52 protein-coding genes (1 of these 52 only partly in view) are annotated in these 55618 nt (G+C 68.0%); 31 read left to right on the top strand and 21 right to left on the bottom strand.

What is annotated here, in order from left to right; all coding sequences use genetic code 11:
* The 4 genes from KZ686_RS03840 to KZ686_RS03825 all read right to left on the bottom strand — a co-directional run.
* Window positions 1-399: the 5' portion of an FKBP-type peptidyl-prolyl cis-trans isomerase gene (locus KZ686_RS03840; RefSeq protein ID WP_265633049.1), read on the bottom strand. It extends 39 nt beyond the left edge of the window; only the first 399 of its 438 coding nucleotides appear in the window; the start codon lies at window positions 397-399; the stop codon falls past the left edge of the window.
* A 174-nt stretch (window positions 400-573) separates the two neighbouring features.
* Window positions 574-2082, bottom strand: coding sequence for a class I adenylate-forming enzyme family protein (locus KZ686_RS03835; protein ID WP_149317374.1), 1509 nt, complete (start codon window positions 2080-2082; stop codon window positions 574-576).
* A gap of 105 nt (window positions 2083-2187) precedes the next feature.
* Entirely contained in the window at window positions 2188-3867 is a 1680-nt protein-coding gene (locus KZ686_RS03830; protein ID WP_265633048.1) for an acyl-CoA dehydrogenase family protein, read from the bottom strand.
* Entirely contained in the window at window positions 3860-4504 is a 645-nt protein-coding gene (locus KZ686_RS03825) for a TetR/AcrR family transcriptional regulator (RefSeq protein ID WP_265633047.1), read from the bottom strand. The genes KZ686_RS03830 and KZ686_RS03825 overlap by 8 nt, the downstream gene beginning before the upstream one ends.
* A 158-nt stretch (window positions 4505-4662) precedes the next feature.
* Here KZ686_RS03825 and KZ686_RS03820 point away from each other — a divergent pair, with 158 nt between their 5' ends.
* Both KZ686_RS03820 and KZ686_RS03815 read left to right on the top strand, forming a co-directional pair.
* The gene (locus KZ686_RS03820; RefSeq protein WP_265633046.1) at window positions 4663-5466 is read left to right on the top strand and encodes a thioesterase family protein; all 804 of its coding nucleotides are present in this window, start codon (window positions 4663-4665) and stop codon (window positions 5464-5466) included.
* 91 nt (window positions 5467-5557) lie between these two features.
* Window positions 5558-5977 (top strand): GNAT family acetyltransferase, encoded by a 420-nt coding sequence (locus tag KZ686_RS03815; protein ID WP_265633045.1) that lies wholly within the window; start codon window positions 5558-5560, stop codon window positions 5975-5977.
* Between the two features lie 23 nt (window positions 5978-6000).
* Here the strand turns inward: KZ686_RS03815 and KZ686_RS03810 are convergent, their stop codons facing one another.
* Window positions 6001-7077 carry an Ldh family oxidoreductase gene (locus tag KZ686_RS03810; protein ID WP_265633044.1) on the bottom strand — a complete coding sequence of 359 codons (1077 nt, stop codon included), beginning with the start codon at window positions 7075-7077 and terminating at the stop codon, window positions 6001-6003.
* Between the two features lie 314 nt (window positions 7078-7391).
* Between KZ686_RS03810 and KZ686_RS03805 the strand changes: the two genes are divergently transcribed.
* The 4 genes from KZ686_RS03805 to KZ686_RS03790 all read left to right on the top strand — a co-directional run bounded on the left by KZ686_RS03805 (window position 7392) and on the right by KZ686_RS03790 (window position 12054).
* Window positions 7392-8492 (top strand): malate/lactate/ureidoglycolate dehydrogenase, encoded by a 1101-nt coding sequence (locus tag KZ686_RS03805; RefSeq protein WP_265633043.1) that lies wholly within the window; start codon window positions 7392-7394, stop codon window positions 8490-8492.
* 187 nt (window positions 8493-8679) lie between these two features.
* Window positions 8680-9606, top strand: a complete 927-nt coding sequence (locus tag KZ686_RS03800; RefSeq protein ID WP_150083212.1) for a 2-hydroxy-3-oxopropionate reductase — start codon at window positions 8680-8682, stop codon at window positions 9604-9606.
* A gap of 470 nt (window positions 9607-10076) precedes the next feature.
* A complete protein-coding gene (locus tag KZ686_RS03795; RefSeq protein WP_265633042.1) occupies window positions 10077-10538 on the top strand; it encodes a tripartite tricarboxylate transporter TctB family protein in 462 nt (153 codons plus the stop codon).
* A gap of 13 nt (window positions 10539-10551) precedes the next feature.
* Entirely contained in the window at window positions 10552-12054 is a 1503-nt protein-coding gene (locus tag KZ686_RS03790) for a tripartite tricarboxylate transporter permease (RefSeq protein ID WP_265633041.1), read from the top strand.
* Between the two features lie 159 nt (window positions 12055-12213).
* Here the strand turns inward: KZ686_RS03790 and KZ686_RS03785 are convergent, their stop codons facing one another.
* Complete coding sequence (locus tag KZ686_RS03785; RefSeq protein WP_407648530.1) at window positions 12214-13050, bottom strand: alpha/beta fold hydrolase; 837 nt, start codon at window positions 13048-13050, stop codon at window positions 12214-12216.
* A 539-nt stretch (window positions 13051-13589) separates the two neighbouring features.
* Here KZ686_RS03785 and KZ686_RS03780 point away from each other — a divergent pair.
* Window positions 13590-13859, top strand: coding sequence for a hypothetical protein (locus KZ686_RS03780; protein WP_223129674.1), 270 nt, complete (start codon window positions 13590-13592; stop codon window positions 13857-13859).
* Window positions 13860-13903: 44 nt separating this feature from the next.
* The gene (locus KZ686_RS03775; protein ID WP_149317385.1) at window positions 13904-14200 is read left to right on the top strand and encodes a type II toxin-antitoxin system RelE/ParE family toxin; all 297 of its coding nucleotides are present in this window, start codon (window positions 13904-13906) and stop codon (window positions 14198-14200) included.
* A 30-nt stretch (window positions 14201-14230) separates the two neighbouring features.
* Here KZ686_RS03775 and KZ686_RS03770 read toward each other — a convergent pair whose 3' ends face one another.
* A complete protein-coding gene (locus KZ686_RS03770) occupies window positions 14231-15202 on the bottom strand; it encodes a magnesium and cobalt transport protein CorA (protein ID WP_149317386.1) in 972 nt (323 codons plus the stop codon).
* Between the two features lie 209 nt (window positions 15203-15411).
* On the opposite strand from KZ686_RS03770, the gene minC reads away from it, so the two are divergent.
* From minC to KZ686_RS03750, 4 genes are all read left to right on the top strand, one after another.
* Window positions 15412-16170 carry a septum site-determining protein MinC gene (gene minC, locus KZ686_RS03765; protein WP_265633039.1) on the top strand — a complete coding sequence of 253 codons (759 nt, stop codon included), beginning with the start codon at window positions 15412-15414 and terminating at the stop codon, window positions 16168-16170.
* 61 nt (window positions 16171-16231) lie between these two features.
* Window positions 16232-17044 carry a septum site-determining protein MinD gene (gene minD, locus KZ686_RS03760; protein WP_149317388.1) on the top strand — a complete coding sequence of 271 codons (813 nt, stop codon included), beginning with the start codon at window positions 16232-16234 and terminating at the stop codon, window positions 17042-17044.
* Window positions 17045-17059: 15 nt separating this feature from the next.
* On the top strand, window positions 17060-17314 hold the full coding sequence (gene minE, locus KZ686_RS03755) for a cell division topological specificity factor MinE (protein ID WP_006578294.1): 255 nt from the start codon (window positions 17060-17062) through the stop codon (window positions 17312-17314).
* A gap of 330 nt (window positions 17315-17644) precedes the next feature.
* The gene (locus KZ686_RS03750; protein ID WP_149317389.1) at window positions 17645-18730 is read left to right on the top strand and encodes a porin; all 1086 of its coding nucleotides are present in this window, start codon (window positions 17645-17647) and stop codon (window positions 18728-18730) included.
* A gap of 14 nt (window positions 18731-18744) precedes the next feature.
* Here KZ686_RS03750 and KZ686_RS03745 read toward each other — a convergent pair whose 3' ends face one another.
* Window positions 18745-19473: a sensor histidine kinase family protein gene (locus tag KZ686_RS03745; protein ID WP_265633038.1), complete on the bottom strand. Its 729-nt coding sequence runs from the start codon at window positions 19471-19473 to the stop codon at window positions 18745-18747.
* Entirely contained in the window at window positions 19470-20165 is a 696-nt protein-coding gene (locus tag KZ686_RS03740; protein ID WP_149317391.1) for a response regulator transcription factor, read from the bottom strand. Before KZ686_RS03740 ends, KZ686_RS03745 begins: the two co-directional genes overlap by 4 nt.
* A 374-nt stretch (window positions 20166-20539) precedes the next feature.
* On the opposite strand from KZ686_RS03740, the gene KZ686_RS03735 reads away from it, so the two are divergent.
* On the top strand, window positions 20540-21232 hold the full coding sequence (locus KZ686_RS03735; RefSeq protein ID WP_265633037.1) for a response regulator transcription factor: 693 nt from the start codon (window positions 20540-20542) through the stop codon (window positions 21230-21232).
* A gap of 10 nt (window positions 21233-21242) precedes the next feature.
* Complete coding sequence (locus KZ686_RS03730; RefSeq protein ID WP_149317393.1) at window positions 21243-22037, top strand: aquaporin; 795 nt, start codon at window positions 21243-21245, stop codon at window positions 22035-22037.
* A gap of 61 nt (window positions 22038-22098) precedes the next feature.
* Here KZ686_RS03730 and KZ686_RS03725 read toward each other — a convergent pair whose 3' ends face one another.
* On the bottom strand, window positions 22099-23091 hold the full coding sequence (locus tag KZ686_RS03725) for a Bug family tripartite tricarboxylate transporter substrate binding protein (protein ID WP_265633036.1): 993 nt from the start codon (window positions 23089-23091) through the stop codon (window positions 22099-22101).
* A 209-nt stretch (window positions 23092-23300) separates the two neighbouring features.
* On the bottom strand, window positions 23301-23645 hold the full coding sequence (locus KZ686_RS03720) for a hypothetical protein (protein WP_407648528.1): 345 nt from the start codon (window positions 23643-23645) through the stop codon (window positions 23301-23303).
* A 158-nt stretch (window positions 23646-23803) separates the two neighbouring features.
* Between KZ686_RS03720 and KZ686_RS03715 the strand changes: the two genes are divergently transcribed.
* The 6 genes from KZ686_RS03715 to KZ686_RS03690 all read left to right on the top strand — a co-directional run bounded on the left by KZ686_RS03715 (window position 23804) and on the right by KZ686_RS03690 (window position 30636).
* Window positions 23804-25018 (top strand): hypothetical protein, encoded by a 1215-nt coding sequence (locus KZ686_RS03715; protein WP_265633035.1) that lies wholly within the window; start codon window positions 23804-23806, stop codon window positions 25016-25018.
* A 142-nt stretch (window positions 25019-25160) separates the two neighbouring features.
* On the top strand, window positions 25161-25598 hold the full coding sequence (locus tag KZ686_RS03710; protein WP_149317615.1) for a CBS domain-containing protein: 438 nt from the start codon (window positions 25161-25163) through the stop codon (window positions 25596-25598).
* Window positions 25599-25866: 268 nt separating this feature from the next.
* Window positions 25867-27366, top strand: coding sequence for an MDR family MFS transporter (locus tag KZ686_RS03705; protein WP_149317396.1), 1500 nt, complete (start codon window positions 25867-25869; stop codon window positions 27364-27366).
* Between the two features lie 215 nt (window positions 27367-27581).
* Window positions 27582-28259 (top strand): glutathione peroxidase, encoded by a 678-nt coding sequence (locus KZ686_RS03700; protein WP_149317397.1) that lies wholly within the window; start codon window positions 27582-27584, stop codon window positions 28257-28259.
* A 66-nt stretch (window positions 28260-28325) separates the two neighbouring features.
* Window positions 28326-29177 carry a fumarylacetoacetate hydrolase family protein gene (locus tag KZ686_RS03695; RefSeq protein ID WP_149317398.1) on the top strand — a complete coding sequence of 284 codons (852 nt, stop codon included), beginning with the start codon at window positions 28326-28328 and terminating at the stop codon, window positions 29175-29177.
* Between the two features lie 229 nt (window positions 29178-29406).
* Window positions 29407-30636, top strand: coding sequence for a M20 aminoacylase family protein (locus KZ686_RS03690; RefSeq protein ID WP_265633034.1), 1230 nt, complete (start codon window positions 29407-29409; stop codon window positions 30634-30636).
* Window positions 30637-30680: 44 nt separating this feature from the next.
* Here KZ686_RS03690 and KZ686_RS03685 read toward each other — a convergent pair whose 3' ends face one another.
* The gene (locus tag KZ686_RS03685; protein WP_407648504.1) at window positions 30681-31427 is read right to left on the bottom strand and encodes an AraC family transcriptional regulator; all 747 of its coding nucleotides are present in this window, start codon (window positions 31425-31427) and stop codon (window positions 30681-30683) included.
* A gap of 318 nt (window positions 31428-31745) precedes the next feature.
* Here KZ686_RS03685 and KZ686_RS03680 point away from each other — a divergent pair, with 318 nt between their 5' ends.
* Window positions 31746-33029: an MFS transporter gene (locus tag KZ686_RS03680; protein WP_149317401.1), complete on the top strand. Its 1284-nt coding sequence runs from the start codon at window positions 31746-31748 to the stop codon at window positions 33027-33029.
* Here KZ686_RS03680 and KZ686_RS03675 read toward each other — a convergent pair.
* The 7 genes from KZ686_RS03675 to KZ686_RS03645 all read right to left on the bottom strand — a co-directional run bounded on the left by KZ686_RS03675 (window position 32966) and on the right by KZ686_RS03645 (window position 42070).
* Complete coding sequence (locus tag KZ686_RS03675) at window positions 32966-33847, bottom strand: DUF72 domain-containing protein (RefSeq protein ID WP_150083201.1); 882 nt, start codon at window positions 33845-33847, stop codon at window positions 32966-32968. The genes KZ686_RS03680 and KZ686_RS03675 overlap by 64 nt on opposite strands.
* A 25-nt stretch (window positions 33848-33872) precedes the next feature.
* Window positions 33873-34205: a nucleotide pyrophosphohydrolase gene (locus tag KZ686_RS03670; protein ID WP_149317403.1), complete on the bottom strand. Its 333-nt coding sequence runs from the start codon at window positions 34203-34205 to the stop codon at window positions 33873-33875.
* A gap of 34 nt (window positions 34206-34239) precedes the next feature.
* Entirely contained in the window at window positions 34240-34704 is a 465-nt protein-coding gene (locus tag KZ686_RS03665) for a hypothetical protein (RefSeq protein ID WP_265633032.1), read from the bottom strand.
* Between the two features lie 473 nt (window positions 34705-35177).
* Entirely contained in the window at window positions 35178-35912 is a 735-nt protein-coding gene (locus tag KZ686_RS03660) for an NYN domain-containing protein (protein WP_265633031.1), read from the bottom strand.
* A gap of 213 nt (window positions 35913-36125) precedes the next feature.
* On the bottom strand, window positions 36126-37601 hold the full coding sequence (locus tag KZ686_RS03655; protein WP_265633030.1) for an efflux transporter outer membrane subunit: 1476 nt from the start codon (window positions 37599-37601) through the stop codon (window positions 36126-36128).
* Window position 37602: 1 nt separating this feature from the next.
* Window positions 37603-40755 (bottom strand): efflux RND transporter permease subunit, encoded by a 3153-nt coding sequence (locus KZ686_RS03650; protein ID WP_149317406.1) that lies wholly within the window; start codon window positions 40753-40755, stop codon window positions 37603-37605.
* 79 nt (window positions 40756-40834) lie between these two features.
* A complete protein-coding gene (locus KZ686_RS03645) occupies window positions 40835-42070 on the bottom strand; it encodes an efflux RND transporter periplasmic adaptor subunit (RefSeq protein ID WP_265633029.1) in 1236 nt (411 codons plus the stop codon).
* 562 nt (window positions 42071-42632) lie between these two features.
* Between KZ686_RS03645 and KZ686_RS03640 the strand changes: the two genes are divergently transcribed.
* A complete protein-coding gene (locus tag KZ686_RS03640; RefSeq protein ID WP_265633028.1) occupies window positions 42633-43346 on the top strand; it encodes a TetR family transcriptional regulator in 714 nt (237 codons plus the stop codon).
* A 62-nt stretch (window positions 43347-43408) separates the two neighbouring features.
* Here the strand turns inward: KZ686_RS03640 and KZ686_RS03635 are convergent, their stop codons facing one another.
* Window positions 43409-44614 carry an ABC transporter substrate-binding protein gene (locus tag KZ686_RS03635; protein WP_265633027.1) on the bottom strand — a complete coding sequence of 402 codons (1206 nt, stop codon included), beginning with the start codon at window positions 44612-44614 and terminating at the stop codon, window positions 43409-43411.
* 259 nt (window positions 44615-44873) lie between these two features.
* Here KZ686_RS03635 and KZ686_RS03630 point away from each other — a divergent pair, with 259 nt between their 5' ends.
* From KZ686_RS03630 to KZ686_RS03590, 9 genes are all read left to right on the top strand, one after another.
* Entirely contained in the window at window positions 44874-45548 is a 675-nt protein-coding gene (locus KZ686_RS03630; protein WP_226107864.1) for a response regulator, read from the top strand.
* 206 nt (window positions 45549-45754) lie between these two features.
* Window positions 45755-47158 carry a sensor histidine kinase gene (locus tag KZ686_RS03625; protein WP_265633400.1) on the top strand — a complete coding sequence of 468 codons (1404 nt, stop codon included), beginning with the start codon at window positions 45755-45757 and terminating at the stop codon, window positions 47156-47158.
* 277 nt (window positions 47159-47435) lie between these two features.
* Window positions 47436-48401: a tripartite tricarboxylate transporter substrate binding protein gene (locus KZ686_RS03620; RefSeq protein ID WP_149317411.1), complete on the top strand. Its 966-nt coding sequence runs from the start codon at window positions 47436-47438 to the stop codon at window positions 48399-48401.
* A 210-nt stretch (window positions 48402-48611) separates the two neighbouring features.
* A complete protein-coding gene (locus KZ686_RS03615; RefSeq protein ID WP_265633026.1) occupies window positions 48612-49085 on the top strand; it encodes a tripartite tricarboxylate transporter TctB family protein in 474 nt (157 codons plus the stop codon).
* 45 nt (window positions 49086-49130) lie between these two features.
* Window positions 49131-50642: a tripartite tricarboxylate transporter permease gene (locus KZ686_RS03610; protein WP_149317413.1), complete on the top strand. Its 1512-nt coding sequence runs from the start codon at window positions 49131-49133 to the stop codon at window positions 50640-50642.
* 216 nt (window positions 50643-50858) lie between these two features.
* A complete protein-coding gene (locus KZ686_RS03605) occupies window positions 50859-51917 on the top strand; it encodes an AbrB family transcriptional regulator (protein WP_226107860.1) in 1059 nt (352 codons plus the stop codon).
* Window positions 51918-51957: 40 nt separating this feature from the next.
* The gene (locus KZ686_RS03600; protein ID WP_006579522.1) at window positions 51958-52374 is read left to right on the top strand and encodes a PaaI family thioesterase; all 417 of its coding nucleotides are present in this window, start codon (window positions 51958-51960) and stop codon (window positions 52372-52374) included.
* A 23-nt stretch (window positions 52375-52397) separates the two neighbouring features.
* Window positions 52398-53336 carry a patatin-like phospholipase family protein gene (locus tag KZ686_RS03595; RefSeq protein ID WP_407648527.1) on the top strand — a complete coding sequence of 313 codons (939 nt, stop codon included), beginning with the start codon at window positions 52398-52400 and terminating at the stop codon, window positions 53334-53336.
* A gap of 80 nt (window positions 53337-53416) precedes the next feature.
* Window positions 53417-54952: a dihydrolipoyl dehydrogenase family protein gene (locus KZ686_RS03590; protein WP_265633024.1), complete on the top strand. Its 1536-nt coding sequence runs from the start codon at window positions 53417-53419 to the stop codon at window positions 54950-54952.
* A gap of 113 nt (window positions 54953-55065) precedes the next feature.
* Here KZ686_RS03590 and KZ686_RS03585 read toward each other — a convergent pair whose 3' ends face one another.
* On the bottom strand, window positions 55066-55494 hold the full coding sequence (locus KZ686_RS03585; RefSeq protein ID WP_149317416.1) for a RidA family protein: 429 nt from the start codon (window positions 55492-55494) through the stop codon (window positions 55066-55068).
* Window positions 55495-55618: the final 124 nt, after the last annotated feature.

Here is a 55618-nt window from a genome sequence, read left to right as displayed (position 1 = left end):
CGTCGCATTCGGCGGGATCGTCCCCGGCACGCCGCGCGAGCCATAGGCGGTGCTGCCCGGGCACACCAGCCTGGCCTTGCCGCCGACCCGCATCTTCTGCACGCCCTCGGTCCAGCACGGGATCACGCGATTGAGCGGGAACGAGATCGGCTGCCCGCGCTTGTACGAGCTGTCGAATTCGGTGCCGTCGGTCAACGTGCCGCGGTAATGCACCTTGACGGTATCGGTGGCCTTCGGCGAGGCGCCGTTGCCTTTGGTCAGGTGCTGGATCGAGACACCGGAAGGCAGAGTCTGGGCCGGTTCGGCGGCATGGGCAGCGACGGCCAGCGCGCCGAAGGAAAGCAGCGAAGCGAGGGAAGCAAACGAAGCGAAGGAAGCAAGGCTGGGGAGTCGGGTCATTGCGGTAATCCGTTGAGTCAGGGGAAGGCACAAGGATAAACCGATTGAAGCCCGGGACGGTCCGCGGTGCCATGCGGCGCCATGCAGCGCCTCGCTGCACGAACCACGGCAAGCACTGCCGCAGGCACCGGCAGACCGCCCGACTTCACCCGCTCCCCCCTCAAACTCGCCCGTTCAACCCGTGCGCAAGCGCTCACGCAACTGGTACTTCATCACCTTGCCAGTCGGCGTGCGCGGCATCGCCTCGACGACGCGCACCTGCCGCGGCACCTTGTACTTCGCCAGCCGTTCGGCGCAGTATGCCTGGATATCTTCGACGTCGACGCTGGCATCGGCCTTGGCCACCACCACGGCCGCCACGCTCTCGCCCCACTCGGGATGCGGCATGCCGACCACCGCCACCTCGGAAATCGCCGGATGGCCCGCCAGCACGTCTTCGACCTCCTTCGAATAGACGTTCTCGCCACCGGTGACGATCATGTCCTTGACGCGGTCGACGATGAACAGATAGCCGTCCTCGTCGATCCGCACCAGGTCGCCGGTGCGATACCAGCCATCGTGAAACGCCGCCGCGGTCGCGGCGGGATCGCGGTAGTAGCCCTGCATCATCGACTGGCAGCGCATCCAGATTTCGCCGACCTCGCCGGGCCCGGCCTCGTGCTGCTCGTCGCGCATGACCTTGATGGTGCAGCCGCTGACCGCGTGGCGTCCGATCGAGCCCGCCTTGACGACCTGCTCCTCCGGCAACAGCGCGGTACCGGTGGGGCCGGTTTCGGTCATGCCGAAGACCTGATAGAAGCGCTCGGAGCGGTAGCGTTCGGCGAGCACGCGGGCGGTGCCGGCATCGATCGGGCCGCCGCCGTACAGCCAGGCGCGCACGCTGGACAGATCGTAGCTGGCGAAATCCGGTGCCATCTTCATCGCCATCAGGTACGCGATCGGCGCGCCGAAGAACAGCGTGCATCGCTCCTGCTGCACCGTCTCGAGAAACCGCACGGGATGATATTCGGGCAGCAGCACCACGGTGGCGCCGACGAAGAGGCTGCCGACCAGCAGGTTGTTCAGCGGAAAGCTGTGCCAGATCGGCATCGCCAGCAGTACGCGATCGGAAGGACCCAGCCCATAGACGAGGCTCGATCCCGTGCCGGCGAGAATCACGTTGGCGTGCGAGTGCATGCAGCCCTTCGGCCTGCCGGTGGTGCCCGAGGTGTACAGCAGTTCGGCGAGATCGTCGGCTTCGACTCCGACTGGCCGATAGGGGTGCGCCCCGCCCTCCGGAGCCATCAGGGGCAGCCCCGCCTCATTGCCGGCGGGCGACAGCGCAAACGCCGGCGGCGCGCCGTCCAGCTGCCGATGCAGGTCGGCATCGACCAGCCACAGCCGGCTTTCGCTGTGTTCGAGGATATAGGCAGTTTCGGGCGCGGCGAGCTTGTGGTTGACCGGTACGGCCACGGCACCGATATCGAGGATCGCGTAGTAGGCGATCACCCATGCGGCCGAATTGCGGCCGTGCAGCGCGACCTTGTCGCCCTTGCCGATACCTTGCGCCTGCAGCCACGCGGCGGTGTGCTTGACGCGCCGTCGCAGTTCGTCGTAGCGGATACGCTGCGCGCCATCGACGATGGCGATATCCGACTTGCGCTGCCGGGCGACGCTGTCCAGCGCCTCATTGATCGTCCACATGGTGTCTCCTCCTTGGGGCGGTTCTTCGTTCGGCCGTTTTGTCTTCCGTCGTCTACCGTCTGGCTTGCTGCTTCCTCCCCGGTGATTCCATTCAGGCCGATGCCATCAGGCGTGCGGTCGCGCCGTTCCCATCGCCAGCGCATCGGCCGCGGCGGCGATGTCGCTGCCACCGGTTGCGGACAACATCGCCGACACCGTCGCCGGCACCAGTCCGTCGGCGCAGAACAGTTCGGCCGCGGCCAAGCCAGCCGCATCGCGCTTGACCCGCAGGCGCCATTCCGCCGCCTCGGCCAGCAGCACCGCCTGGTACGTGCGCGCCATGCCCCATGCCAGGCGCCGGCCTTGCGCTTCCTCCGGCGCGTTGATCATCGGAATCAGCGTGTCCAGCGCATTCTCGATCCGCTGGCGCAGGCCGCGCGTCGCATCGAGCGACAGCCCGCGCAGCCGCCGCACCACGTCCTCGATCCAGGCCTCGCCATGTTCGGAGGCGCGCAGCGCGCGCAGGACGTCGTGCGCCAGCACGGAGGTCGTGCCCTCCCAGATGCAATGCACATGCAGATTGCGGAACAGCCGCGGCAGGCCGGTGTCCTCGATATAGCCCGCGCCGCCGAAGCTCTCGAGCAGCTCGCTGCCGGCCCAGACCGCCTGGCGCGCGCAGGCCAGCTTGGTCAGAGGCGCCATCAGGCGCGACAGCGTGCCGTCGGCCCCGTGCTCGGCCGCACCGATCAGCGCCGCGGTCTGGAAATTGAGCGCGAGCATCGCCTCGTATTCGGCGGCGATGCGCGCCAGCCAGGCGCGATGCATCGGCTGCTGCGCCAGCGGCTTGCCGAAGACCTCGCGCTTGCCCGCGTAGTCGCGCGCCAGATCCAGCAGATGGCCGACCCCCGCCGGGCCGCCCCACGAGGCCCACAGTCGCGCGATATTGAGCAGGCCCGCCATCTTGCCGACGCCCTGTCCGATCTCGCCGACCGGCACCGCGACGGTGTCCTTCAGGTCCAGCTCGGCGGTGGGCAGCGCGCGCGTGCCCAGCTTGTCCTTCAGCCGCCGGACCTCGATGCCGTTCCAGCTGCCGTCCGGGCGGCGCAGCTCGACCAGGAACAGCGACAGGCCGCGGCTGCCGTCCTGCGCGCCCTCGGGCCGCGCCAGCGCCAGCGCCACCTGCCCGGTGGTGGCCGAGGTGAACCACTTGGTGCCGTTCAGCAACCACCTGCCGTCACTCGACCGCCGCGCCGTGGTCGAGCTGCGGCCCACGTCCGAGCCACCCTCCTTCTCGGTCATCCATTGGCCCGAGGTCCACGCCTCGTGCCGGGCGGTCAGCTTCGGCACATAGCGCCGCGCCAGTTGCGGGTCGTGCTGCAGCAGCAGCCGCGCGGCGCCGTCAGTCATCACCAGCGGGCAGTCGGCCACCGCGCAGGCGGGGTCGTACAGGTTGACCAGGCCGGCCTGCACCACGCGGGAATGCTCGCCGTAGGGCGTTTCATAGGGCAAGGCGACCAGCCCTTCCTCCTGGCCGATCTGCACCAGTCGCAGCCACGCCGGATCGACGCGCAGCTCGTCGACGCGCCGGCCCCACGGGTCGTAGGGCACGTGCTGCGGCGGATTGCGTTCGGCCTGCTCGGCCAGCGGCAGCAGTTCGGTGACCGCGCGCTCGCCGAGGCGATCCAGCGAGGGGCTGGCCTCGGCGAACACCTCCGCCGGAAGCAGCCGCTCCAGCGTCAGCCGCAGCGTCGGATCGGTACGAAAGCGGTTGCCGGGCTTCGGCGCGGCCTGATGGAAGTCACTCATGCCGTCTTCTCCTTGACGGGTTGGCAGCAGTGGGCTGCGGTCCAAGGGATTGCACGCAGAAGGCGACGAGGCTCGCCACCAGGTCGGCGTCTTCCTCGTCCGGATGCGGCGCGCTGAGCGGCCCCACCAGCGTTTCCGCGATGGCGCCGACGATGGCGGTGCCGACCAGGTGCGGATGCTGCGGCGCGATCTCGCCCGCCTCGATGCCCTGCTGGACCAGCCTGGCGAAGATCGCGCGGTAGGGCTCGCGGAACTGCATCCGTGCCACGTCGATCGGCGGATCGACCGGCTCGGCCAGCAGCGCCCAGGCCAGCTTGCGCCCGCGCAGGGCACGCCGCGCAAAGGTCTCGACCACCCGCGCCAGCCGCTCGCGCACGGTGCCTTCGGTATCGAACGCGGCTGCGCAGGCGTCGATCTCGGTCTGCGCGGCGCGCTTGAACACCTCGTTGAACAGATCCACCTTGGTGGCGAAGTAGCGGTAAATCAGGCCGGCCGAGATATCGACCTCGGCGGCGATGGCCGGAATGTTGGCGGCGGCGTAGCCGCCACGCGCGACCAGCTTGAGCGCGGCCTTGATGATGCGCTCGCGGGTTTCCGCCAGGCGGGCTTCGACTTTGGGGGTTCGACGGTAGGGCATGAAAGAAGTATCTATGCTTTCATTTCTTCGTGCAAGGTTGAGATTCTGGTTGTAGACTCGGAAAAAATTCGACGGAAAGAACGAATGCACGCGCATTCGGTTCCGCGGCTGGGCACGCCAGTTGGCCGTCGAAACCGTACCGATCCGGGAGGTGGCCTGTGGCGTCGCAGAATGAGCTGGATCCGCACAGCGTGTTCGCCTATGTCGGCAACCGCATCCTGCCGACGGCGCTGGCGCGCGGGCCGTGGAGCCCGGATGCGCAGCACGGCGGCGCGCCGGCCGGCCTGCTGGCTGCGATCGCCGAACGCGCGATGGCCGACGAGCCGGGATGGTCGATGGTGCGGCTGACGCTGGAATTGCTGCGGCCCGTACCGATCGCGCCGCTGCAGGCCACGCACGAAATCCAGCCGGGCGGCTCGGTGCGGCGCGTGGCCCTGAGCCTGATGCATGAGGACAAGCCGGTCGTGCGCGGCGTCGCGGTATTCATGCGCGAACGGGCGGTCGATCTGAGCCCGGCCGCCGCCGCATGCCCGCTGCCGCTGCCGGACCGGTGCAGCGAGCCGATCCGCATCCCAGGCATGGTCGAGCAGACTTCGTTTCACTACACGGCGATGGAAAGCCGCGTGGCGGCCGGCAGCGTCGCGGAGCCCGGCCCCGCCGCCGCGTGGTTCCGCTTGGCGGTGCCGCTGATCGACGGCTGGCCCACGCCGCCCAGCGCCCGCGCGATGGCCGCCGCCGACTTTGGCAACGGCATCAGCTGGGCGCTGCCGCTCGATCGCTTCGTGTTCGCGAACGCGGACCTGACCGTCTCGCTGCACCGGCAACCGCAAGGGGAATGGGTCGGCGTGGATTCCGTCACGGTCGCGCAGCCGAGCGGCATCGGGCTGACCACCTCGACGCTGTACGACGAAGCCGGCGCGATCGGCGTGGCGCAGCAGAGCCTGCTGATCAAGCAGCGATAGATGGTTGCCGTGGTCGCCATGGTTGGGGGCCGCGCGCGAGCGGGCGAAGGGGACGCTACACTGGGCGTTTCCGGGCAACCGCTCAACGCACATGCAAATACGCACCTACCGCGAGTCCGACGAAGCCGAAGTGGTATCCCTGTGGAAGCACTGCGGCCTCACACGTCCATGGAACGATCCGCACCGCGACATCGCGCGCAAGCTCGCCGAACAGCCGGAGTTGTTCCTGGTGGGCGAAGTCGACGGCAGGCTGATGGCGACCGCCATGGTCGGCTATGACGGCCATCGCGGCTGGATCTATTACCTCGCCGTGCATGGCGATTTCCAGGGCCGCGGTCATGGCCGTCAGTTGATGGCCGAGGCGGAGAGGCTGCTGATGGAACGCGGCTGCCCGAAGCTGAACCTGCAGGTCCGCGCCGGCAACGAAGCCGTGCTCGCCTTCTATCGCGAGCTCGGCTATGCCGCCGATGCCACCGTCACCCTGGGCAAACGTTTGATCCCGGACAACTGAGTCGCACAATCGAACGGCTGGCCTCAGCCCATCCGTTCCGGCATGCTGGTGCCGAACTTCCGCAGCCACGGCTCCAGTTGCGGCACGATGCTCGGGTTCAGCGCAACGCCTTCCTCCAGCTGCCTGGCCTTTCTGTCGAGCGCGGCCCAGCCCGGCAGCCGGACCTGTTCGACGCCTGGCCGCGGCGGGTTCTGCGCGCAGGCATCGGCGATCCAGCCCATCTGGTGTTCGAACGCGTCCTCCCCGGCGAATGCCTTCGGGTCGAGGATCTGCAGAAAGACCGTATTGCCCCAGCGCTGGCCCGGGTCGTCGCGGCCGTGCCCGGCCAGGCCCGCGGTCAGCGCCTCGACCATCAGGGACAGCGCGTAGCCCTTGTGTCCGACGTCCAGGCCGCCGAGCGGCAGGATCGAGCCCTTGTGCGGCGCCTGCAGGACGGCGGGGTCGTCGCTGGGCTCGCCGTTCTCGTCGATCAGCCAGGCGTGCGGCAAGCGCTTGCCTTCGCGATAGAGGCGCGTGGTCAGACCGACCGTGGTGATCGACGTGGAGACATCGATCAGCGCGGGCCCGCGCGGCGTCGGGATGCCGGCCGCCATCGGGCTCGGCGAGAACAGCGGGCGTGTGCCGCCGAACGGCGCGACCATCATCGCCGCGGGGGCCGACGAATACAGCAGCATCATCAGGCCCTGCGAGGTCGCGCGCTCCAGATAGGCCGCCAGCGCGGCGATATGGTGGCTGCGGCGGATGGTCACGGTGCCGGTGCCGTACGCCTTCGCCTTCTCGATCGCGACATCGAGCGCGCGCAGGGTCAGCCACGGCCCTGGCAAGCGCTTGCCGTCCCAGGTGGCGGCGGCCGGGCGCTCGGAAATCACCTCGTAGTCCCCCGCCACCCGCATGCTGCCGCTCTCGATCTCCGCCAGATAGACCGGCAGCAGTTGCAGGCCATGTGTGTCGTGGCCCATCAGGTCGCCCTCGACCAGGACGTCGGCGACGTCGCCGGCGCGATCGATCGGCATGCCGGCGCGCGTCAGCAAGGCGACTGCCATATCGCGCAGCGCGGCCGCGTGATAGCGGGCGCGAACTTCAGGAGATGCGTTGGTCATCGGGCTTTCCTCGTATCGGTCGTCGTCTATCGGTCGTGTACCGGTCGTCTATTCGCCGCCTGTCAGGCTATCGATCTTCCATCGCTGGCCGCGTGCGCCGGGCGATGGCGCGCCGCTGACGCGGCCCGGAGCGCGCTTCTCCCGATGCATCGGGGACATGCCATACACGCCATTGTTGACCAGCACGACACGACAGCCAACCTCGAGTCCGAATGACGGACCGGTTGGCATGCGACGCCCGGATACCCCATCATTGACCGCTGAACTCGCGCGGGAGCCCACGGCTCTCTTCACCCACCTCGCATCCCGAACCCATGACCGAACATCACATTGCCCCTGCCTCCCTGCATCGATGGGTCGTCGACCTGTGGCGCGCCGCCGGCTCCGACGATCGCGAGGCGCAGCTGACCGCCGACCATCTGGTGACGGCGAACCTGACCGGCCACGATTCCCACGGCGTCGGCATGATCCCGAAGTACGTGCAGTCCTGGCTCGGCGACCAGCTGCAGCTGAACCGGCGCGTCAGCGTGCTGCAGGACACCGGCAGCATGCTGAGCCTGGACGGCAACCGCGGCATGGGACCGGCGGTGGCCGAGGAAGCGATGGCGCTCGCCATCGCGCGGGCCCGCGAGCACGGCGTGGCGGTGATGGGACTGCGCCAGTCGCACCATCTGGGACGGGTCGGCCATTGGGCGGAACAGGCGTGCTCCGCGGGCATGATTTCGATCCACTTCGTCAACGTGCTGTCCAAGCCGATCGTCGCGCCGCATGGCGGCTATCAGGCGCGCTATGGCACCAATCCGTTCACGATCGGCGTGCCGGTCGCCGGCAAGCCGCCGCTGGTGATGGACTTCGCCACCAGCGCGATCGCGCTGGGCAAGGTCCGCGTGGCCCACAACAAGGGCGTGGCGGTGCCGGCCGGCTGCCTGCTCGATGCCGACGGCGCCGCGACCGAGCTGGCCTCGGTGATGTATCCGCAGAACGGCGAGTCGCAAGGCGCGCTGCGGCCCTTCGCCGAGCACAAGGGCTATGCGCTGGCGGTGATGTGCGAGCTGCTGGGCGCGGCCGTGACCGGCGGCCATACGGTCCGGCCCGAGACCCTGACGCATCCGCATGCGATCTGGAACAACATGCTGGCGATCGTGTTCGATCCGGAGCGCCTCGCCGGCAGCACCAGCTTCGGCGCCGAGCTGGAAGCGTTCGTCGACTGGCTGAAGTCGTCGCCCTTGCAGCCGGGACACGATGCGATCCGCATGCCGGGCGATCCCGAGCGGGAACGCCAGCACGCGCGCGCCGACGGCATCCCGGTCGACGGCGGCACGCTGGCGCAGCTGGACGATGCCGCGGCGCAGGTGCAGGCCAGGTGCGGCGCATCGCCGGGGCCGCTGTCGCGGCTCGTGATGGATCCCGCTTGAGCGCCTGCAGGCGATGTCGCCGCGCCATGGCCCGGCAGCATCGGCCGGTGGCATCGCTGAAGGGTATCGCTCGGAAGTATCGCCCGGCGTATGGCCCACAGGGCGTATGCTGGCGCTGGTGCCGGACGCGCCAGCGTACGATGCTGGACGGAGCCGGCGGTTCCCGATCGATCGATGAGGCAGACAGATGAGCAATATCGGATTCATCGGCCTGGGCGTGATGGGCGCGCCGATGGCCCAGCATCTACTCGAAGGCGGACATACGCTGTACGTCCATAGCCGCAGCGGCCCACCCCAGGCGCTGCTCGATGCCGGCGCGCAATCCTGTGCGAACGCGGCCGAGGTCGCGCGGCAGGCGGAGATCGTCATTCTGATGCTGCCGGACACGCCCGACGTCGAACGCGTGCTGTTCGGCGACAACGGCGTCGCGGCGGGGCTGTCCGGCGGCAAGGTGGTGATCGACATGAGTTCGATCTCGCCGATCGAGACGCGCGAGTTCGCCGGACGCATCGAAGCGCTCGGCTGCGACTATGTCGATGCGCCGGTATCGGGCGGCGAGGTCGGCGCCAAGGCCGGCACGCTGTCGATCATGGCGGGCGGCAAGCAGGCCGCGTTCGATCGCGTGTTGCCGCTGCTGCAGCTGATGGGCAAGAACATCACGCTGGTCGGCGGCGTCGGCGACGGGCAGATCGCCAAGGTCGCGAACCAGGTCATCGTCGCGCTGACGATCGAGGCGGTCGGCGAGGCGCTGGTACTGGCCGCGAAGGCCGGGGCCGACCCGGCGCGCGTGCGGCAGGCGCTGATGGGCGGCTTTGCCAGCTCGCGCATCCTGGAGGTGCATGGCGAACGGATGATCCGCCGCACCTTCGATCCGGGCTTTCGGATCGCGCTGCATCAGAAGGACCTGAACCTCGCGCTGTCGACCGCCCGCAAGCTCGGCCTGAGCCTGCCCGGCACCGCGTCGTGCCAGCAGCTGTTCAATGTCTGCGAAGCGCTCGGCGGCGAGGCCTGGGACCACTCGGGGCTGGTCCGCGCGCTCGAACACATGGCCGACTTCGCCATCGGCGATACGCCCGCTTCCGCGAGCGGTGACAGCGCCGGGCGCGGCGCATAAGCAGCGGCAACAGCAGCAACGACGGCGGCAACAACGCGGACCACGCCGGCCAGGGACGGCTCGCGCCGCCGCGCCTGGCCGACTGCGTGGATCGCGTGGATCGCGCCACCAATGCCCGCTGCAATCGGGCCAAACCCGCATGCATGCCCCCGCACCTGACCCGGCACCGGCACGGTGAATTTCTCGGGAATTACCCTTGTTTGCGTTCAAATACATCACGCCATGATGTATCTTTCGTAGCCATCGACGGTTCCGCACCGTCGTGAGGGCGCTGGTCCCGGTCCGTCACCGGGACTTCCGCCAGCCCTGACCTGCAGCCGCCCTCGCCACGACGAGGGTCGCCTGCCGTCGCCGCGCCGGCATATGGGCCCGCGCGCCGCGACATTCCCGAGTGCCATCGCGACAAGCCTGCGCCAAGACAGGCGGGGATGGCTGTTCCGTTCACCGTTTCGAATCCTGCGGGCGCCATCATGCGAATACGCAAACAAACCGATTTCTTCTCCGGCCTGATGTTCATCACCGTCGGCCTCGGCTTTTCCCTAGTCGCGCGCGGCTACACCATGGGCACCGCGGCGCGCATGGGGCCCGGCTACTTTCCGTTCTGGCTCGGCATCGTGCTGGCGCTGTTGGGCGCGGTGGTGGCGATCGGCGCCATGTCGCCAAAGGGCGAGTCCGACCGGCTTGCACGCTGGGACCTGCGCACCGTGCTGTGGGTGCTCGGCTCGGTGGTGCTGTTCGGCCTGGTGCTCAAGCCGCTCGGCATGGTGCTGTCGGTGATCCTGCTGGTGCTGATCGCGTCGATGGCCAGCCACGAGTTCACCTGGCGCGGGGCGCTGCTCAATGCCGCGGTGCTGGTGGTCATCAGCCTGGTTGCCTTCGTCTACGGCATCAATCTGCAAATGCCGGTGTGGCCGGCTTTCCTGTCGGCTTGAGGAGGCCCACGCTATGGAATTGCTCAACCATCTGGCGCTGGGGTTCTCCACCGCGCTGTCGCTGCAGAACCTGGCCTATGCGCTGCTGGGCTGCGTGTTGGGGACGCTGATCGGCGTGCTGCCGGGCCTGGGGCCGCTGGCGACGATCGCGATGCTGCTGCCGATCACCTACACGCTGCCGCCGGTGGCGGCGCTGATCATGCTGGCGGGCATCTACTACGGTGCGCAGTACGGCGGATCGACCACCGCCATCCTGGTCAACCTGCCCGGCGAGTCGTCGTCGGTGGTGACCACGCTGGACGGCTACCAGATGGCCCGCAAGGGCCGCGCGGGCGTCGCGCTGGCGACCGCGGGGCTGGGTTCGTTCTTTGCCGGCAGCGTCGCCACGCTGATCCTGGCCGCGTTCGCGACGCCGCTGTCGGAGCTGGCCTTCAAGTTCGGTCCCGCCGAGTACTTCTCGCTGATGGTGCTGGGCCTGATCGGCGCCGTGGTGCTGGCGTCGGGCTCGCTGGTCAAGGCCGTGGCGATGATCGTGCTCGGCCTGCTGATCGGCCTGATCGGCACCGACGTCAATTCGGGCGTGGCGCGCTTCTCGTTCGACGTCCCGGAGCTGACCGACGGCATCAACATCACCGGGCTGGCGATGGGCCTGTTCGGCTTTGCCGAGATCATCGTCAATCTGGAGCAGCGGGAGTCGCGCGAGACTTTTACCGACCGCGTGACCAACCTGTTTCCGACCAGGGAAGACTTCAGGCGCATGATTCCCGCCGTGCTGCGCGGCACCGCGCTCGGCTCGGCGCTGGGTGTGTTGCCAGGCGGCGGCGCGTCGCTGTCGTCGTTCGCGGCGTATTCGCTGGAAAAGAAGACCTCGCAGCATCCGCACGAATTCGGCAAGGGCGCGATCGAAGGCGTGGCCGGACCGGAATCGGCCAACAACGCGGCCGCGCAGACCTCGTTCATTCCGCTGCTGACGCTGGGCATTCCGTCCAATGCGGTGATGGCGCTGATGGTCGGCGCGATGACGATCCACAATATCCAGCCCGGCCCGCAGGTGATGACCAGCAACCCCTCGCTGTTCTGGGGCCTGATCGCTTCGATGTGGATCGGCAACCTGACGCTGGTGATCCTGAACCTGCCGCTGATCGGCATCTGGGTCAAGCTGCTGAAGGTGCCGTACCGCTTCCTCTATCCGGCGATCCTGACGTTCTGCTGCATCGGCGTCTATTCGGTCAACAACACCGTGTTCGACGTGTTCGTCGCCGCCGCCTGCGGGATGATCGGCTATGTCTTCATGAAGCTGCGCTGCGAGCCCGCGCCGCTGCTGCTCGGCTTCGTGCTGGGGCCGATGATGGAAGAGAACTTCCGCCGCACGCTGCTGCTCTCGCGGGGCGACTTCCATGTGTTCATCGAGCGGCCGCTGTCGCTGGGCCTGCTGGTCGCGGCCGCCGCGCTGGTGGCGGTGGTGGCGCTGCCCGCGGTCAAGGCCAAGCGGGAGGAGGCGTTCCAGGACGAATAGCGAAGGGGCGGGGAGCGGAGAGCCGCGGCTTGTTCGCCGACGGCGTGGGCTTCATGCGGCCGCTTCCCTTTCCGCTTTCCTCTCCGCTTCTCTTCCTCCCTGCCCTCTCCCGCCAAACGGAGAGGGCACCCGCTCATCACCTTGACGGAACGCACCCCACTACGCTGCGTTCCACACCCGCCCCAGGAAGTCCCGGATCAGCGGACATACCTGCGCGAAATGCGTCTCCAGCAGCCAATGCCCGCCGTCGGTCATATGCAGTTCCGCGCGCGGCAGATCGCGCAGATAGGCACGGCCCGCGGCCTCGGGCATATAGCCGTCGTGCGGCCCCCAAAGAATCAGCGTGGGTGGCTGGTGTTCGCGCAGATAGGCCTGGTAGCGCGGGAACCAGTCGAGATTCGCCTTCAGCCCTTCCATCAGCCGCACCGCCACTTCGCGCCGGACCGGTGTGTCCATCAGGCGCCAATGCAGCGTCCATAGATCCGGCGACAGTCGCGGCACGTGTTCGGACCGGATTTCGCCGATGAACTCGTCGCGAAAGCCATGCTCGCTGGCGGCGGCTTCGAGCGGCGCGCGATTGGCCGGCGACGGGTCGTCCCAATAGCGCCGGATCGTCTCGTACTTGGGCCCGAGCGCGTCCTCGTAGATGTCGCCGTTCTGCACGATCAGCGCGGCGATCCGCTCGGGGGCGCGGATCGCGAGCCGCAGTCCGATCTGCGAACCGTAGTCGTGCAAGTAAAGCGCGTACCGCTTTAGGCCGAGCGCGTCGGCGAAGCGCTGCAGAAAGGCCGCGTAGGCGTCGAAGTCGTAGCCGAACTGCCCGAAGTCCGGCGTATCGCTGTAGCCGAATCCCGGGAAATCCGGCGCCACGGCGTGCCAGCGGTCGGCGAGCGCCGGCAGCAGACGGCGATATTGATGGGACGAGCACGGGTAGCCGTGCGGCAGCAGGATCGCGGGTGCGTCCTTCGGTCCGGCTTCGCGGTAGAAGACGCGCATGCCGTCGAGGTCCAGCGTCCGGTGTGCCACGGCGTCCTGGCGTCCGGCAATTTCCGCGGCCCCCGACGTGGCGGCCGCGGACAAATCGTGCGGATCGTTCATCGTCGCTCCTCCGAAAGATGGATTCGCACGAGGATGCAAATTGCGTTCCGACGCCTGGCGCCGCGCGTTCGCCGCTTGTTCCCCCTTGTTGTCCCTTGTTCCCCGCTTGTTCCAGGCCTGTTTGCCGCTCGTTTGCGGCTCGTTTGCCGTCTTTTCGCCGTCTTTTCGCCGTCTATGCGCTGCCCTGCCCTGCATCGCTGCCATCGCGAATGTGCAAAGCGCGCAGTTTTTGCGTGACGCTTGCGCCTCCGCGCGCCGAATGCAAAAGCCACGGGCCGTTCCCGAAAACGATCGAGCGCCGCGCTCGTAACATGCCCTTCCGTTGTTCACCACACGGGCAGCTTGCGCGGACCGGCCACCACCATCGCAACGTCGCGCCCCGGCACCGGGGGTGGTGGCCGGTTTTTTTTCGGAGTACCTGGGTATCCCACCCAGCCATGTTCAGCCACGATATGAATTCAAGTACTGCACGACTCGGCGGCTTTATACTGCCCCGCATGAGCGACGCAAGTTCTCCCCTCCAGCCCAAATTCAAGAGTGCCGAAGAAGCAGCGGAATATGACCGCTGGTTCCGGACCGAGGTTGAAGCCGCCATTCGTGCGGCCGATTCGCCCGACGCCACCTTCATTCCGCACCGGGAAGCAATGGCGCACATCCGCACCCGCTTGCTCAAGATGGGTGCCGCCGGGTCCGACAAGCCCCAGTAACGGCCCGCCCCTTCCCTGTCACGATTACCAGTAGAAGCCAGGCAATGCCTCGGGTTCATTGGCTCGATTCCGCGCTTGCGGACCTCGATACCATCCTGTCCCATATCGCCGAGCACAATGCCCAGGCAGCATATTCGCTATACGAGGACATTGACCGGATGACGGCTGCCCTGCCGGATCGTCCGTATCTATATCGACGCGGCCGTGTCAGCGGCACCCGGGAGCTGGTTATCCATCCGAACTACTATGTGGTTTATCGGCTCGTCAACGCAGAGATACAGATACTTCGTGTCATGCACTCTCGCCAGCAGTATCCAAAGCGGGTGAAACGTTCGACCTGAGCGGGCAGCACTGCATAACAGCGACTTGGATCAAACCCATCCCGCCCGATGCAGCTTGCGCCAGAGCGCCGTGCAGGCCAGCGCGGTGCCGGCGACCACGGCCGGATAGGCGAAAGGCAGTTTCAGCTCCGGCATGAATTCGAAGTTCATGCCGTACAGGCTGAATACCACCGTCGGGATCGCGAGAATGGCACCCCAACCGGCGAGCCGCTTGACCACCTCGTTCTGTCCCACCGTGACCAGCGCCAGATTGACCTGCACCGCGGTCGTCAGCATTTCGCGCACGACATCGAGCGTTCTCAGCAGCCGGCTGGCGTGGTCCTCGACGTCGCGGAAATAGGCGCGCAGATCCTTGGGCACCAGTTCCTCGTGCAGGCGGATCAACTGCCCGCACATCTCCTCGATCGGATAGACCGCATTGCGCAGCCGCAGCACCTGCCGCTTGATGTGGTACAGGCGCTCGATCGCGTTCCGGTCGAACTGGTCGCGGAACAGGCCCTGCTCGAGCTGCTCGAAGGTGTCCTCGAGCCCGTTGACGATCGGCATGTAGTGATCGACCACGAAATCCATCAGCGCATACAGTACGTAGCCGGGCCCATTGGCGAGCGCGTGCGGCTCGTGCGCGCAGCGATCGCGCACGGGGGCGTAGGTGCTACTGGCCCCGTGGCGGACCGACACCACGTAGTTGGGGCCGACGAACAGATGCGTTTCGCCGATCTCGACGTTGTCGCCGACCAGCTGGGCAGTATTGAGAACGATGAAGACGCTGTCGCCGTAAGCCTCCAGCTTGGGGCGCTGATGGGCGTTCAGCGCGTCCTCGACCGCCAGGTCGTGCAGACCGAACTCGAGCTGCGCCTGGCGCAGCAGCGCGAGATCCGGTTCGTACAGGCCCAGCCAGACGAAGGTGTCCGGCGTCTTCAGTACCTCGCTGATGTCCTCCAACGAGACCTCGCCCAGCCGCTTGCCGCCGCGGTAGGCCACGCAATTGACGATCGCACCCATGAATGCTCCTCGGTCAGGATGCGCAATCGTAACAAGCGGCGGCGCCGGTGAAGAACGAAGGCCGGCCTTGCGGCGAATCCGTCGGTCCCCTGCGGCCCCTGCCGCCCCGCGCAGCAAAACATCGCGCCCTGCAGGTCACCTGATCGACAATTGTTACAGTTAGCCGGGAAGAGGCAGTTAGAATGCGATATTTCCACGCTTACCCGGCTATGTCCCAGAAGAAATCGCCACACTTCGAGCTGCGTAGTGGCAACGTCGACGCCCTCCTTCTTGCGCTCCATACCGCGGATACCTCGGCGCTGCGAGACGATCTGCTGTCGCGCTTCGAAGCGACCCCCGATTTCTTCTCGAACGATGTCATCGCGCTGGACCTGCGCTCTCTGGAAGACGGCCAGCGCCCGGAACTGGGCGCGGTAATCGACACGCTGTCCACGCTGAAGGCCCGCGCGATCGGTGTGGTGGCGCGCCAGGAGCAGCACGACTGGGCCCAGGCCTGCGGGCTGCCGATGCTGGACAGCCAGAGCCGCCGCGGCAATGGACGTACCGGCGCCGCGCGCGAGGCCGAGCCGGCCGCTGCCGCCAGCGAAGCCCCCGCTCCCGCCCCAGCCCCGGTACCCGAGCCGCCGCGCGCCGCCACGACGCTGCTGATCGACAAGCCGCTACGCTCGGGCCAGCAGATCTACGCGCACGGCGACGTCGTCATCATGGACGTGGTCAGCTTCGGCGCCGAGGTCATTGCCGAAGGCAACATCCATATTTACGCCCCGCTGCGCGGCCGTGCGCTGGCGGGGGTCAAGGGCAATCCCGACGCGCGCATCTTCTGCACCTGCCTGGAACCCGAACTGATTTCGATCGCCGGCATCTACCGGACCGCCGAACAGACCCTGCCGCCCGACGTGCTGGGCAAACCCGCGCAGGTCCGGCTTGCCGACGAAACCCTGATTCTCGAGCCGCTTCGCATGAAGTGAGTCCGGCCGAGTCCCGCAACATCGCAGCGCAAGCTTCAACCCTATTACTGGACCAAGAGCCATGGCAAAAATCATCGTTGTGACCTCCGGCAAGGGAGGCGTCGGCAAGACCACCACCAGCGCGAGCTTCGCCGCCGGGCTGGCCCTGCGCGGCCACAAGACCGCCGTGATCGACTTCGACGTCGGCCTGCGCAACCTCGACCTGATCATGGGTTGCGAGCGCCGGGTGGTCTACGACCTGATCAACGTGGTGCAGGGCGAAGCCAATCTGCACCAGGCGCTGATCAAGGACAAGAAGTGCGAGAACCTGTTCATCCTGCCGGCCTCGCAGACCCGCGACAAGGAAGCGCTGACGCACGAAGGGGTCGAGAAGGTGATCAAGAACCTGATCGACATGGACTTCGAATATATCGTCTGCGATTCGCCGGCCGGCATCGAGACCGGCGCGCTGATGGCGATGTACTTCGCCGACGAGGCGCTGATCGTCACCAATCCGGAAGTCTCGTCGGTGCGCGACTCCGACCGGATCCTGGGCATCCTGGCGTCCAAGACCAAGCGCGCCAGCGAAGGCGAGCCGATCAAGGAACACCTACTGATCACGCGCTACAACCCGAAGCGCGTGCACGGCGGCGAGATGCTGTCGCTGACCGACATCCAGGAAATCCTGCGCATCAAGCTGATCGGCGTGATTCCGGAGTCCGAGGCCGTGCTGCACGCCTCGAACCAGGGCACGCCGGCCATCCATCTGGAGGGCACGGACGTCGCCGACGCCTACGGCGACGTGGTGGACCGCTTCCTCGGCAAGGAAAAGCCGATGCGCTTCGTCGATTATCAGAAGCCGGGCCTGCTGTCGCGCCTGTTCGGCAACAAGTAAGGAGGGCTCATCCCCATGTCGATCCTGTCCTTCCTGCTCGGGGAGAAAAAGAAATCCGCGTCGGTCGCCAAGGAGCGGCTGCAGATCATCCTCGCCCATGAACGCACCGGCCATTCCGCGCCGGCCGATTATCTGCCGGCACTGCAGCGCGAGCTCGTTGCCGTGATTTCGAAGTACGTGAAGATCGGCGACCAGGACCTGCGCGTCAGTCTCGAGCGCCAGGACAACCTCGAGGTGCTCGAGGTCAAGATCGAGATCCCGCAGAGCTGACCGCCGGCGGCGGACCGCCCGGTCCGGCCGCCTCCCCCCTTTGGCGGGGTGTCCCGATGCGGACGCCCCCGCCCTCCCCGCCTCCCTCCCTTTCGGTTTCCCCACGCCCTCGCCGGCGCGAGTTTGCACGCCGCAATGCACCATTGCGGGCAACTGTCGCGGCCTGACAACGGAATTGCACCAGCCGCGTCCATTCGGCGCCGCCCGAGCACGGATTGGTGTCGGAACCGTTTACGTTTTGATAAATTTTCGCGGCGTCTACCGACAACGTAGAGCCAATAAATGCCGCCGCGATCCGGCGACAGAACCACAAGACAGAAAAGGAGCACCATGAAGAAATCGGCCTTGACTCTCGCACTCGGCACCCTGCTCGCCGGCAGCGCCTACGCACAAACCTCGGTCACGCTGTACGGGATCGTCGACCAGAGCATCCGCTACACCACCAACGCCAACGCCAACGATGACGGCCTGGTCGAACTGACCAACGGCGCCATCACCAACAGCCGCTGGGGCATCAAGGGCAGCGAAGCCCTGGGCAACAACCTGAAGGCGATCTTCCAACTGGAAAACGGCTTCGATCCGGACACCGGCCGCGGCAACCAGGCCACCGGCACGCTGTTCGGCCGCCAGGCTTACGTCGGCCTGTCCGGCGACTTCGGCACCATCAAGCTGGGCCGCCAGTACACCGAGGGCTTCAACCTGTTCGGTGATTACGATCCGCTGACGATCGGCAACTACAACAACAACGCCTGGCCGTTCTTCCTGACCCAGCTGCGCCGTGACAACGTCATCAGCTACGACGGCAAGTTCGGCGGCCTGAACGTCGGCGCCAGCTATGGCTTCGGCGAACAAGCCGGCAGCGTCCGCACCAACCAGTACTGGGGTGCCCGCGCCTCGTACGCCTTTGGCCCGTTCGGCATCGGCGGCGTGTACCAGGAAATCCGCGACATCAACGAGAACAAGCAGCAGATGTGGGGCGTGGCCGGTAAGTACACCATCGGCGCAGCCAAGCTGTTCGTCGGCTATATCGGCGGCAAGGACCACACCGGCGTGATCGACAACGGCTTCCTGAACCCGGACCAGGCCACCACCGGCAACCCGATTCCGGTGGGCGGCAACCACGCTGCCAACCCGCGCAAGGACAAGATCGGTTACGTTGGCGCCAGCTACCAGCTGACCCCGGCCCTGGCCCTGACCGGCGCGTTCTACTACGACGACATCGACAACAAGGACGGCGTTGCCGGCAACGACGGCAAGCGCTACACCGGCGTGCTGCTGGCCGAGTACGCGCTGTCCAAGCGTACCCAGGTCTACGGTACGGTCGATTACAACAAGGTCAAGGACGGTGCTCGCACCGAACTGCCGGGCAAGAGCAACCAGACCGGCGTGGCCGTGGGTATCCGCCACATCTTCTGATCGGCATCGTTTTTTTACCGATCGACAGGCAGGAAAGCACCTTCGGGTGCTTTCTTGCTTTGGGGCAGCACCAGCCGCCAGATGGCAGCCCCGCCCTCCTTGCGCAGCGTCATCCTGCCCCGGTGGCATCGCATCACGCGACGCACGAACATTCCGGCCGGGGCACTGCGTGACAGCGCGGCGACGACGGCATCGGGCGATGCGGCCGCTGTCGCGATCTCGACCCAGCCGACACCGCGCGTGACGCCGATCCGCAGATGCACGGCCGCGCCGGGCGAGGCATTGAGAATCGCGCGGGCCAGCAGCCGGGTAACCGCCATCTCCAGCATGCGGGCATCGCCATCGACCCATGTGAAGGTCGGCAGGTCCTCGCAATGCAGGACCACGCCCGTCTCATCGGCTGCGCTCCATGCCGCATCGAGGCATGCCGCGATCAGTGCCGCCAGATCGACCGCTTCGTGGCGATACCGGTGAACGGCCTCCTCGATCAGGCAGCCCAGTTCGTCGACCCGGGTCAGCGCCTCGCGCGCGTGCGCAACGACCTGCACGGCGAACGCAGGCCCGGCAAGTGCACCGGCGCGATACAGCCCCGCGAGCGCCAGCATGTCGGTGGGCGGAACGCGCAGGTCGTGCGCGAGGCCATGCACCACCGTGCGCCATATCGGATCGCCGCGCCGCGCCGCGCTGCGGACCCAACGGCGGCGCCATGCCGCGAGGCGTGCAAACCAGTCGCGCAGTCTCATGGCAAGGACACCGCCTCCAGCCGATAGCCGTGGGTATAGACCGGCATCAGCCGGAAACCGCGCTCGGCGCGCAAGCCCAGCTTGCTGCGCACGCGTGACATATGGGTATCGATGGTGCGCGACAACGGGGAAATCTCCCTGCCCCAGACCGCGGCAACGATATAGTTGCGGGCCACGATGCGGCCCTCGTTGCGAAACAGCAGCAGCGCGAGGTCGAATTCCTTCGGCGTCAATTCGACCGGGCAGCCGTTCAGCGTGACGGTACGCGCGGCGCTGTCGAACACATAACCGCCCAGGCTGACCCGCGCGTCGGTGCCGGCGCGGTGGCTGTCGGTACGGCGCAGCAGGGACTGGATGCGCGCGGTCAGCTCGCCCGGGCGGATCGGCTTGACCATGTAGTCGTCGGCCCCGGCGCACAAGCCGCTGACCACATCTTCTTCGGCGCCGCGGCAGGTCAGGAACATCACCGGCACGCGCCGGTCCAGATTGGCGCGGGTCCAGTGCAGAACTTCCTTGCCGCTCATGTCCGGCATCTGCCAATCGAGCAGCAACAGATCGAAACTCTCGTCGCGCAAGCGCAGCAGCAACTGCCGGCTCAGCCCGAAGCTGACGCAGCAATGGCCGGCCTCGGTCACGATTTGCTGAATCCACGCGGCCTGCGCGGGTTCGTCTTCGAGCGATGCGATCTTCATGCGCAAACTCCGTTCACGGTGTAGAGCGATCGAACGCCGGCTTGCGTGCGGCCGGCCCCTTCCCATCGAGCATCGAACCACCCCGCATTTAAGACGGCGCGCGGCCGTTTACAAATAGGAATTGCCTCAATTTGAGGTTTCAACAAAATCTCACTTTCGGCATACCGAGGTCTGAACGTACGATGCCTGCGCGGATGGAAATCGCCGCGCCAGAGCCAGCGGCGATCGACCGCGAAGGCGAATGCATGCGCTCTCGCGATCCGCGGCCGGTGGCCGGTGGTCGGCGACAGCCCTGCCGGCAAACTTCCTTGTCGCGCCCGGGCGCCGCCGCGACCCGCGCGCAATCGAATCGACACGCGAGGAGAGCAGACGCCATGAGAATCGCCGCGCTGCAGGACGATCCCACGCAGGCCGTCGTGCTGGAGCAAACGCTCAGCCTGCAAGGCCATCGATGCATCCGCTTCCGGGAGGGACGGACCCTGATGATGGCCTTGCGCCAGGAAGCGTTCGACATGCTGCTGCTGGATTGGGAGGTGCCGGGAATCGCCGCGCAGGACGTGCTGCTGTGGGTACGGCGTACATTGGGCAGCCGCTTGCCGGTGATGCTGCTCGGCGATGGCACCGAGGAGTGCCAGCTGTGTCGCGGTCTTGCCGAAGGCGCCGACGCGTTCATCACCAAGCCGGTGCGGCGGGCGGAACTGGCCGCGCGCGTTCAGGCACTGGCGCGGCGAATGCTCGAGACGGGCGAAGGGTGCTTCGATCTGTCGGTCGGCGCCTACCGTTTTTCGACCACCGACCGGCGCGCGTATCTGACGGGCGCCCCCGTCATGCTGTCACCCAAGGAATTCGATCTGGCGATTCTGCTGTTCCGGCACCTCGGCCAGCTGGTGCTGCGCCACACCATGATCGACGAGGTCTGGCGCCGCCCGCTGCCCGACGGTTCCCGCACGCTCGACAGCCATCTGTCGCGCGTGCGGACCAAGCTGGCCCTGTGGCCGCACAACGGTGTGCGGCTGACCACGGTGTATTCGGCCGGCTGCCGGCTCGATGTGGTCGACCCCATCTAAGGAGCGAACCATGGCCTCTCTCGCCAGAAGGCTGCTCGCGGAAGCGGTCGGCACTTTCGGCTTGATCTTTGCCGGATGCGGCGTGGTGGTGCTGGCCGGCTGCAAGCCGGACACCGCCGCGGACCTGCTGTGCATCGCGCTCGCCTTCGGGCTGGCGGCCTATGCGATGGCACGGGCGGTCGGACCGATCTCCGGCGCGCACCTGAATCCGGCCATCAGCCTCGGACTGGCGGCGGCACGGCGCTTTCCGTGGCGCGAGGTGATTCCCTACGGCATCGCGCAGCTGGTGGGTGCCGTGGCGGCGGCGACCTTGCTGATGCTGGCGGCGCAGGGCCGGCCGGATTTCGCCTTGTCGTCCGAGCGCTTCGCCGCCAACGGCTACGGTCTGCATTCGCCCGCGGGCTACGACATGCCGAGCGCCCTGGCGATCGAATTCGCGGCGACGGCGATGCTGGCGCTGGTGACCGCCAGTGTCACGCGCCGGCGGCGGCTGATCGCGGCGGGCCCCGTGGTGCTGGGGCCGGCGCTGGCGATGGCGCATCTGCTCGCCTTGCCGGTCACCTATGCCGCGCTCAATCCAGCCCGCGCCACCGGCCAGGCGCTGTTCGTGCAGGGCTGGGCGATGGCGCAGCTGTGGCTGTTCTGGCTGGCGCCCGCAGCGGGCGGGCTGATGGGTGGGCTGATCGCGTTCTGCCTGCTCGACGAGGATGGCTTGCTGACCGAACCGGACGAGCTGACGGCATTGGCGCGCTGGGCCGCGGCCGAGGCGGCCGAGCCCGGCTGCGATCCGCAATCGCCGGCATGAGGGCGCGAGCGATCGTGCGATGGTGGGACGGCAGTCGCGGCGACCGGGCCCGCGCGGCGGCTCAGTCTGCCTTGATGCCGGCTTCCTTGACGATGCGGCCGTTGTCGTCGTACTCGGCGCGGATCGCGGCGGCAAACTGTGCCGCGCTGCCGCCGGTCGGCACCTCGCCGCCCTTGAGCAGGCGTTCACGGACCTCCGGCGCGGCCAGCGCCTTGTTCAGTTCGGCATTGAGACGGGCGACGATCGCGGCCGGCGTCTTGCCGGGCGCGAACACGCCGAAGGTGGAAGTCAGATTGGCCTTCGGATAGCCCAGTTCGGCGAAGGTCGGCACCTCGGCCAGCGCGGCGATGCGCTTCGGGGCGCCGACCGCCAGCGCACGCAGACGTCCGGCCTGCATCTGCTGGGTCAGCGCCGGGCTGGCATTGGTGCTCATGACCTCGAACTGGCCACCGAGCGCGTCGTTCATCTGCTGGCCGGCGCCCTTGTACGGAATCAGCGTCAGGTCCGCTTGCGACCTGGCCTTGACCTGCTCCAGCACGACATGGCCGACCGTGCCGAGGCCCGAGGTCGCCCACCGGACCGAGCCGGGCTTGGCCTTGGCCTGCGCGACCAGATCCTGGAAGCTCTTGCCGGTGAAGCTGGACGTGGCGACCACGATCACCGGGGAATACATCACGCTCATCACCGGTGCGATATCGCGCTGCGGGTCGTAATGCACCTTGCCGACGTGCGGGTTCAAGGTCAGCGGACTGGTCGACGAAAAGCCGATCGTGTAGCCGTCCGGCGCCGCCTTGGCGACCGCGTCCATGCCGATGCTGCCGCCGGCGCCTGCCTTGTTCTCGACCACCACCGACGTCCCCATCTGGTCGGACAGCCGCTCGGCGAGCGCACGCGCCACCGTATCGCTGATGCCGCCGGTCGGATAGGCGACGATCAGGCGGATCGGGCGCGACGGATAGTTGTCGGCGGCGGACGCCGGCGCGCTGCCGATGGCGGCAAACGACGTGACGGCGGCAAGGGCGGCGAGTCCGGGCAGGCGGAAGGCGAAAGGCATGGTGGCAGCGACAGGGATTTGTAGGAAGTTGGCCGGGAAATGGGGGTCACAGGGCGGTCATACGGCGGTCATACGGCGGTCATAGCGGCTTAACGCAACGACAACGCAGCGATAACGCAGCCATGACGCCGGAATAACACAGGAATCATGCAGCTGGACCGCAGGCAAGACCTTGGCATGGAGCCGCCAGGCCGGCGTCGGGCGCTATCTTAGCCCAAGACACCGGGCTGCCACTGTGGCACCCAGGAGACGAACAACTCGTTGGCCCGATCGTACAGGCGCCAGGTGGTGCCGCACTCGCGGCACTGGAACGTCAGCATGCTGAACGGCACACCGGCCGCGCTCTGGCTGACCAATGGCGCGGTGTGCTTCAACGCCAGCCGTTCATGCGGCTCGCGCCGGCGCATGTCGGCGGCCAGCGCAAGGCAATGGGCGCAGGCATTGAATGCGCCGGGCGCGGGCAATGCATCGCTGGAGCGGGAAGGGACTTCGTTGGCGGGCACGGCGGCGGGCGGGGCGGCATCGCCCCGCGATGAAATCGGCAACGCCGCCATGATGCCGCAAATCCCCGCAGCGCTGGCGGGCGGTCTTGCGCGCGACTGCCGACGATGGTTCGCGAAACGCAGGTCCACGCCTGCGAAGACGTGCCGCTTCAAGCGGAATCTGCAGATTGGCGAAAGTTCTTTTTTGACGAGTTCGTCACACTTCGGCCATGCGTTCGCTGCGTGGCAACGGCACGACGGTCCTTCACGGCGGTGCTGCTGGCCATGCCCCGCTGCCAGACACCACCCTGCCATCCATCATGCGCGTTCCTCTCACCATCCATCGATTTGCCGGCATCCAGGACGTCCGCCAAGCCGTGCAGCGCCATCCCGGCGAGCTTCTGCAGGTTCTTCATCGCGACAGTTCCCACCACATCGTTCAGCTTGGCTCCCGCCGCTATCGCTTCGAGCTGGTCGAGTGCAGACCGGGACGGTGGGAGGGCGCCCTGGTCGAAGTGCCATTCAGGCACATGACATGGCGGCAGCAATGGCTCGCCATCGTACGAACCTTGCGCCGGATGCTTCCGTGCGGGTCCGTACGCGTCGCACGTGTCCGACATACCGTCGGGCATTTCACGCGGCCGGAAGAACGAGCCGGACTCGTCCCTGAACAGGGCTTTCTGCCTGGCGACGATCGGCTGGCCTGGCTGCACGAAGTCTGCCGGACATTGCGCGCTTCTCCAAACCCCAACACCGACCTGCCCGCCAGCCTCGACTTGCGCGATGCAGTCGTGTCCGACGAAGACTTGAAGCTGGTGGACAAGCAACTGCGCGGCTTGCCCGAGGCACTGCCTCGCGACCAGCTTGAACTGATCCTCGAGCCGCTGTGTTCCCTCGCCCTGGCCCCCGACACGCCGGCGCGAAGTCGGCGCGACAAGATGGTGGCCTCGCTCTGCGACAGGTTTGCCAGGACACATGGCTTCGACATGGACACAGCAAGACGCATCGTGCAACTGACCGCCGGATTGTCCGCCGGATCGGCGTTCCAGCAGTGGTTGGAGAAGGGCGCCACGCAGCTGGCCGACGCCCTCGTTGCCGCGGTCAATCCCGGCGCGATGGAGCGGCCCACCACGCCGCTCCCGGATGTGGACCCGAATACCGTGAACGGTCTCAACCTGATCGGCCGGCACCTGAAGGATCTCGCCGCCGTCCTGCCTGGCTTGCCAACCTCGGCGGTCCGTCCGATGTTGCGGTGCATGGGCAACATTGCCGCCCTTCCCGATGGGGACCGTGTCAGCCAGATCGAGCTGCTAGCCCTTGTCGCGCGCGCCCATGCGCTGACCACGGAACGGCGTGCGGCCGGAACGCAAGCGCCGGATGCGCCTCGCAAGCCGGCGCGCGTGTGGGGCAAGAAAGCCGACATGCCGGTAAATGCACATCACTAAGATTCTTCCCCGTCACCCTGTGACGCCTCACGATCCTTTGCTAATCTGGAATGGCGTACCGCCGACTCGACTGGCGGACCGCCCGCCGCCGCGGATGCCGGCGCGGGCCGCAGTCCTTCCCCGACCCGACCAGGAGTGGATGATGAAAACTGCACGACAGGTCCTTGCGTCCAAACCGACGCAAGCCATCTACAGCATCCAGCCGGGGGCGACCGTTTATGCCGCGCTCCAGTTGATGGCGGAAAAGAGCATCGGCGCGCTGCTGGTGATGGAGCACGGCAAGATCGTCGGCATCCTCAGCGAACGCGACTATGCGCGCAAGGTCATTCTGATGCAGCGAACGTCCCGCGAAACCCTTGTGCGCGACATCATGACCACCGCGGTGGTCTATGTTCGCGCCGATCAGACCACCGACGAATGCATGGCGCTGATGACGCAGCACCGGCTGCGCCACCTGCCGGTGATGGAAAACGACGAGCTGATCGGCATGCTGTCGATCGGCGATCTGGTCAAGGACATCATCTCCGAGCAGCGCTTCATCATCGAACAGCTGGAGCAGTACATCGCGGGCAGCCGCTAGCGCCCCGCAGCGCAGCGCGGGCGGGCGGCATATTCGGTAAACGAATATAATTCTGCGTTTACTGAATAACAGATGAAGCCGGTCCATCAGGGTCGGCTCCGGCCGCTCTCCCCGGCCGCCCGCCGCCGCTGCTCCGATGTCCCGCCCCGCCGTTTCCGACCGCCCTACCCCCGCCTCCGCTTCCACCCCTTCTTCGATTGCACCGTCCGGCACCGCGGTCCCCGCGTCAGGGCAAGCCGTTGCCGGTGCAGTGGACCACCGCGCGATCATGCGCGTGATCGGCGGCATCGTGCTGTGCATCCTGCTGGCGGCACTCGATCAGACTGTCGTGATTCCGGCGGTGCCGGCGATTGCGCAGGATCTCGACGGCTTCGGCCATCTGTCCTGGATCGTCACGGCCTATCTGATTACCTCGACCGTCACCACGCCGCTCTACGGCAAGCTGTCGGACTCGTTCGGGCGGCGCCGGCTGCTGCTGGTCGCGATCGCGCTGTTCGTACTCGCCTCCCTGGCCTGCGCGATGGCGGGCTCGCTGCAGCAGCTGATTCTCTTTCGCGCGCTGCAGGGCATCGGCGGCGGTGGCCTGATGTCGCTGGCGCAGGCGGCCATCGCCGACGTAGTCTCGCCGCGCCAGCGCGGGCGCTATCAGGGCTATCTGGCGGCGGTATGGGCCGTGGCGTCGGTAGCCGGTCCGCTGGTCGGCGGCTGGGTGTCCGACCATCTGTCGTGGCGCTGGCTGTTCTGGATCAATCTGCCGCTTGGCCTGCTGGCGATGTGGTTGTGCCATCGTGGCCTGCGCGCCCTGCCCGCGCCGGCCGGCAAGGCCCGCGTCGATTGGGGCGGCGCGCTGCTGCTGACCGTGGCGATCGTGTCGTTTCTGCTGGCGATGAGCTGGGGCGGCGAGCGGTACGACTGGCTGTCCGCGCCGATGGCCGGATTGGCCGCGCTGACCGGCCTCGCCGTGCTGGCGTTGATCTGGCAGGAACGGCGCGCCAGCGATCCGATGCTGCCGCCGCGCCTGTTCGCCAACCGCAGTTATGTATTGGGCGTTTGCGCCTCGGCGCTGGCCGCTTCCGCGCTGTTCCTCTGCGTCTTCGCGCTGCCGCTGCATTTCCAGCTGGTGCGCGGCGCCGATGCGGCGATGTCGGGCATGCTGGTGGTGCCCTTCCTGCTGTCCACCGTCGCCGGCAACTTCGTGGTGGCGATGCTCGCGCCCCGGCTTGGCCGGCTGCGCGGGCTCTTGAGCGTCGGCTTTGCCGCCGCGGCGCTGGGGCTGGCCGCGTTGTCGACCGCGACGCCGGCCAGCCCGCTGACGCTGCTGCTGGCGGCGATGATCGTGACCGGCGTCGGCCTTGGCATCTGCATGGTCGGCACGCTGATGAACGTGCAGAACGCGCTCGAGCGCCGCGACACCGGCGCCGGCACCGGCGCACTGCTGGTGCTGCGCTCGCTGGGCAGCGCGCTCGGCGGCGCGATGGCCGGCACGCTGCTGACCCTGGCGTTCCGCGGCGCCTTGCACGCGGCCGGACACGACAGCGGGGCTGCGCCGCTGGATCTGGGCGCGCTGCGCCATGGCAGCGAGGCGTTCGCCCAGCTGGCGCCCGAGGTGCAGCGGCTGCTGACCGGCGGCGTCGAGGCGGGTTTCCACTGGATCTTCGCGACCGGCGCCGCGGCCGCGCTGCTGGCGCTCGGCCTGGTCCGGCGGACGCCCGACGTCGAGCTGCGCGGCGCCGTGTCGGACCACGTCAAGCCGCTGGCGATGGAATAAATGGCGCCGGCCAACCGCACGCCGGTTGGCCCCTCCGCCCTCCGCCCTCCGCCCTCCGCCCTCCGCCCTCCGCCCTCCGCCCTTCGCCCTTCGCCCCTTCGCCCTTCGCCCCTTCGCCCCTTCGGCCCTTCCGCCCTTGGCCCATTCGCCTCGTAGCGCCCTCGCCGGCGTAGACTACGGGTCACCGTTCGCACCGTTCGCCGGAGATCGACGCCATGACCCGCTTCCCTGCCTTCTCGAGCCAGCCGCCACGCCGCGGCCGCGCTGCCTTGCCCTGGGCCGTCGCGCTCGCGCTGTCCGCGCCGCTCGCCCATGCCGCCGGTGAATCAGGCGCGAACCGCGCTGCCGGCGCCGCCCCGGCGACATCCCAGGCATCGTCGGCCAGCTGTCCGGCCACGCTGAACTTCCGTTTCCCGCGGCTGCAGGACGAGGCCGAACAGAACCTGTGCCAGTACGCCGGCAAGGTCGTGCTGGTCGTCAATACCGCCAGCTATTGCGGCTTCACGCCGCAGTACGAGGGCCTGGAGGCGCTCTACGCCAAATACCGCGAGCGCGGCCTGGTGGTGCTGGGCTTCCCGTCCAACGACTTTTCGCAGGAGCCGGGTTCGGAAAAGGAGATCGCCGACTTCTGCTTCAACACCTACGGCGTCAAGTTTCCGATGCTGGCCAAGACGCACGTGCGCGGCGACCAGGCCAATCCGATGTATGCGCGGCTCGCCAGGGAAAGCGGCACGGCGCCCAAATGGAATTTCCACAAGTACCTGATCGACCGCGACGGGCGCGTGGTTGCCAGCTATCAAAGCTCGGTGAAACCGTCGGACCGGCAACTGGTCTCGCGCATCGAGCAATTGCTGGCCGCACCGCGCCAGGCGAATGCGGCGGCGGCAAATTGATCGGCTGAAGAATGGCCGAACCGTCTGAAGATCTGCAGAACACCACCAAGCAAAACGAGGAGAACGATGAAGCTGGTACGAATTGGCAGCGCCGGCGCCGAGCGGCCGGGACTGATCGATGCGCAAGGCCGCGTGCGCGATCTGTCGGCAGTGGTCGGCGATATCGACGCGCGCACGCTGGCGCCGAACGCCCTGGCCGAACTGGCGGCGCTGGACCCCACCGCCCTGCCCCTGGCCGAAGCCGAGCGTTTCGGCACGCCATGGACCGGGATCGGCAAGATCGTCGCCATCGGGCTGAACTACGCCGACCACGCGGCCGAGGCCAACATGCCGATCCCCTCTGAGCCGATCGTGTTCCTGAAGGCCACCAGTTCGCTGAACGGCCCGAACGATCCCGTGATGCTGCCGCGCGATTCGGTCAAGACCGACTGGGAGGTCGAACTCGGCGTGGTGATCGGCACGCGCGCGCAGGACGTGCCGGCGGCCTCCGCGCTCGATCACGTGGCGGGCTACTGCGTCGTCAACGACGTCTCCGAGCGCGAATTCCAGATCGAGCGCGGCGGTACCTGGGACAAGGGCAAGGGCTGCGACACCTTCTGCCCGGTGGGTCCGTGGCTGGTCACGCGCGACGAGGTCCCCGATCCGCAGGCGTTGTCGCTGTGGCTCGACGTCAATGGCGAACGGATGCAAAGCGGCACCACCGCGACGATGGTGTTCGATGTCGCCACGCTGGTCAGCTACGTCAGCCGCTTCATGACGCTGCATCCCGGCGACCTGATCTGCACGGGCACGCCGCCGGGCGTCGGCATGGGCCTCAAGCCGCCGCGTTTTCTGCGGGCCGGCGACACCATGCGGCTCGGCATCGAGGGATTGGGCGAGCAGACGCAGCGCGTGCTGCCCTACTCGCGCTCGGTGTGATGGCGAACTGAACGGGCGCTGCATAGGCGCTGAACAGGCGCTGAACGGGAGGGGACTCTGATCCCATCGAGGCGATCGAGTTCCCCCAACCCTGCGCGCGTCATGGTGGACCGTACCCCGTTAGCAACAGTTCTGAAAACAAATGCGGCGCAAAGAGCGAATCGCATAGGCACTCGCGATCCTAAGTGGAATACTGTGCTTCATGGACTAAGCCAGTACGAGCGCCGTCATGTCAGAAGTTGATCCCCCCATTCTTGTGTCCCGCCTCGGAGCCGATCTCACCCCGGCTTATTGCGAGTTGTCCGATACCCTGGACAGCCGCGCCGAACTCGAGGCGATTCGCCGCACCATCCACCAACACCCCGAACTCGGATTCGAAGAGCACCGCACCGCCGAACTGGTGGCGCAGCGCCTTGAGCGCTGGGGCTATGCGGTGACGCGCGGGGTCGGCGGCACGGGCGTGGTCGGGACGCTGCGCAACGGCGACAGCGGGCGCAGCGTCGGCATCCGCGCCGACATGGACGCGCTGCCGATTCTGGAATCGACCGGCTTGCCGTATGCCAGCGTCCATTGCGGCAAGATGCACGCGTGCGGCCACGACGGCCATACCGCGATCCTGCTGGGCGCCGCACGCCAGCTGGCGCGGACGCGCAATTTCGACGGCACCGTCCATCTGATCTTCCAGCCCGCCGAGGAAATCGGCGCGGGCGCCAGCGGCGCGCAGCGGATGCTGGCCGACGGCCTGTTCGAACGCTTCCCCTGCGATGCGATCTTCGGCCTGCACAACCATCCGGGCGTGCCGGCCGGCACCTTCATGTTCCGCGCCGGTCCGATGATGGCGGCCTGCGATACCGTAACGATTACGATTCGCGGCAAGGGCGGCCATGCCGCGCGGCCGCACCAGTCGATCGATCCGATCCTGGTCGCCGGCAGCCTGGTGATGGCACTGCAGACCATCGTGTCGCGCAATATCGATCCGAACGAAACCGCGGTGGTCACGATTGGCTCGCTGCATGCCGGCCACGCGCCCAACGTGATTCCCGAAAGCGCCAAGCTCGAATTGAGCGTCCGTTCGTTCAGCCCCGAGGTGCGCACCACGCTCGAATCCCGCATCCGCCAGCTGGTGACCTCGCACGTCGAGGGCTATGGCGCCGCGGTCGAGCTCGATTACCGCCCGGGCTATCCGGTGGTGGTCAACAGCGAAGCCGAGACCGAGTTCGCGCGCCAGGTCGCCGAGGAGCTGGTCGGGCCGGACAAGGTCGTGGGCCAGATTCCGCTGATCTCGGGCAGCGAGGACTTCGCCTATTTCCTGCAACAGCGCCCCGGCTGCTTCGTGCGCCTGGGCAATGGCGCCGGCCGTCCGCTGCTGCATAACCCCGCCTACGATTTCAACGACGACAACCTGACCGTGGGCGCGGCGTACTGGACGCGACTGGTCGAGCGCTATCTGGCCGCCTGACCGGCGGGCTCTCCAGGCAACTCAATCCCAAAAGGCAAACCCGCTCAGCGAAAGAACGCGCTGGGCTGTACGCCGAACTGTCGCCGGAACATCGCCGCGAACGCGCTGGGACTCTGGTAGCCCAGTTCCAGCGCTACCTCGACGACCTTGACGCCCGCCGCGAGCCGCTCCAGCGCGGCCAGCAACCGCGCCTGCTGGCGCCACTGGCCGAACGTCATGCCGGTCTCGCGCGCGAAGCGCCGCTGCACGGTCCTGCCATCGATGCCCACTCGCCGCGCCCAGTCCGCCAGCGTCATCGGCGTGTCGGGCGCTTCCAGAATCGCGGCACAGATGCGCCGCAGCGCCGGGTCCACGGGATGGGGAAGATGCAGCGGCAGCGCGGGCAGCAGCACGACCTCGTCGAGCAGCAGCTGCATCAGGCGGCCGTCGCGCGAATCGGGCGAGTAGGGCGGAACGATGTCGATCGCGGCCAGGATCAGTTCGCGCAGCAGCGGCGAGACGCCGAGCACGGTGCAGCGCGTCGGCAATCCCGCGGCCGCGTCCGGGCGGATATACGCGGTGCGCATGCGCACCTGGCCGACCATCCGGATCCAGTGATCGGTGCCGCCCGGCACCCAGATCGCCCGCGTCGGCGGCACGATCCATTGACCCTCGTCGGTTCCGACGACCATCACACCATGCACGGCATGCAGCAGTTGCGCGTGCGGATGCCGGTGGCGCGTGGTCAGATGGCCCGGCTGATAGTCGGCGGCCATCGCGGCCACCGGCATCGGGCCGCGGTCGTAGGCCATGTAGCGCGGCCGCGGCGAGGGCGGGGCGTCGGGTCGGGCGTCGGGTTGGTGGTCAGGTGGGGAAGCGGCATCGGCCATCTGGATCGATATCCCGAATGTGGCGAAAGCGTGGCGCATAGAGCGTGGAATAGGGCCATTATCTGTCCGTTTCGAGATGGTTGTAGTCTCAATCTCGCAGGACAGGCGCCAACACAAGGAATAGCATCACCGTGTTCGCGCGCGTGCGGCCTCGCTGCCGTGTTGCTCCCGCGTCTTGCCGACGACTTCCCGACCGCGCCCGAACGCTCCCAAGAAAAAGTCCAACCAGAGACCTTTGCCATGGCTTCGCGAATCGATTCCCTGTCTGCCGAATTGGGCAATGTGCCCGATGCCGCCGTGACACCGGCCGCGCCCGCTGCGCCGGCCACGCCGAGCGCGGCCGCTGCCGGCGCCGGCGAACGCACCGGCTTCCGCGTGCTGTCCGCCATCAGCTTCGCCCACATGCTCAACGACATGATCCAGTCGTTGATCCTGGCGATCTATCCGATGCTCAAGGGCGGCTTCAACTTGAGCTTCGTGCAGATCGGCCTGCTGACGCTGACGTACCAGATCACCGCCTCGCTGCTGCAGCCGCTGGTCGGCCTGTACACCGACAAGCATCCGAAGCCGCATTCGCTGGCGGTTGGCATGGGATTCACGCTGGCGGGATTGCTGCTGTTGTCGATTGCGCCGAGCTATGGCGTGCTGCTGGTCGCCGCGGCGCTGGTCGGCACCGGCTCGTCGATCTTCCATCCGGAATCGTCGCGCGTGGCGCGCATGGCCTCGGGCGGGCGCCATGGGCTGGCGCAGTCGATCTTCCAGGTCGGCGGCAATGTCGGCAGCGCGGCCGGACCGCTGCTGGCGGCCGTGGTGGTGCACACGCAGGGCAGCATCGCCTGGCTGTCGCTGGCGGCCCTGCTGGCGATCGCGGTGCTGTGGCGCGTGGGCGGCTGGTATGGCCAGCGCCTCGCCGAGCATGCCCGCGCCGCGCGCAAGGCGATGGCCAGCGCGCCGCGGCTGCCGGGCCGTACCGTGGCTCGCGCCATGGCCGTGCTGATGGTGCTGCTGTTCTCGAAGTATTTCTATATGGCGTCGCTGGGCACCTATTACACCTTCTACCTGATGGAGCGCTTCGGCGTGCCGCAGCGCTCGGCCCAGCTCTATCTGTTCGCCTTCCTGTTCGCCGTCGCGGTCGGCACCATCCTCGGCGGCCCGATCGGCGACCGCATCGGCCGCAAGCGCGTGATCTGGTTCTCGATCCTCGGCGTCGCCCCGTTCACGCTGATGCTGCCCCATGCCGACCTGTTCTGGACCGCCGCGCTGTCGCTGGTGATCGGCTTCATCCTGGCCTCGGCGTTCTCCGCGATCCTGGTGTTCGCGCAGGAACTGATCCCGGGCAAGGTCGGCATGGTGTCGGGCCTGTTCTTCGGCCTGGCCTTCGGCATGGGCGGCATCGGTGCCGCGGTGCTCGGCGGGGTCGCCGACGCGCACGGCATCGAGACGGTCTACCGCTGGTGTGCCTACTTGCCGCTGCTCGGCGTGCTGGCCGTGTTCCTGCCGGAAACCCGCACGCGCGCCTCGTAGTCCGGATCGAGGCGCGACAGCAGGGCGGTCGCGGCGGCCGGCGCGCGCTCCTTGTCGCCGTTGATGAAGAAGACGAAGACGTCGCGGCGGCTTGCCGGGGCGTCGTTGTCCTCGACCCGCGGCAGCCCCTGCGGCGCCTCGCCCCGCGCCCACGCCTGGGCATGCTCGACCCACGCGTCGAGCAATTTCGGCGCGTAGCCGTACTTGAGCTTGGCGTTGCTGCGCATCAGCCGTGCGTAGACGAAGTCCCCGGTCACATCCGCGAACGAGGGGAATTTCTCGGCATCGGTGAAGACCGTCGCCACCTTGTAGCGGCGGGCCAGCGCCAGGAACTCGGGGCAGGCAAAGCTGGCGTGGCGCACTTCGACCACATGGCGCAGCCCGATGCCGTCGGCTTCCTGCGGCAGCAAGGCGAGAAAGGCCTCGAAATCCTCGGGATCGAACACCTTGCTCGGCGCGAACTGCCAGACGATCGGCCCGAGCTTGACGCCCAGTTCGGTAATACCGCTGTCGATGAAGCGCTCGACCGACTCCCCGGCCTCGGCCAGCACCCGGCGGTTGGTCGCATAACGCGACGCCTTGACCGAGAAAACGAAATCGTCGGGGGTCTGCTCCTTCCACTTGATGAAGGACGCGCGTTTCTGCGTGCCGTGGTAGGTGCTGTTGATCTCGATCGCGGTCAGCCGCCGGCTGGCGAACTCGAGTTCGCGCGCCTGCGTCAGGTCCTCCGGGTAGAACGTGCCGCGCCAGGGGGCATAGGTCCAGCCGCCGATGCCGACGCGGATGGCGCCGGCCTGAGTCGATGCATTCGCTGCCATGACGATCCTCCTCCGATTTAGCGATTCACTCCGATGGCGTGATCGCGGGGTACTTGGCGGCATTGAGCGCGATCTTGTCGCGCACCGCGGCGTCGAGATCGACCTCCAGCACACTGGCCAGCTCGACCAGGTAGATCAGGATGTCGGCCAGCTCCTGCCGCACATGCTCGCGCTCGTCCGTCGCCATCACGGTGTGGGACTGCTGCTCCGTCTTCCACTGAAAGATCTCCACCAGCTCGGCCACCTCGACGCTCAGGGCCATCGACAGGTTTTTCGGCGAGTGGTACCGCGCCCAATCCCGGGCGCGGATGAAGTCGTTCAGCACCTGTTGCAAACGCTCTGTTTCAATCAGCTTCATCTGCGTCCTTGCCCACGGCAGGTTGTTCGGTGGGCTACTTTACCGTGCCTGCCTCCGGCGCTGCCCGCTGCGCCGCCGGCTCGTCCGCTGACTCGCCCGCTGACTCGCCCGCTGACTCGCCCGCTGACTCCTCCACCGGCCCGGCCGGCTCGTTGGCGAGCACGTCGGCCGCCCATTGCGCAAAGGCCTCGCCGCGCGACGAGCCCAGCCGCACGCCGACCAGCAGCACCGCGTCGAGCGCGTAGCAGGTCGGGCCGGGCGCCACGCCATCGTCGCGCTGGGCCTCCTTGCGGATCGAAGCAGAACCGAGCCGGCGCCCGCAGAAGGCGGCCTTCAATTGCCTGGCGACATCCTGCTCCGAGGTCCGGTACAGGGCCGCCATATTGTCGAGCGTCATCCACAGCTTGCCGTCGAGCACCCGGCAGGCGATGCGCGTCAACGAGTCCTCGGTCTGGTAGTAGCGCCGGTCGGCGCCGTCGGCGTTGGCATTCTCTGTCATGGTCGATGTCCCATGGTCTCCGGCGTTGAAGAACGATGTGGAGACGCAAGGTATCGCTTTCCGAAGGAGTGCACGTACAGCTGGCGCCGAACGGGCGACGCTTTTTAGTGAATTTCGCGTGAAAGCTAATGCTGCCTGCGGCCGGGAAAAGCGCGAACGAAATGGAATCGCAACGGCACCGGAAGGGAGCGGGCGAGGGGAGGGAAGGGAACCGCCGGGAAAAGGCTGGGGAAGAAAAAAAGCCAACTACCAAAGGAAGGATGACGTGCGACCCAACGAGGAGCTGGGGTTGGTAGCTGGCTCCCGCAAGCGTTGACGGGCGAACCGACAAACGCGATCGTAGGTGCATCGGCCGGCCGGTTCTGTAGAAAAGCGCGCCGGGCTTTAACAGTCCGCGAGCCGCTCAGGCCACCTCCTGTCCGCTATCGATGTTTCGCCCCAGGAACAGCCCGCACATACACGGCAAAACGCAACTACGGTTGCGAAGCATCGCCCCGGCATTCGAGGACTCTCTGCCGCGGGCAAGTCGATCGCAGACCATCGATGTGCTCGTTGAGGTTTGGTGGAATGCGCTGCCACATGGGATCGAGGATGAAGTCGATTCCTTCGCGCCTGGCCTGCTTTGCCGCCGGCACGAAGTCGGCGTCGCCCGCTATCAGCACGATCTGGTCAACCTGCTTCTTGAACGCCAACGAGGACACATCGACGCCGATTCGCATGTCGACGCCTTTTTGCCGGATATCGACCATTACATCGTCGGGCGTCAGCTCGGCCATCTGGATCTTGCCGGCCAACAGGTCGGCGACCCTGGACGCCTTGATGGTCCATTGGCTGTAGGTGGAAAGATGCCCGAGCCGCAGTGCGACCTTGCGCATGCCTCGCAGATGCTCATGGAGCTGAAGCCGGAAAGCAGCCTCGGCCGACTTGGCGAAGTCGACAATTCGCTTGTTGATCGGGTTGTGCATCTTCTTTGTCAGCGGCGGACAGTCGTAGAAGAAGATGCGATACAACTCGCGACGATCCAGCCGCCGTCTCTGGCGATCCGGGAATGCATCGCCTCCAGTGCCGTTTCGACGTGGTGACAGATGGGCACATGCCCATCGATGGGCGCACTCCGCCGCCCGGCGCGCGTCATGGGCGTTCTGCGGCTCGATTGCCCGAAAGCGCTTGATGAAGAAGGCGCCGTCGATAAGGATGGCTGTCGGCATGCTGACTCCTGCGGCCTGCGTTGCTACGCCAAAATGAAAAAAGCCCAGGGGTTCGGCGCGCTGCTGGATGATTGCAACGGCTTACTGCCAAGGGCTGGATGCAGGCGAATCTAGCATTGGCCAGGGTCCGGGGCAACAGCACCCGGGATGCCTGTCAGTGAAAAAAAGAAAGCGCCCGAAGGCGCTTTCCTTGTCCTGCCGGCTGCCGCGCCTTCAGCGCGCGGTGCCGTTCTGCGGCGTCGGCGCCGAGGCCACCGGGCCGGTTTCCGACAGCCCGCCGCCCAGCGCGCGATACAGGTCGATCGCATTGTTCAGCCGCAGCTGCCGCGCCTGGATCAGCGCCTGCTCGGCGGTGAACAGCTGCCGCTGCGCGTCCAGTGCCTCGATCTGCCCGGTGATGCCGCTGCGGAAGCGCAGATTGGCCAGTTCGAAGCGCGCCGCCTCGGCGTTACGCACCTGCTCCTGGCTGCTGACCTGCTCTTCCAGCGTGCCGCGCGCGACCAGCGCGTCGGCCACCTCGCGGAAGGCCACCTGGATGGTCTTCTCGTAGTTGGCCACCTGGATGTTCTTGCGCACGTTGGCCAGATCCAGGTTCGACATGTTGCGGCCGAAGTCGAAGATCGGCAGCACCAGTTGCGGCGCGAACGACCACGCCTTGGTGCCGGCCTCGAACAGACCCGAGAAGTCGCGGCTCATGCTGCCGAGCGTGCCGGTCAGCGTGATGCGCGGGAAGAACGCGGCGCGGGCGGCGCCGATATTCGCGTTGGCCGACAGCAGTTCCTGTTCGGCCTGGCGGATATCGGGACGCTGCTCGAGCAGGTCCGAAGGCAGTCCCGGCGGGATGTCGGTGACGAAGCGTTCCTCCGACAGCGTGCGCGGCGGCGGCAGGTTCGGGATCGAACCGAGCGGCGTGCCGACCAGCACCTCCAGCGCGTTGCGTGCCTGCGCGCGCTGGCGCGCCAGCTCGGCGGCCGAGACGCGAGCCTGGGCCACCAGCGACTCGTTGTCGCGCAGGTCCAGCGCCGAGGTGGCGCCGGCCTCGAAACGCTGCTGCGCCAGGCGGAAGGTTTCCTCGCGGGTCTTCAGCGTGTTCTGCGCGATCGCGTACTGCTCGTCGTAGGCGCGCTCGGCCAGATAGGCCTTGGCGACTTCCGACACCAGCGAGATCTGCGCGGCGCGGCGCGCTTCCTCGGTGGCGAAGTACTGCGCCAGCGCGGCATTGGACAGGCTGCGCACGCGGCCGAAGAAATCGAGCTCGTACGAGGTGATCGCGCCGCCGGCCTGCCAGTACTCGGCGATATAGCCCTGGCCCAGCGGCGAGGCGGCGCCCGAGACCTGCTGGCGCGTGTAGCCGCCGGTCGCGTTGACGGTCGGCAGCAGGTCGGAGCGCTGCACCTGGTACAGCGCACGCGCTTCCTCGATGCGCAGCGCGGCGGTGCGCAGGTCGCGGTTGTTGTCCAGCGCGGTCGCGATCATCGCCTGCAGGCGCGGATCGCGGAAGAACTCGCGCCAGCCGATGTCGGCCGCGCGGCGGCTCTCGCCGGTCTTCACCTCGGACTGGCCGTAGCCTTCCGGCGCGGCCGGGAAGTCGGTTGCCACCGGCGCGGCCGGACGCTCATACCGCGGCGCCAGGGTGCAGCCGGACAGCACGCCGGCCACCAGCAGCAGCGCGGTCAGTGTTTTCGTCATGTCAGATTTCCTCCTTCGGGTCCAGCCACTTCTGGTCCAGCATGCGCTGACGCTCGCTGCCCTTGAAGCGTTTGCGGATCACCACGAAGAACACGGGCACCAGGAAGATCGCCAGCAGCGTCGCCGTGATCATCCCGCCCATCACGCCGGTACCGATCGCGCGCTGGCTGCCCGAACCGGCGCCGGTCGAGATCGCCAGCGGCAGCACGCCCAGGATGAACGCGAACGACGTCATCAGGATCGGCCGGAAGCGCAGGTGCACCGCCTCGAGCGTCGCGTCGATCAGCCCGCGTCCCTGCGCCTGCAGGTCCTTGGCGAATTCCACGATCAGAATCGCGTTCTTCGCCGACAGGCCGATGGTGGCGATCAGGCCCACCTTGAAGTAGACGTCGTTCGGCATGCCGCGCAGCGTCACGCCCAGCAGCGCGCCGAGCACGCCCAGCGGCACCACCAGCAGCACCGCGGCCGGAATCGACCAGCTCTCGTACAGCGCGGCCAGGCACAGGAACACGATGATCAGCGACAGCGTGTACAGCATCGGTTCCTGCGCGCCGGCCAGGCGCTCTTCGTACGACTGGCCCGACCACTCGAAGCCGAAGCCCGGCGGCAGCTTGGCGAACATCTCTTCCATCGCCGCCATCGCCTCGCCGGTACTGCGGCCCGGCGCGGCCTGGCCGGCCAGCTTGACCGCGGGCAGCCCGTTGTAGCGCTCCAGGCGCGGCGAGCCCATGATCCACTTCGACGTCGCGAACGCCGCGAAGGCCACCATGTCGCCGTTGCTGTTGCGCACGCGCAGCTTGGTCAGGTCGTCCGGCAGACGGCGGTCCGCCCCTTCGGCCTGGGCGATCACGCGGCGCACGCGGCCTTCGTAGATGAAGTCGTTGACGTACGAGGAGCCGAACGCGATCGACAGCGTGGAGTTGATGTCGGCGATCGACACGCCCAGCGCACGCGCTTTCTCCCGATCGATGTCGATCTGCAGCTGCGGCGCGTCTTCCTGGCCTTCCGGACGCACGCCGGCCAGCACCGGATTCTGCGCGGCCATGCCGAGCATCATGTTGCGCGCTTCCATCAGCTTGGCGTGGCCCTGGCCCGAGCGGTCCTGCAGGCGGAAGTCGAAGCCGGACGAATTGCCCAGTTCCGGAATCGCCGGCGGGTTCAGCGGGAAGATGATCGCGTCCTTGATGAACGACAGCGCGCCGAACGCCCGGCCAACCAGAGCCTGCGCGGTTTCGTCCGAGCCGCTGCGCTCCTTCCAGTCCTTGAGCCGCACGAAGGCGATACCGCCGTTCTGGCCGCGGCCGAAGAACGAGAAGCCCGCCACCGTGATCATCTGGTCGACGATCTTGCTTTCCTTCTGCAGGTAGTAGTCCTCGATCTGCTTGAGCACGCCGAGGGTGCGCTCCTGCGTTGCGCCATTGGGCAGCTGCACCACGGTGATGGTGTAGCCCTGGTCCTCGTCAGGCAGGAACGACGACGGCAGGCGCTGGAACAGCAGCACGACCGCGACGATGATCACGCCGTACAGGATCAGGTAGCGGCCGGTGCGGCCCAGGATGCGCGCCACCATGCTCTGGTAGCCCGTCGCCGCGCGCGCGAAGCTGCGGTTGAACCAGCCGAAGAAGCCCTTCTTCTCGTGGTGATGGCCCGCCTCGACCGGCTTGAGCAGCGTCGCGCACAGTGCCGGCGTCAGCGTCAGCGCCATCAGGGCCGAGAACGCCATCGAGGCGATCAGCGACAGCGAGAACTGGCGGTAGATGTTGCCCACCGAACCGGCGAAGAACGCCATCGGGATGAACACCGCGGTCAGCACCAGCGTGATGCCGACGATGGCGCCGGTGATCTGGCCCATCGCCTTGCGGGTCGCCTCGCGTGGAGACAGCCCTTCCTCGCTCATGATCCGCTCGACGTTCTCGACCACCACGATCGCGTCGTCCACCAGAATACCGATGGCCAGCACCATGCCGAACATCGTCAGCACGTTGATCGAGAAGCCGAAGGCCAGCAGCATGCCGAACGTACCCAGCAGCGCGACCGGCACCACCAGCGTCGGGATGATCGTGGCGCGGAAGTTCTGCAGGAACAGGTACATCACCAGGAACACCAGCACGATCGCTTCGAGCAGGGTCTTGACCACTTCCTCGATCGAGATCTTGACGAAGGCCGAGGTGTCGTACGGGACGGTGTACTCGTAGTCCGCCGGGAAGAACTTCGACAGCTCCTCCATCTTCGCGCGCACCGCGGTGGCGGTGGACAGCGCGTTGGCGGTCGGCGCCAGCTTGATGGCGATGGCGGCCGACTGCTTGCCGTTGGTGCGGGCGACGGTCGAATAGTCGGCACCGCCCAGTTCGACGCGGCCCACGTCGCGGATGCGCACCTGCGAGCCGTCCGGATTCACGCGCAACAGGATGTTGGCGAATTCCTCGGGCGTCGACAGCCGGCTCTGCGTGGTCACCGTGGCGTTCAGCTCGGTGCCGCGCGGCGACGGCGTGCCACCCAGCTCGCCGACGGCGACCTGGATGTTCTGCTCGGAGATCGCCGCGGTGACGTCCAGCGGGGTCAGGTTGTAGCCGGTCAGCTTGGCCGGATCCAGCCACACCCGCATCGCGTACTCGGTACCGAACAGGTCGGCCTGGCCGACGCCGGGCACACGGCGGATCGAGTCCAGCACGCTGGCCGATACGTAGTTGCCCAACTCGATCGCGCTGGCATTGCCGGACTTGGACGTCACGGTCAGGAACATCATGTAGTTGTTCCCGGCCTTCTCGACGCGCACGCCCTGCTGGCGCACTTCCGCCGGCAGACGCGCCTCGACCCGCTTCAGGCGGTTCTGCACCTCGACCGAATTCAGGTCGACGTTGGTACCCGGCTGGAAGGCGATGGTGATGGTCGCCAGGCCGGTCGACTCACTGGTCGACTGGTAGTACATCAGCCCGGGCGCGCCATTGAGCTCCTGCTCGATCACCGAGGTGACCGAGTCTTCGAGCGTCTTGGCGGAGGCGCCGGGGTAGGTCGCCGTGACCGAGATGGTCGGCGGCGCGATATTGGGATACTGCGCGATCGGCAACTGCATGATCGACAATATCCCGCCCAGCACGATGATCAGCGCGATCACCCACGCGAACACCGGCCGGTCGATGAAAAACTTGGCCATGAGGCTGGCTCCCTGTGTATTCCGCTATCTGCTAGCGCTTGACTTGCGCTTACCGCTGGTCCCGTTGCCGGAGCCGTGCTCAGCCCTGCTTGGCCTGAGCCGCCGAGGCAGCCGCCGGCGCCGAAGCGCCGCCCTGGCCGGCCGCAGCGGCCGAGCCGCTGGCGCCGCCTGCCGGGGCCTGCGCCTGGAACGGCACGGCCTTGGCCGGCGCACCCGGCTTGACCTTCTGCAGGCCCTCGACGATCACCTTCTCGCCGCCCTTCAGGCCTTCGGTGACGATCCAGCGGTCCCCGATCGCCGCGCCGGCCTTGACCGGCACCGCCGCGACGTTGCCGTCCGCGCCGACCACCATCACCGCGGCGCCCTGGGCGTTGCGGATCAGCGCGCGTTGCGGCACGGTCAGCGCGTTCTCGTCGACACCCTGCTCGACCCGCACCCGCACATAGGTGCCCGACAGCAGCTCGCGCCGCGGATTCGGGAACTGCGCGCGCAGCGTGATCGCGCCGGTGCTCGGATCGACCGTCATGTCGGAGAACAGCAGCTTGCCGGTCTCGCTGTATTCGGTGCCGTCCTCGAGGAACAGGCGCACCTTGGCGCCGCCGTCGACGCCCTTGATCGCGCCGGACTCGATGCCGCGACGCAGCCTCATCACTTCGGTGGCGGGCTGGGTGAAGGTCACCCAGATCGGGTCGACCTGTTCGACCAGCGCCAGGCGGGTTGCCTCGCCGTTGCCGACCAGCGCGCCCTCGGTGACCAGCGCCCGGCCGGCACGGCCCGAGATCGGCGCGGTGACGGTGGTATAGCCCAGGTTGATCTGCGCCGTGGTGACCGCGGCCTTGGCCGAGGCGATCTCGGCGCTGGCCTGGCCCGCGGCCGCGACGGCCTCGTCATATTCCTGCTTGCTGACCGCGTTGACCGCCACCAGCGGCTTGTAGCGCTCGGCCTTCTGCCGCGCGGCGACCGCGTTGGCCTCGGCGCGCGCCAGGCTCGCCTTGGCGGAGGCGAGCTGGGCCTGGTACGGCGCCGGGTCGATCTTGAACATCACCTGGCCGGCCTTGACCTCGCCGCCCTCACGGTAGTTGCGCGACAGCACGATTCCTTCGACCCGCGCCCGCACTTCTGCGGTGCGCACGCCTTCGAGACGGCCCGGCAGCTCGTTGACGACCGGTACCGCCGTCGGCGTCACCGTCACCACGCCCACCTCGGGCGGCGGCATCGCGCCGCCCTGCGGGGCGTCGTTGCCGCAGGCGGACAGCGTCAGAACCGTCAGCGCAGCGGTAACGGCAAGCAAACTCGAACGTTGGGACTTCCTCATCGATAACCCCGTGATGGCAATTTGAGATCGGCCGGATACGCCAAACGCCGGCCCAGAGCTAAGGGGCCGGCGTGGACGTCCTGTGCGGCAGAACCCCACGACGGACCGTCGTGGAGAAAAAGAACAATACTAGCCACAAACCGCAATGGTGCCGTATGGATTGCGACAGATGGTCGCGTATGCGTCACAACATGCAGCCCGCAGGACCCGAATGGTCAGGATCTCTTGGTAGAAAGATGCGCAGGGCTGGTCCAAATTGTGGCTAGCGCGTAGTATATATACATTCAAGCATGTATGTAAGAGAAATATTGCACCGCAAGGATGGCCTGTCTCTTGCCCATCCCCTTTTGCAGGCCGGCATCGTCCGCATATGCGGGTGTGACCCGGATCGGTTAGCATGCCGCCCGTCGCACCGCAGCAAAACAGAGGCAGGAAGTCCAGTGGTACCGCAGTTTCGTGACGGATTCGTTTCTTTCGTGGCTGGCCGGCGACCGCGCGCCGCCGCCCCGATCCCGGGCGAAGCCGTCCCATTCGTCCCTACCGCCCACTGAAGACACCGCTTATGGCCAGACGTACCAAGGAAGAAGCCCTCGAGACGCGACATCGCATCCTCGACGCGGCCGAGGCCGTATTCCATGCGCGTGGGGTGGCGCGGCCCTCGCTGGCCGATATCGCCGAAGCCGCCGGCGTGACCCGGGGCGCCATCTACTGGCATTTCAAGAACAAGAGCGATCTGTTCGCCGCCATGTGCGACCGCGTGCATCTGCCGGTCGAGGCGCTGTGCGAACCGGAGCGGATCGCCAGCCAGGAAGACCCGCTCGGCGGCATCCGCGACATCGTCGCGCTGGTGTTCCGCGAGACGGTGGTCAATCCGCAATGGCGGCGCGTGTTCGAGATCGTATTCCACAAGTGCGAGATGGTGGACGACAACGGCGCCATCCTCGAGCGCCAGCGGCAGTCGCACGAGCAGGGGCTGCTGAAGATGCGCGAGCACCTGCGCCTCGCGGTCGAGCGCGGCCAGCTGTCGGCCGACCTCGATCTGGACCTGGCGGTCAATGCCTTCCATGCCGCCATCGGCGGCGTGCTGGCCCACTGGCTGTTCGCGCCGGGCGACTTCGACCTGAATGCCGACGCGGAACGGCTCGCCGACGTCTTCGTCGACACGCTGCGCTTCGCGCCCTCGCTGCGCAAGGGCTATGTGCCGCGGCCGATGGCCAAACTGGACGAGGAAATGGCCGCCTTGCGGCTCAAGGTCCAGCAGTGTTCGGGCAGCTGACGCGCCGCCGAGCATCCCACCGCATCGCCCTGCGTTGGCCCGCATCTACTTTCGCCCGAATCTCATCCCTTCATCGCCTCGCGCCAGCGCGCCAGGAAGGCCTGCTTGCGCAGCGTGTCCTGCGCGGCCAGCAGGCCCGGGCCGACGCTGATCGGCTTGAACGCGTAGCCCAGCCGCTCGGCCAGCGCCGCGGCGGTATGGCCGCTCTTCGTATCGGTGCGGATCGTATAGAGCCGCGAGGCCGAGCGCGCCAGCAGCGCCTGCCCCTCGCGCGACAGCAGGAAATCCAGCCATAGCCGCGCCGCCCACGGATGCGGCGCGCGGCGCGCGATGAAGGCCACGCGCGACATCACCAGCGTGTAGTCGCTCGGTGCCACCACGCCGATCGCCGCGCCGCGCTCCATCAGCGACAGCGCGTACGAGCCCAGCAGGTTGTAGGCCAGCACCAGTTCGCCGCTGGCCACCGATTCGACCATGTCGGCGGTCGACGCCGACAGCCGCACGCCGGCGCGTCCCAGCGCCTGCGCCAGATACCAGAACTCGCCGCCCATGCGGGCGTCCTGCTGCGCCAGCAGATAGCCCACGCCCGAGCGCTCGATGTCGTAGGTCACCACCCGGCCGCGCCAGCGGGTCGCATTGTCCTGCAGCAGCCGCGCCAGCGCGCTGCGGCTGCGCGGCACCGGCATGCCGTCGAAATGGCGGCGGTTGTAGACGATCACCGCCGGCTCGAACGTCGTGCCCCAGGCTTCCTCGCGCCAGCTGGCCCAGCCCGGCAGCCCCGCGCGCTCGGGCGAGGCGTAGTGCAGCGCGTGGCCGTCGTTGACCAGCTTGATCTGCAGGTCCATCGCGGTGCTCCACAGCACGTCGGCGTGGTCGGCGCGGACCGGCTGCGCGGACTCGGCGAGAAAGCGCCGGTTCAGCTCGATCGTGTTCAGGTCGCGATAGGCGACCTTGACGCCGGGAAAGCGTGCCTCGAAGGCGTTGAGCAGCGGCCGCGCGACATCCTCGTCGGTCGAGGCATAGACCGTGACCATGCCTTCGCGCTGGGCGCGCGCGATGATCTGGGGATAGTCGGCCGGATAGCCGGGCGGCGGGGCGGGCGGGTTCGGCGCAGGGCCGGGGGCAGTGCCGGACCCGGTGCCGGACCCCGTGTCGGGCGCGGCGAACGCGCCTTGCCACGCCAGCGCGCCGGCGCCGGCCAGCAGGCGGCGGCGCAGCGCGGAGGGCGGGTCGCCGCGCTCGGCTGGCGCGGTCGGATCGGCTGGCATGGAAGGCGGCAGGACAGGCAAGCGGGCAGGGCGCGGACGGTGTCGCCGCAGCGCGCGGAAGCGGCAAACCGGCGCGACGGTGGAGCGGTATTATAGGCGCCCGGATCGGGCACGAGTCCACGCCCGCATGGCGACAGCGTCCGCCCCATTGCACGGCGACGCCGGGCTCGCGCGGGCTGGCCTTCGTCAGCGATCCGAGGCGATTTCCGTACCCGTTTCCCGATCCATTTCCGCGTTCCAACTCCGGCAGGAGGCCGGCATGCGCATTCTGCTGGTCGAAGACGAAACCGAACTCGCGCACTGGGTGGCGCGCGCGCTGGAGCAGGGCGGCTTCGTGGTCGAGCACGTGGCCGACGGCCTGCTCGCCGACGCGCGCCTGCAGGCCGAGGAATACGACGCCGTGGTGCTGGACCTGCGCCTGCCCGGCAAGGACGGCCTGTCGGTGCTCAAGGCGATGCGCGGCCGCGACGACCGCACGCCGGTGCTGATCCTGACCGCGCAGGACACCCTCGACGAACGCGTACGCGGCCTGAACCTCGGCGCTGACGACTACCTGCCCAAGCCGTTCGCGCTGGCCGAACTGGAGGCGCGCATCCTGGCGCTGATCCGCCGCAGCCGCGGCCGCGCCCACCCGCGCCTGCAATGCGGCACGCTGGTGTTCGACGGCGAGACGCGCAGCTTCACGCTGGCCGGCGCGCCGCTGGCGCTGACCCCGCGCGAATCGACGCTGCTCGGCGCGTTGCTCGCGCGCAGCGGCCAGCCGCTGACCAAGGCGCAGCTGCTCGACAAGGTGTTCTCGCTCGATGCCGACGTCAATCCCGATGCCATCGAGGTGCTGATCTACCGGCTGCGCAAGAAGCTGTCCGGCCACGGCGTGACCATCGTCACGCTGCGCGGCTTCGGCTATCTGCTCGAACCGGAGGCGGCCGCTTGAGCGCGCCGGGCGGGCCTCGGGGCGAACTTCGGGGCAAACTTCGAGGCGGTCCCCGAAGTGGTCCCCCAAGCGATCACGGCAGAGGTCACCGCAGTGATGACCGCCATGGCCATCAAAGTGGACCCCGAAGCGGTCCCCTGCGCCGCTGGCTGCGCGGCAGCCTGCGCCGCCAGTTGCTGGTGCTGCTGCTGCCCGCGCTGGCGGCGATGATGGCGCTCGACAGCTGGCTGACCTACGGCACGCTGCGTGACGCCGCCAATACCGCCTACGACCGCTCGCTGTTCGGCTCGGTGCGCGCGATCGACAACGCGATCGGCATGGCCGGCGAGACCGTGCAGCTGACGCTGCCCGACGCCGCCATGGAGATGTTCGAGACCGCGGCGCAGACGCGCGTGTTCTATCGCGTCGCGCTCGAACGCGAGGGCGCCATCGCGACCGTGACCGGCTACGACGACCTGCCGCTGCCGCGCGGCACGCTGGCCAACAACGTGCCGCGCTATTACGACGCGGTCTATCGCGACGCGCCGGTGCGCATCGCCGCGATGGCCCGGCCGGTCTACCGGCCCGACGCCCACATGCGCGTGATCATCCAGGTCGCCGAATCGGCCGAGCCGCGCGCGGCGCTGGTCGGCGCCGTATGGCGCAACACGCTGGCGCGCGACGCACTGCTGATCGTGGCGAGCGCGCTGATCCTGGTGGGCGGCGTGACCTTCGTGCTGCGCCCGCTCAAGCGCGTGCGCGACGATGTCGAAGCGCGCACGCCGGACGACCTGACGCCACTCGCGGTCGGCCCGGTACCGGCCGAGGTGCGGCCGCTGGTCGATGCGGTCAACCGGCACGTGTCGCGCTCGGCGGCGATGGCGCAGGCCCAGGCGCAGTTCATCGCCGATGCCGCGCACCAGCTGCGCACGCCGCTGGCAATCCTGAAGACGCAGGCGGAGTTCGCCCGCCGTCAGCTCGACGGCAGCGCGGACGGGGACGCGGCCCCCGCGCGCGAGGCGGTCGACGGCATCGTGTCGCAGCTGGAACAGGCCTCGCGCCTGGCCAACCAGTTGCTGGCGCTGGCGCGGGTACGCCAGCACGAGGCGCAGGCCGCCGAGGCGGGCCAAGCGGGCGGCCAAGGGGGCGGCCAAGCGGCGGTGCCCGACACCGTGATCGACGCCGCCGCCGTGGCCGGCCAGGTGGCGCTCGACTATCTGCCGCTGGCGCGCGCCAAGCAGCAGGACTTCGGCTGGGAGGACGGCGGCGGCCGGCCGCTGCCGGTGCGCGCCGACGCGGCGCTGCTGCGCGAGGCGCTGGCCAACCTGGTCCACAACGCGATCCAGTATTCGCCGCGCGGCAGCCGTATCACGCTGTCGGCCGCGCGCGAGCGCGACAGCGCCTGCCTCGCGGTCGAGGACGACGGCCCCGGCATTCCGGCCGAGGAACGCGAGCAGGTGTTCGCGCGGTTCTATCGCCGCGTCGGCCACGACGAGCCCGGCTCGGGCCTGGGCCTGGCGATCTCGCGCGAGATGGCGGCGCGCTTCGGCGGCAGCGTGACGCTGCACGAGGCCCGCCAGGGGCGGGGACTGCGGGCCGAGTTGCGGCTGCCGCTGGTGGGCGATACGTAGGCGGAGGCAGCGGGCCGACGCGTTGGGCGAACGCGGCGGGCGGATGCTTGCGCCGAACGCAGGAAGCCGGCACGGCAAGCCGACGCAACGAGCGGGCACTACCCGCCCGACACCCCGCCGGCACCGGCTCGCCGCCTCCACCCGATCCGCGTAAACCCCAGTCCAAAAGCTGTCGTTTTGACAGCTTATTGACAGTTTCCGGCTCCTAGAATCGCCGCCATGGCCGTACAAGCGGCCACTGAACGATAAAACCACGATATCGCAAGCAGGAGACGCCATGCGCCGCACCCTCGTCCGACTTCCCCGCCTTTTCCAATTTGCCCTGATCGGCGCCGCCGTGGCGGCCGGCCCGGCCTTCGCCGTCGACACCGCCAAGTTCATGATCGGCGCCAACCCCGGCGGCGGCTGGGACCAGGCCGGGCGCACGCTGGGCGCCGCGATGGTGTCCGCCGGCGTGGCCAAGTCGGCCTCGTACGACAACCGCGGCGGCGCGGGCGGCACCATCGGCCTGACCCAGTTCGTCAACACCGACAAGGGCAATCCCAACGCGCTGCTGGTCACCGGCGCGGTGATGGTCGGCGCGATCGAGACCAACAAGCCGCCGGTCACGCTGAAGAACGCCACCCCGGTGGCGCGGCTGTTCACCGACACGATGGTGATCACCGTGCCGGCCAGCTCGCCGATCAAGTCGATCAAGGACCTGACCGCGCAGCTCAAGGCCAATCCGGGCAGCGTCAGCTGGGGCGGCGGCTCCAAGGGTTCGATCGACCATATCCTGGCGGGCCTGATCGCCAAGGACATCGGCGTCGATCCGAAGCGCATCAACTACGTGCCCTTCCAGGGCGGCGGCGAGGCCTCGGCCTCGGTGCTGGGCGGCCACGTGACGGCCGGCATCGCCGGCGTGTCCGAGTTCCTGCCCTTCATCAAGAGCGGCAAGATGCGCGCGCTGGCGGTGACCTCGAAGGACCGCGTCGCCGATATCCCGACGCTGAAGGAGCAGGGCATCAACGTCGAGATCTACAACTGGCGCGGCGTCTATGGCGCGCCGGGCATCACCCCCGAGCAGCGCAAGGCGCTGATCGACGCGGTGGTCAAGGCGACCGAATCGCCGTCGTGGAAGCAGGCGCTGGCCAAGAACGACTGGACGCCGTTCCTGCTGACCGGCGACGAGTTCGGCAAGTTCGTGGACGCCGAATCGGCCCGCCTGGGCGCGATGCTGCGCGAACTGGGCGTGGCCAAGTAAGGCCGTCGAGGCCTCGGGCATTTTTCGCCTTCCCCGCCTTGCGCGCCTTTCCTGTCGACCCGGTCCATTCGGCCGTTCCGGCCCTTCCGCCCTACCGGCCGATCTGGACCTGACAGCTGCCCCGGCGCCGCGGCCTCCCGGACCGCGGCCCGTTCGTTTTCCGCCCCGCCGGATGCGCACCCCGCATCCGGCCTCGATCCGGAGCCCATCGTGAAACCTTCCCACACTGCCATCGGCATCGTCGTGCTGTTGCTGTCGGCCTGCTTCTTCGCCGGCCTGGGCGGCATCTCGGGCGAATCCGGCTACGCCGGCCTGTCGCCGCGTTTCGTTCCCACGCTGGTCGGCGTGGGCCTGGCCATCTGCGGCGCGCTGCTGACCTGGCAGGGCGTACGCGGCGGCTTTCGGGCGATGCCCGAGGAAGACGCCGAGCTGCCGTCGCAGCCGCACAGCCTGCGCGGCCTGTTGTGGGTTGCCGCCGGCCTGCTGCTGAACATGGCGCTGATCGGCGCGCTGGGCTTCGTGCTGGCGTCCACGCTGCTGATGGTCTGCGTCGCGCGCGGCTACGGCAGCCGCCGCGTCGTCCGCGACGCGCTGATCGGGCTGGCGATCACGGTGCCGATGTGGTTGCTGTTCGATTTCCTGCTCGGCATCAACCTGCCGCTGCTGCCGATCGTCGGCCTGTAAATCGCGGCCTCTAAATCGCGGGCCTGCAAGGCCGGAGACACGCAAATGGATACGCTGAATCAACTGATGAACGGCTTTGCCGTCGCCATCACGCCGCTGAACCTGATGTGGGCCCTGGTCGGCTGCTTCCTGGGCACCGCGATCGGCGTGCTGCCCGGCATCGGCCCGGCGCTGACGGTGGCGATGCTGCTGCCGCTGACCGCCAAGGTCGAGCCAACCGCGGCGCTGATCATGTTCGCCGGCATCTACTACGGGGCGATGTACGGCGGCTCGACCACCTCGATCCTGATGAACACGCCGGGCGAGTCGTCGACGATGATCACCGCGATGGAAGGCAACCTGATGGCCAAGCGGGGCCGCGCCGGCCCGGCGCTGGCCACCGCGGCGATCGGCTCCTTCGTCGCCGGCACCATCGCCACCGTGCTGCTGTCGCTGTTCGCGCCGGTCGCGGCCGACGTCGCGCTGCAGTTCGGTCCGGGCGAGTACTTCATGATCATGCTGCTGGCCTTCACCACGGTGTCGGCCGTGCTGGGCTCCTCGCTGCTGCGCGGCATGACCAGCCTGTTCCTGGGCCTGGGCATCGGCCTGATCGGCATGGACTCGCTGTCGGGCCAGACCCGCTACACGCTGGGCATCCAGGAGCTGTACGACGGCATCGACATCGTCGTCGTCGCGGTCGGCCTGTTCGCGGTCGGCGAGGCGCTGTTCAACGCCTTCTTCCCGCAGCCGGAGGGCACCTTCAACAAGGTCGGGCAGGTGATGATGTCGCGCTCGGACTGGAAGCGTTCGATCCCGGCCTGGCTGCGCGGCACCTTCATCGGCTTTCCGTTCGGGCTGATTCCGGCGGGCGGCGCCGAGATCCCGACCTTCCTGTCGTATGCCAGCGAGAAGAAGCTGAGCAAGCATCCTGAGGAATTCGGCAAGGGCGCGATCGAGGGCGTGGCCGGGCCCGAAGCGGCCAACAACGCCGCGGTGACCGCCACGCTGGCGCCGCTGCTGACGCTGGGCATCCCGACCTCGAACACCACGGCGATCATGCTGGCGGCGTTCCAGAACTACAACCTGCAGCCCGGTCCGATGCTGTTCCAGACCTCGGGCGACCTGGTCTGGGGCCTGCTCGCCTCGCTCTATATCGGCAACGTGATGCTGCTGGTGCTGAACCTGCCGGCGATCGGCCTGTGGGTCCGCATGCTGCGCATCCCGACGCCGCTGCTCTATGGCGGCATCCTGATCTTCGCGGGCCTGGGTGCCTACGGCATCCGCCAGTCGGCCTTCGACCTGCTGCTGCTGTTCCTGATCGGCCTGCTCGGCATGGCGATGCGCCGCTTCGACTTCCCGACCGCGCCGGTGATTGTCGGCATGATCCTCGGGCCGATGGCCGAGAAGCAGCTGCGCAACGCGCTGTCGATCAGCCAGGGCGACTGGACGATGTTCCTGCGCCATCCGATCTCGGCCTCGATCCTGGCGCTGACGGTGGCGGTCGTCGTGGTCCCGCGCCTGCTGCGCTGGCTGTCGCGGCGTTCGGCGATGCGGGGCGTGGCCGACGCGGCCAATTGATCCGCGCGGGGGCAGGGGTCGCGCGGCATCAGGCGTGGCATCGGGCGCGACATGAAGCGGCGACATGAAGCGGTGACATGAAGCGCGACATCCCGCGCCACAATGCGCGACAATGCGCGTGACGCCACAAGGCCCGGGGCTCCCGGGCCTTGTCGTTTGCCTGCTCTCCTCTCACCACAAGAAAGCGGCGGCGCCCTGCGCCAGCCTGCCACCGCCATGCGATCCGTACTCTCCCGTTGGCGTCCGACGCTGCTGACGCTGCTGCTTGGACTGGGCGCCGCCCTGCTGTGCGAATGGCTGCGCACGCCGCTGCCCTGGATGATCGGCCCGCTGCTGGCCGTGGCCGCCGCCCGCATGATGGGCGCCGACCTGCGCGCGCCATCGCAGGCCCGCAACGCCGGCCAATGGGCCATCGGTACCTCGCTGGGGCTCTACTTCACGCCCGACGTGGTGGCCAAGCTGGTCGAGTTCTCGCCCTACGTGATCGCCGGCTCGCTGTTCGCGCTGGTGCTCGGCACCGCCGGCGCGCTGATGCTGCGCCGGACCACCGGGGTCGCCTTCAAGACCGCGTTCTTCTCCACCGCGATCGGCGGCGCCTCGGAGATGGCCAATCTTGCCGAGCGCAACGGCGCGCGCATCGACCAGGTCGCGGCCGCGCATTCGCTGCGCGTGTTATTGGTGGTAGTAATCGTGCCTGCGCTTTTCCAGTATGGCGGTATTCATGGCCTCGATACCTATATCCCGGGACCGCGCACCGTCGATGCGCTCGGGCTGGCCGCGCTGATCGCCATCACGGTGGCCTTCGCGCTGCTGATGAACCGGCTGAACCTGCCCAACCCCTTCGTCATCGGCACGCTGATCGCCGCCGCGGTGCTGACCGCCTCGGGCATCGAGCTGTCCGCGATCCCCACCTCGATGAGCCACGCCGGCCAGCTGCTGATCGGCGTCTCGCTCGGCGTGCGTTTCTCGCGCGAATTCCTGCATACCGCGCCGCGCTTTCTCGGCGGCGTGGCGCTGTACACGCTGGTCGCGCTGGTGATATCGGCGCTGTTCGGCTGGGGACTGGCGGCGCTGTCCGGCGCGCATCCGGCCACCGTGATCCTCGGTACCACGCCGGGCGGCATCGCCGAGATGTGCATCACCGCCAAGGTGCTCGAGCTCGGCGTGCCGCTGGTCACGGCCTTCCACGTGATCCGGATGGCCTTCGTGGTGCTGTGTACCGGCCCCCTGTATCATTGGCTGAAACATCGCGCCGCCCCGGAGGAGACCGAGTAGCCGGGCGGCCAGGACAACCGAGGACCACCGACGGGCCGCCATGCCAGAGACGACGCTTGCCATCGCCGACATCGACGCCATCCTGGAGCGCGTGCTGGCGCCCTGGGTCCGCCAGCTGAACCTGCGCGCCGAGCGCGTCGACGCCGACAGCGTCACGCTGCGGCTGCCCTTCGATCCTTCCCTTCGCCACGCCGGCGGCGTGGTCTGCGGCCAGGTGCTGATGTCCGCGGCCGACACCGCGATGATCGTCGCGATCTCCAGCGCGCTCGGCGGCTTCCGCCCGATGACCACCGTCAGCCTGACCACCAATTTCATGCGCCCCGTGATCGAGGGCGACATGCTGGTGCAGGCCACCGTGCTGCGGCTGGGCAAGACCGTCGTGTTCGGGGAGATCGCGCTGCGCGGCCCCGACGGCAAGCTGGCCGTGCAGGCAACCACCACCTACGCGCTGCTATGACGGGGTCGGCCGCCCGCCCGGACATGGCCACCGACGCCAGCACCGCGCCGTCGCGCACGCCGTCGCGTGCGCCGCAGTACGGCGGGCCCTTCGAGCAGGTGGTCTTCGCCGGCGGCGGCAATCGCTGCTGGTGGCAGGCGGGCTGGTGGGACACCGTCGCCCCCGAGCTCGGGCTGCGCCCGCGCGTGATCGCCGGCATCTCGGCCGGTGCTGCCACCGCCTGCATGATTTACACGCACGAGTCGCGGCAGGTGATGGACTACTACCGCGGCGTGCTGGCCGGCAACAAGCGCAACGTCAACTGGCGCAACCTGCTCGGCAACCAGCGCGTGTTTCCGCATTACGGCATCTACCGGGCGGCCCTGCTGTCGATCCTGGGGGACGGCCGCCTGGAGCGGCTGCAGGCGGCGCCCGAGATCCGCATCGGCGTCGCGCATATCCCGCGCTGGTGCGGACCGCGGCTGGCGGTGATGGCGGGACTGCTGGCCTACAACATCGACAAGCATCTGCTCAAGACGCTGCATCCTCGGCTGGGCCGCACGCTGGGCTTTCATCCCGAATTCGTACGGGCCCAGGACTGCGCCACGCCGGAGCAGCTGGCAGACCTTTTGCTGCAGTCGTCGTGCACGCCGCCGTTCACGCCCGTGTTGCGGCGCGATGGCCGCGCGGTGCTCGACGGCGGCCTGGTCGACAACGTGCCGGTCGACGCGCTCGACGCCACGCCCGGCGACGTGCTGGTGCTGATGACCCGGCTGTATCCGCGCCCGCGCCGTTTCGTGATGGAGTGGAACGGCCAGCGGCGCCTGTATGTGCAACCGTCGCGGCGGGTGCCGATCTCGAGCTGGGATTACACGCGCCCGGAAGGCATGACGCTGGCCTACGACCTGGGCCGGCGCGATGGCGAAACCTTCCTGCGCGAATGGACGGCGCAGGCGCCAGCGGATCTGGCGCCGGCCTCGTAGCGCGGGAGCGGCGCGGCGGCTGCTCCCTTCGGTGTTCTTGCGGAATTCTCGCGGCCGGCGCGCCGCGGCAGGAGGCATAGATGACGAAGCGGCAAGCTGGCAACGACAACGAACGCAAGCGCGCAAGCAAGGTATCGGCCGAACCCCGGATGGAGCGCGTGCCGCGCGGCAAGGGCAACGCCGGCGCCGGCCGCGCGCGCCAGGCCGACTTCGTCGTGATCGGCGGCGGCTCGGCCGGCGTGGCCGCGGCGATGCGGGCGGCCTCGCACGGCGCCAGCGTGATCTTGGTGGAGCGCGAGCAGATCGGCGGCACCTGCGTGAACCGCGGCTGCATTCCCAAGAAGATGCTGCACTACGGCGCGACCTGGGCCGCGATCCTGTCGGGCTGCCTGTCGCATACCGGCGGACGCGAGGACTGGAACGACGCCATCGTTCGCGTCAAGGCCGAGATGGCGCGGCTGCATGCCAGCTATACACAGCGGCTGCAGGAAGCCGGCGTGCAGGTGCTGCGCGGCGAGGCGATGGTCACCGCGCCGGGCGAGGTACGGGTCGGCGGCGACACGCTGCAGGCGCGCCGCATCCTGATCGCTACCGGTTCGCGGCCGGCACCGCTGCCCGTGCCCGGCGGCGAGCTGGCCAGCACCTCCGACGACGTGTTCCAGTGGAACGGCGTGCCGGCCTCGCTGGTGGTGATCGGCGGCGGCTATATCGCGGTCGAGATGGCATCGATCCTGTCGCGCTACGGCGTCAAGGTCGACATGCTGGTGCGCGAGTCGCGGCTGCTGGAAAACTTCGACGAGGACATCGCGCTCGCGCTGGCCGAGGCCCTGACAGCCAAGGGCGTGCGGCTGCATCTGAATACCGACGTGACGCTGCTCGACCAGGCCAACGGCGCGATCGAGGTCTGCTACCGGCAGGTGGAGGAGGGCGCGATCAGCGGAAGCGGCAGCAGCGGCAGCAGCAGCGGAAGCGGAAGCGGCGGGAACGGTGGCAAGAACGGCAAGGGCAGGGAACGGATCCACAGCGTGCGCGCGCAGGCGGCGCTGGCCGCAATCGGGCGCGAACCCAATCTCGACGGGCTGGGCCTCGAGGCGCTGGGCGTGGCGCGCGGACAGCGCGGCCTGCGCGTGGACCGGCAGTTCCGCACCAGCGTGCGCGGCATCCATGCGATCGGCGACGTCACCGAAGGACCGCAGCTGACGCCGGTGGCCACCGCGCAGGGCCGCTGGCTGGCCGACCGGCTGTTCGGCCGGCGCGGCGAGCGCGCCGACTTCGACGTGATCCCCACCGCGGTGTTCTGCGAACCCGCGATCGGCAGCGTCGGACTGACCGAAGCGGCGGCGATCGAAGCCGCCGGCAAGCCGGAACGCATCGGCACGCGCATCAAGCGCTTCGTCTCGCTGGAGAACCGCTTCGCCGGCAACACGATGCCGTCGGTGATGAAGGTGGTTTACAACGCGCGCAGCGGGCGCGTGCTCGGCGTGCATCTGCTCGACAACGCCGCGCCCGAGATCGCGCAGTCGATCGCGGTCGCGCTGCGGCTGGGCGTGCGGCTGTCGCATCTGGAGACGACGATGCAGCTGCACCCGACGGTCGCCGAGGAGCTGTTCGGCTGAGTCGCCACAGATCCGCGGCACTGCGGGTTTGCGCCCGGCCGCTCGTCGCTCACCGCTCTGCCGTTCCACTGCTGCGCTGCCCCGCGCTCTGCCGTACTGCCGTTCCGCCGCGCCTAGCGCGACACCACCGCGGTCGCCTCGATCTCGAACAGCATGCCGTCCAGTGCCAGCCGCGATACCGGAATCAGCGTGCAGGCCGGCGGCGGACGCGTGCCCCACATGCGCCGCAGTTCGGCGCCGAATTCCTGCAGGCGTTCCAGCGAATGGTCGACGATCAACACGGTCAGCTTGGCCACGTCGCGCAGGTCCGCGCCGCCGGCATGCAGCGCAATCTCCAGGTTCTCCAGCGCGCGCCGCACCTGTCCGGCGAAATCCGGCGCCAACGTGCCGTGCTGGTCCTCGCCGCCCTGGCCGCTGGCGAACACGATGCGGCCCGGCGCGGTCGCCACCGCGACGTGCGAATAGGCATTCGGACTGGGGTCGTACAGGCCATGCGGATTGACGAAGTGCAGGCTGCAGGCGGGACGGCGCGATTCGATCATGGCGGAGTTCTCGATGAGGATCGGATACGGAGCGCGCCGCGGTTCGGCGCGCCCGCCCGTTGAGGAAACGGAGTGGCGCCAGTATCGAACCTCAAGTTAACCTGAGGTCAACCGTGACCCTGCT

The sequence above is a fragment of the Cupriavidus cauae genome (assembly GCF_026210475.1).
GTDB classification, from domain to species: domain Bacteria; phylum Pseudomonadota; class Gammaproteobacteria; order Burkholderiales; family Burkholderiaceae; genus Cupriavidus; species Cupriavidus cauae.
The sequence above is the reverse complement of the archived record's forward strand: the minus strand, read 5'-3'. Positions and strand labels throughout refer to the sequence as shown.

What these genes read in the sequence shown, in the direction of transcription:
- KZ686_RS03835 (WP_149317374.1), bottom strand. Translation starts at nt 2,082, where the DNA reads ATGTGGACGATCAATGAGGCGCTGGACAGCGTCGCCCGGCAGCGCAAG.
- KZ686_RS03830 (WP_265633048.1), bottom strand. Translation starts at nt 3,867, where the DNA reads ATGAGTGACTTCCATCAGGCCGCGCCGAAGCCCGGCAACCGCTTTCGT.
- KZ686_RS03825 (WP_265633047.1), bottom strand. Translation starts at nt 4,504, where the DNA reads ATGCCCTACCGTCGAACCCCCAAAGTCGAAGCCCGCCTGGCGGAAACC.
- KZ686_RS03815 (WP_265633045.1), top strand. Translation starts at nt 5,558, where the DNA reads ATGCAAATACGCACCTACCGCGAGTCCGACGAAGCCGAAGTGGTATCC.
- KZ686_RS03810 (WP_265633044.1), bottom strand. Translation starts at nt 7,077, where the DNA reads ATGACCAACGCATCTCCTGAAGTTCGCGCCCGCTATCACGCGGCCGCG.
- KZ686_RS03805 (WP_265633043.1), top strand. Translation starts at nt 7,392, where the DNA reads ATGACCGAACATCACATTGCCCCTGCCTCCCTGCATCGATGGGTCGTC.
- KZ686_RS03800 (WP_150083212.1), top strand. Translation starts at nt 8,680, where the DNA reads ATGAGCAATATCGGATTCATCGGCCTGGGCGTGATGGGCGCGCCGATG.
- KZ686_RS03795 (WP_265633042.1), top strand. Translation starts at nt 10,077, where the DNA reads ATGCGAATACGCAAACAAACCGATTTCTTCTCCGGCCTGATGTTCATC.
- KZ686_RS03790 (WP_265633041.1), top strand. Translation starts at nt 10,552, where the DNA reads ATGGAATTGCTCAACCATCTGGCGCTGGGGTTCTCCACCGCGCTGTCG.
- KZ686_RS03785 (WP_407648530.1), bottom strand. Translation starts at nt 13,050, where the DNA reads ATGCGCGTCTTCTACCGCGAAGCCGGACCGAAGGACGCACCCGCGATC.
- KZ686_RS03780 (WP_223129674.1), top strand. Translation starts at nt 13,590, where the DNA reads ATGTTCAGCCACGATATGAATTCAAGTACTGCACGACTCGGCGGCTTT.
- KZ686_RS03775 (WP_149317385.1), top strand. Translation starts at nt 13,904, where the DNA reads ATGCCTCGGGTTCATTGGCTCGATTCCGCGCTTGCGGACCTCGATACC.
- KZ686_RS03770 (WP_149317386.1), bottom strand. Translation starts at nt 15,202, where the DNA reads ATGGGTGCGATCGTCAATTGCGTGGCCTACCGCGGCGGCAAGCGGCTG.
- minC (WP_265633039.1), top strand. Translation starts at nt 15,412, where the DNA reads ATGTCCCAGAAGAAATCGCCACACTTCGAGCTGCGTAGTGGCAACGTC.
- minD (WP_149317388.1), top strand. Translation starts at nt 16,232, where the DNA reads ATGGCAAAAATCATCGTTGTGACCTCCGGCAAGGGAGGCGTCGGCAAG.
- minE (WP_006578294.1), top strand. Translation starts at nt 17,060, where the DNA reads ATGTCGATCCTGTCCTTCCTGCTCGGGGAGAAAAAGAAATCCGCGTCG.
- KZ686_RS03750 (WP_149317389.1), top strand. Translation starts at nt 17,645, where the DNA reads ATGAAGAAATCGGCCTTGACTCTCGCACTCGGCACCCTGCTCGCCGGC.
- KZ686_RS03745 (WP_265633038.1), bottom strand. Translation starts at nt 19,473, where the DNA reads ATGAGACTGCGCGACTGGTTTGCACGCCTCGCGGCATGGCGCCGCCGT.
- KZ686_RS03740 (WP_149317391.1), bottom strand. Translation starts at nt 20,165, where the DNA reads ATGAAGATCGCATCGCTCGAAGACGAACCCGCGCAGGCCGCGTGGATT.
- KZ686_RS03735 (WP_265633037.1), top strand. Translation starts at nt 20,540, where the DNA reads ATGAGAATCGCCGCGCTGCAGGACGATCCCACGCAGGCCGTCGTGCTG.
- KZ686_RS03730 (WP_149317393.1), top strand. Translation starts at nt 21,243, where the DNA reads ATGGCCTCTCTCGCCAGAAGGCTGCTCGCGGAAGCGGTCGGCACTTTC.
- KZ686_RS03725 (WP_265633036.1), bottom strand. Translation starts at nt 23,091, where the DNA reads ATGCCTTTCGCCTTCCGCCTGCCCGGACTCGCCGCCCTTGCCGCCGTC.
- KZ686_RS03720 (WP_407648528.1), bottom strand. Translation starts at nt 23,645, where the DNA reads ATGGCGGCGTTGCCGATTTCATCGCGGGGCGATGCCGCCCCGCCCGCC.
- KZ686_RS03715 (WP_265633035.1), top strand. Translation starts at nt 23,804, where the DNA reads ATGCGTTCGCTGCGTGGCAACGGCACGACGGTCCTTCACGGCGGTGCT.
- KZ686_RS03710 (WP_149317615.1), top strand. Translation starts at nt 25,161, where the DNA reads ATGAAAACTGCACGACAGGTCCTTGCGTCCAAACCGACGCAAGCCATC.
- KZ686_RS03705 (WP_149317396.1), top strand. Translation starts at nt 25,867, where the DNA reads ATGCGCGTGATCGGCGGCATCGTGCTGTGCATCCTGCTGGCGGCACTC.
- KZ686_RS03700 (WP_149317397.1), top strand. Translation starts at nt 27,582, where the DNA reads ATGACCCGCTTCCCTGCCTTCTCGAGCCAGCCGCCACGCCGCGGCCGC.
- KZ686_RS03695 (WP_149317398.1), top strand. Translation starts at nt 28,326, where the DNA reads ATGAAGCTGGTACGAATTGGCAGCGCCGGCGCCGAGCGGCCGGGACTG.
- KZ686_RS03690 (WP_265633034.1), top strand. Translation starts at nt 29,407, where the DNA reads ATGTCAGAAGTTGATCCCCCCATTCTTGTGTCCCGCCTCGGAGCCGAT.
- KZ686_RS03685 (WP_407648504.1), bottom strand. Translation starts at nt 31,427, where the DNA reads ATGGCCTACGACCGCGGCCCGATGCCGGTGGCCGCGATGGCCGCCGAC.
- KZ686_RS03680 (WP_149317401.1), top strand. Translation starts at nt 31,746, where the DNA reads ATGGCTTCGCGAATCGATTCCCTGTCTGCCGAATTGGGCAATGTGCCC.
- KZ686_RS03675 (WP_150083201.1), bottom strand. Translation starts at nt 33,847, where the DNA reads ATGGCAGCGAATGCATCGACTCAGGCCGGCGCCATCCGCGTCGGCATC.
- KZ686_RS03670 (WP_149317403.1), bottom strand. Translation starts at nt 34,205, where the DNA reads ATGAAGCTGATTGAAACAGAGCGTTTGCAACAGGTGCTGAACGACTTC.
- KZ686_RS03665 (WP_265633032.1), bottom strand. Translation starts at nt 34,704, where the DNA reads ATGACAGAGAATGCCAACGCCGACGGCGCCGACCGGCGCTACTACCAG.
- KZ686_RS03660 (WP_265633031.1), bottom strand. Translation starts at nt 35,912, where the DNA reads ATGCCGACAGCCATCCTTATCGACGGCGCCTTCTTCATCAAGCGCTTT.
- KZ686_RS03655 (WP_265633030.1), bottom strand. Translation starts at nt 37,601, where the DNA reads ATGACGAAAACACTGACCGCGCTGCTGCTGGTGGCCGGCGTGCTGTCC.
- KZ686_RS03650 (WP_149317406.1), bottom strand. Translation starts at nt 40,755, where the DNA reads ATGGCCAAGTTTTTCATCGACCGGCCGGTGTTCGCGTGGGTGATCGCG.
- KZ686_RS03645 (WP_265633029.1), bottom strand. Translation starts at nt 42,070, where the DNA reads ATGAGGAAGTCCCAACGTTCGAGTTTGCTTGCCGTTACCGCTGCGCTG.
- KZ686_RS03640 (WP_265633028.1), top strand. Translation starts at nt 42,633, where the DNA reads ATGGCCAGACGTACCAAGGAAGAAGCCCTCGAGACGCGACATCGCATC.
- KZ686_RS03635 (WP_265633027.1), bottom strand. Translation starts at nt 44,614, where the DNA reads ATGCCAGCCGATCCGACCGCGCCAGCCGAGCGCGGCGACCCGCCCTCC.
- KZ686_RS03630 (WP_226107864.1), top strand. Translation starts at nt 44,874, where the DNA reads ATGCGCATTCTGCTGGTCGAAGACGAAACCGAACTCGCGCACTGGGTG.
- KZ686_RS03625 (WP_265633400.1), top strand. Translation starts at nt 45,755, where the DNA reads ATGATGGCGCTCGACAGCTGGCTGACCTACGGCACGCTGCGTGACGCC.
- KZ686_RS03620 (WP_149317411.1), top strand. Translation starts at nt 47,436, where the DNA reads ATGCGCCGCACCCTCGTCCGACTTCCCCGCCTTTTCCAATTTGCCCTG.
- KZ686_RS03610 (WP_149317413.1), top strand. Translation starts at nt 49,131, where the DNA reads ATGGATACGCTGAATCAACTGATGAACGGCTTTGCCGTCGCCATCACG.
- KZ686_RS03605 (WP_226107860.1), top strand. Translation starts at nt 50,859, where the DNA reads ATGCGATCCGTACTCTCCCGTTGGCGTCCGACGCTGCTGACGCTGCTG.
- KZ686_RS03600 (WP_006579522.1), top strand. Translation starts at nt 51,958, where the DNA reads ATGCCAGAGACGACGCTTGCCATCGCCGACATCGACGCCATCCTGGAG.
- KZ686_RS03595 (WP_407648527.1), top strand. Translation starts at nt 52,398, where the DNA reads ATGGCCACCGACGCCAGCACCGCGCCGTCGCGCACGCCGTCGCGTGCG.
- KZ686_RS03590 (WP_265633024.1), top strand. Translation starts at nt 53,417, where the DNA reads ATGACGAAGCGGCAAGCTGGCAACGACAACGAACGCAAGCGCGCAAGC.
- KZ686_RS03585 (WP_149317416.1), bottom strand. Translation starts at nt 55,494, where the DNA reads ATGATCGAATCGCGCCGTCCCGCCTGCAGCCTGCACTTCGTCAATCCG.